Genomic DNA, 57,671 nt, shown 5'->3' with positions numbered 1-57,671 from the left:
CCCTCGGTTCCTGGCGCCCCGGACGGGCCCTCGGTTCCCGGCGTCCCGGACGGCTCCCCGGTTGGGCCGCCCGGCGTCCTGGACGGCTTGCAGACAGTGCCCCCAGCCGTCCAGGGCGACTCCGATGCCTGCCGCCCGCCGTGCCGGACACGTCCTAAGCCCTGAGGCCCGGCCGTTCCGGCAGCCCGGCTGTCCCGGCGTCCCGGCCGTCACGGTGTCCCGGCGTCCCGCGCCCTGTGCCGCTCGCCCTTCGCCTAGCCCTCCGAGCCCTCCGAGCCCTCCGAGCCCTCCGAGCCCTCCCCCTCCGGTGCCGCCCGAAGCAGCACCGTGAGCAGTCGTACCGCGCCCCTCTTGTGCAGTGGGTCGTTGCCGTTGCCGCACTTGGGGGACTGGATGCAGGACGGGCAGCCGGCCTCGCACTCGCAGGAGGCGATGGCCTCGCGGGTGGCGGTGAGCCAGGCGCGGGCGGTGTGGAAGGCGCGTTCGGCGAATCCGGCGCCGCCGGGGTGGCCGTCGTAGACGAAGACCGTGGGGAGGAGGGTGTCGGGGTGCAGGGGCACGGACACTCCGCCGATGTCCCAGCGGTCGCAGGTCGCGAAGAGGGGCAGCATGCCGATGGAGGCGTGTTCGGCGGCGTGCAGGGAGCCGCCGAGGATCTCCGGGGTGATCCGGGCCTCGTCCAGCTGGTCCTCGGTGACCGTCCACCACACCGCGCGTGTGCGCAGCGTACGAGGAGGGAGGTCGAGTTTCGTCTCACCCAGCACTTCGCCGGTGATGAGGCGCCGGCGGAGGTAGGAGACCACCTGGTTGGTGACCTCCACCGAGCCGTAGCACAGGCGGCCGGCCCCCCACGGGATCTCGGTGTCCGTCTCCAGGATGGAGATGGACGTGGTGTCACGGGCGACCGTCGAGTACGGCGGGTCCGCCTGCTCGACCAGGGCGACGGAGTCCTCCAGGTCCAGGGAGCGCACCAGGTAGCTGCGGCCCTGGTGCAGGTGGACGGCGCCTTCGTGGACGGTGGAGTGCGCGGCGCCCGCGTCGACCGTGCCGAGCAGACGGCCCGTGCCGGCCTCGACGACCTGCACCGGACGACCACCGGCGCCGCGGATGTCGGTGAGGTCGGCGGCCCGCTCCCGGCGGGTCCAGTGCCAGGCCTTGGTGCGACGGCGGAGCAGCTTCGCGGCCTCCAGCTGCGGCAGCACGTCCGCGCAGGCGGGGCCGAAGAGGTCCAGGTCCTCCTCGGTCAGCGGCAGCTCCGCGGCGGCGGCGCACAGGTGCGGGGCGAGGACGTAGGGGTTGTCGGGGTCGAGGACCGTGGATTCCACCGGCTGGTCGAACAGGGCTTCGGGGTGATGGACGAGGAAGGTGTCCAGCGGGTCGTCGCGGGCGACGAGGACCGCGAGGGCGCCCTGGCCCGCGCGGCCCGCGCGGCCGGCCTGCTGCCACAGGGAGGCGCGGGTGCCCGGGTAGCCGGAGATCACCACCGCGTCCAGACCGGAGACGTCCACGCCCAGCTCCAGGGCGGTCGTGGCGGCGAGGCCGAGGAGTTCGCCGGAATGCAGGGCCCGTTCCAGGGCGCGGCGCTCCTCGGGGAGGTAGCCGCCGCGGTAGGCCGCGACACGCCGGGCCAGGGAGCGGTCGACCTCGGCGAGTCTCTCCTGGGCGATGACCGCGATCAGCTCGGCGCCGCGCCGGGAGCGTACGAAGGCGACCGAGCGCACACCCTGCACGGTGAGGTCGGTCAGCAGGTCGGCGGTCTCGGCGGTGGCGGTACGCCGTACGGGTGCGCCCTTCTCGCCCTGCAGTTCGGTGAGCGGGGGCTCCCAGAGGGCGAACACCAGCTCTCCGCGCGGGGAGGCGTCGTCGGCGACCTCGACGACCGGCAGGCCGGTCAGCCGGCGGGCGGCGACCGCGGGCTCGGCGGCGGTCGCCGAGGCCAGCAGGAACACCGGGAAGGAGCCGTAGCGGGCACACAGGCGGCGCAGCCGGCGCAGCACCTGGGCGACGTGCGAGCCGAAGACGCCCCGGTAGGTGTGGCACTCGTCGATGACGACGTACTTGAGTGATCTCAGGAAGGAGGACCAGCGCGGGTGGGAGGGGAGTATCCCGCGGTGCAGCATGTCCGGGTTGGTGAGGACGTAGTTGGCGTACTGGCGGATCCACTCCCGTTCCTCGAACGGGGTGTCGCCGTCGTACACGGCCGGCCGTACCGATGTGCCGAGCGGTTGTGAAAGTTCCTTCACCGACCGGCACTGGTCCGCCGCGAGCGCCTTGGTGGGGGACAGGTACAGAGCAGTGGCACCACGGCCGTTCGGGGCCTCCGCGCCGTCCAGGAGGGTGGACAGGACGGGCACGAGGTAGGCGAGGGACTTGCCGGAGGCGGTGCCGGTGGCGACCACCACCGAGTCGCCGTCGAGGGCGTGCTCGGCGGCCAGCGCCTGGTGCGCCCAGGGGTGCTCGATGCCGCACGCCTGGACGGCCGCGATCACTTCGGGCCGAATCCGGTCAGGCCAGACGGCATGGCGGCCCGCGCGCGGGGGCAAGTGCTCCGTATGAGTGATGCGCGCAGCCCGGCTCGGCCCGGAGGCGAGCCGGTCCAGGACCGTGCCCGGAGACGTGCGGGAGGCCGGGCGGGCCTGGGTTCGATCGGATCGGTGATTCTTGGCCATCGGCACCGAGTGTGTCACTGGCGTGACGGACAATGGAGCCAAGGCGTCGTGCACGCCTGCCGGTAAGTGATTGAATGCCATCGCGGCTGGCGAAACGTCCCGGGGGCCGCAAGCGAGGTGCCCGAGGGACGACCGCTCGATAGCAAGGTGCTGGAGGATCCGTGGACCTGTCCCTGTCGACCCGTACCGTCGGCGATCGTACGGTCGTCGAGGTCGGTGGCGAAATCGACGTATATACCGCGCCCAAGCTGCGCGAGCAGCTGGTCGAGCTGGTGAACGACGGGAATTTCCACCTCGTCGTCGACATGGAAGGTGTGGACTTCCTCGACTCCACCGGGCTCGGCGTGCTGGTCGGCGGCCTGAAGAGGGTTCGTGCCCACGAGGGCTCGCTGCGTCTGGTCTGCAACCAGGAGCGCATTCTCAAGATCTTCCGCATCACCGGCCTCACCAAGGTGTTCCCGATCCACACCACGGTCGAGGAAGCGGTGGCGGCCACCGACTGATCGGCCACTGACCGATCCCGGACCGGTCGCCGGCGCCGGGCTCCTGCGGGGCCCGGTCGCCGGCCGGTCCTGTCCTGGGCCGATGCCGATGTGGCGGCCCGGAACAGAGATGTACACCGGGGGTGTGGGCGCTCGACGGCCCCGCCCCCGACCGCACGCCCGTAGTCGCGAGGGGGATGCATGGCCACCGTCGAACTCCGCTTCAGCGCGCTGCCCGAGCACGTCAGGACCGCCCGGCTGGTGGCGGCAGCGGTGGCGCGCAGGGCCGGAGTGGACGAGGCCGTCCTGGACGAGGTACGGCTCGCCGTGGGCGAGGCCTGCTCCCGCGCTGTCGGACTCCACCAGAACAGTGGCGTCACGGCACCGGTGAAGGTGGCGCTGATCGAAGAGGAGAAACAGTTCTCCATCGAGGTCGGCGACGAGGCTCCGCATGCCGCCCCGGGTGGCGACACGCCGGGCACCGGGCAGGAAGCCGAGGCGGAGGTCGAGGAGGACGAGATGGGCCTCGCGGTCATCAGCGGTCTCGTCGACGACGTGGAGGTCACCACCGGGCAGAACGGTGGCCTGATCCGCATGACCTGGCCGACCGCGCCGCCGGCCGCCGCGCTCGCCTGATCTCGCCCGCTTGATCCCGCCCGCCCGCTCGGGCGGACCGGTCTCACCCGACTGGCCGTAGCGGCCACAACCACCCGACAAGCGCACAGGGGCCCTGCCGAGCAGGGCCCCTGCGGTGTTTTGGCGACCATCACGGGAATTCGTGAACGAATTCACGATCAAAACCGTGATAATTTGATCAAGCACCAAGTGGCCGACAATGGCTTTGGGGCATTACGTCGTTCGGGTTTGCTGTATGTACATGCAGGCCAATTCCGTTTACCGTCCCCTGTTTAGACTCACTCGGCGGTACCTACAATCCGTCCACATCTTGAGCTCAGCCCAAGCGTCAAGGAGGACGAATGGCGGGGCTTTCTACTCCTCAGTTGGGTCATCCCACGTCCCTCGCAGCCGCGGTCCTGACCGACGACAACCGGATCATCGTGGCCGTCATCGCGGCGGTCGCCCTGGCCGCGCTGGTGGTCGCGGGGATCCTGGTCCGCCAGGTGCTGGCGGCAGGCGAGGGCACCGACAGCATGAAGAAGATCGCCGAGGCGGTGCAGGAAGGTGCCAAGGCGTATCTCGCCCGGCAGTTGCGCACGCTCGGCGTATTCGCCGTCGTCGTCTTCTTCCTGCTCATGCTGCTGCCCGCGGACGACTGGAATCAGCGGGCCGGCCGCTCGCTGTTCTTCTTGATCGGCGCGGCGTTCTCGGCGGCCACCGGCTATATCGGCATGTGGCTCGCCGTACGCAGCAATGTGCGGGTCGCCGCGGCGGCCCGGGAGGCAACGCCGGCGGAAGGCGAGCCGGAAAAGGATCTCACCACCGTCTCGCACACGGCTATGAAGATCGCATTTCGCACGGGCGGTGTCGTCGGCATGTTCACGGTGGGGCTCGGCCTGCTGGGCGCCTCCTGTGTGGTGCTGGTGTACGCGGCCGACGCGCCGAAGGTGCTGGAGGGCTTCGGCCTCGGCGCCGCCCTGATCGCGATGTTCATGCGGGTGGGCGGCGGCATCTTCACCAAGGCCGCCGACGTCGGCGCCGACCTGGTCGGCAAGGTCGAACAGGGCATTCCGGAGGACGACCCGCGCAATGCCGCGACCATCGCCGACAACGTGGGCGACAACGTCGGCGACTGTGCGGGCATGGCGGCCGACCTGTTCGAGTCGTACGCCGTGACCCTGGTGGCCGCGCTGATCCTCGGCAAGGCCGCCTTCGGCGACTCCGGGCTGGCGTTCCCGCTGCTGGTGCCCGCCATCGGTGTGATCACGGCGATGATCGGCATCTTCGCGGTCGCCCCGCGCCGGGCCGACCGCAGTGGCATGTCGGCGATCAACCGCGGTTTCTTCATCTCCGCGGTGATCTCGCTGGCGCTGGTCGCGATCGCGGTCTTCGTCTATCTGCCGTCGAAGTACTCCGCGCTCGACGGCGTCACCGACGCGGCGATCAGGGGCAAGGACGGCGATCCGCGCATCCTCGCGCTGGTCGCGGTGGCCATCGGCATCCTGCTCGCCGCCGTCATCCAGCAGCTGACCGGCTACTTCACCGAGACCAACCGCCGTCCGGTGCGGGACATCGGCAAGACCTCCCTCACCGGCCCGGCCACCGTCGTCCTCTCCGGCATCTCGGTGGGCCTGGAGTCCGCCGTCTACACCGCGCTGCTCATCGGGCTCGGGGTGTACGGCGCGTTCCTGCTCGGCGGTACGTCGATCATGCTGGCGCTCTTCGCGGTCGCGCTGGCCGGCACCGGGCTGCTCACCACGGTCGGCGTGATCGTCGCCATGGACACCTTCGGGCCGGTCTCCGACAACGCGCAGGGCATCGCCGAGATGTCCGGCGACGTCGAGGGCGCGGGCGCGCAGGTGCTCACCAACCTGGACGCGGTCGGCAACACCACCAAGGCCATCACCAAGGGCATCGCCATCGCCACCGCCGTCCTCGCCGCGTCGGCGCTGTTCGGGTCGTACCGCGACGCGATCACCACCAACGTGCAGGACGTCGGCGCGAAGCTCACCGGGCCGGGGTCGCCGCTCAGCCTGTCCCTGGACATCTCGCAACCCAACAACCTCGTCGGCCTCATCTCGGGCGCCGCGGTCGTCTTCCTCTTCTCCGGACTGGCCATCAACGCGGTGTCGCGGTCGGCGGGTTCGGTGGTGTTCGAGGTGCGGCGGCAGTTCCGCGAGAAGCCCGGGATCATGGACTTCACCGAGAAGCCCGAGTACGGCAAGGTCGTCGACATCTGCACCAAGGACGCCCTGCGGGAGCTGGCCACGCCCGGTCTGCTCGCCGTCATGGCGCCGATCTTCATCGGGTTCACGCTCGGAGTCGGCGCGCTCGGCTCCTACCTCGCCGGCGCGATCGGCGCGGGCACGCTGATGGCGGTGTTCCTCGCCAACTCCGGCGGCGCCTGGGACAACGCCAAGAAGCTGGTGGAGGACGGCAACCACGGCGGCAAGGGCAGCGAGGCCCACGCGGCCACGGTGATCGGGGACACCGTCGGCGACCCGTTCAAGGACACCGCCGGACCCGCGATCAACCCGCTGCTGAAGGTCATGAACCTGGTCTCGCTGCTCATCGCACCGGCAGTGATCAAGTTTTCCTACGGCGACGACAAGAACCTCGGGGTGCGGATCGGGATCGCCATCCTCGCGCTGCTGGTGATCGTCGTGGCCGTGTACATCTCCAAGCGGCGCGGGATCGCCGTCGGCGACGACGACAGCGCCGGGCGGGTCGCCAATCCGCCGGACGCCGCGGTGGTTTCGTAGATCGCGGCAAGAAATCCCTGCTCGACGGGTGGGCGGGCGGCGTGTGCTGACGCCGCCCGCCCGCTTGTCGTCTGTGGGCTCGCCCACGTCGTGAGCCTTCTCTCCCATGGCACGAAAGGTCACAAAATCTGACTTATGCCTCCCCCGGCAAGGGGAGGGAGTGCGTCCGCCGTGTAGATTCCGGGGGCCGAGAGCCATGGAAGGGACCAATCCGGTGAACAAGAAGCTCGCGGCCGCACTGTCCGGCGGTGCGGTACTGGTGGTGACGGTGTCCGGGTGCAGCGACGGCGGTGACAAGGGGCCCGACCCCAAGCTGGTGTCCTGGGCCAAGACGGTGTGCGACGCCGTGCCCGCGCAGGACGCGAAGATCAGGTCGGCCAACGCTTCGATCGCGGCCATCGCCACGGACACCAACCTCCCGCCCAAGGACGCCCAGAAGACGTACGCGGCCGCCTTCCAGGACATGGCCGAGGGTTACAAGGCGCTCGCCGACGCCCTCGACAGCGCCGGAGCGCCCCCCGGGATCGACGGTGGTGCCAAGCTCCAGCAGGACGCGGCCAAGAACCTCGCCGGCCTCTCCACGTCGTACGCCGACCTGAAGAAGAAGGTCGACGGGCTCAACACCAAGGACCAGGGCAAGTTCGCCAAGGGCCTGAAGGAGGTCGCTCTGCAGACCAAGGAGGTCGGCAAGCAGAGCGACAGTGGCACGGAGGCGCTGAAGCGGCTGGAGAAGGGCGACGTCAAGGAGGCGATGGCCGAGCAGCCCAGCTGCAAGGTCACCCCGTCCGGTTCCGCCCAGCCGACGGCGTCGACGACGGCCGGCTGACCTCCGGAGGCGAACGGCCCCCGCGCAGTCGGGCTGGGGCAGCCGGCGCGGGTCGGTCCCGGGCGGTCGCCGCGAGCCGGCCTCTGGCAGTGGCCAGGACTCAGCTCCGGGCAGTCGCCCCGAGTCGGCCCACGCAGCCCTCGCCGGTCGGCCCGCCCGCTGTCGCCCGTCGGCCCGCGCAGCCCTCGCCGGTCGGCCCGCCCGCTGTCGCCCGTCGGTCCGCGCAGCCCTCGCCAGTCCGTGCGCGCAGCCGTCGTGAGGCGGTCGTGGGTGGCTGTCGCGGGCCACAATGGGGACGTGACTGACTCCGGACCCGCTCCCCTGCCCGCTTCCGACCGGCCCGACATCGCCGCGCGCCTGAGGGACGCGCTGCTGGCCGCCTCCTTCACCGCCGACGGGCTGCTCGACCTGCTCGGCGCGCCCGCGTACGCGGCGCTGGCCCGCAGCGAGACCGTGCCCGCTCTCCGGGCGACCCGTGGCGACACGCCGCTGGAGACGCTCGTACGGCTGTTCCTGCTCCAGCAACCGGTGCCCCACGCGCGCGTGGCGGCCGTTCTGCCGGTCGGGGAGGCGGTGGAGGCCGGCTGGCTCAGGCGCGTGAGCGGTGACGAGGTGGCCGCGACCGTGGACGTACGGCCGTACGGCGGCCCCGGCGGCGAGGACTGGTTCATCGTCTCCGACCTCGGCTGCGCGGTCGGCGGAGCCGGCGGCATCGGACAGCGTGACGAGGGTGTCGTCCTGGGTGTCGGCGGCGCCTCGACGACCCTCGCCGGCATCACCGTCCGCACCCCCGTCGCCGCCGCCCTGGACCTGGGCACCGGGTCCGGCATCCAGGCGCTGCACGCCGCGCAGCACGCCACGCGCGTGACGGCGACCGACCTCAACCCCCGCGCGCTGCACATCACGGCGCTCACCCTGGCGCTCTCCGGAGCGCCCGCCGCAGACCTGCGCGAGGGCTCGCTGTTCGAACCGGTGCGGGACGACGAGACGTTCGACCTGATCGTCTCCAATCCCCCGTTCGTGATCTCCCCGCGCGCCCGGCTGACGTACCGGGACGGTGGCATGGGCGGGGACGATCTGTGCCGCTCGCTCGTTCAGGAGGCGGGGGAACGGCTGAACGAGGGCGGGTTCGCGCAGTTCCTCGCGAACTGGCAGCACGTGGCGGGGGAGGACTGGCAGGACAGACTCAGGTCGTGGGTGCCGCGCGGGTGCGATGCCTGGATCGTGCAGCGCGAGGTGCAGGACGTCACGCAGTACGCCGAGTTGTGGCTGAGGGACGCCGGTGACCACCGTGGGGATCCGGCGGAGTACCAGGCGCGGTACGACGCCTGGCTCGACGAGTTCGAGGCGCGCAAGGTCAGGGCGGTCGGCTTCGGCTGGATCACCCTGCGCAGGACCGGGTCCGCCGAGCCCGTGGTCACCGTGGAGGAGTGGCCGCATCCGGTCGAACAGCCGCTCGGCGAGACGATCCGGGCGCACTTCGAGCGGCTCGACTATCTCCGGGAGCACGACGACGCGGCGCTGCTGGACAGTCGCTTCAAGCTCGTCCCCGAGGTGGTCCAGGAGCAGGTCGGGCTGCCCGGCGCCGAGGACCCGGAGCATGTGGTGCTGCGCCAGCACCGCGGGATGCGCCGGGCGACGAAGGTGGACACGGTGGGGGCCGGGTTCGCGGGGGTGTGCGACGGCACGCTGAGCGCGGGCCGCATCCTGGACGCCATCGCGCAGCTCGTCGGCGAGGACCCGGTGGTGCTCCGCGACCGCACGCCCGCGCAGATCCGGCTGCTGGTGGAGCAGGGCTTCCTGGAACCGGCGGGCTGAGCGGGAGTGCCGCCATGAGCGGTGCCGCGGTGCCGGGTGAGAGGCCCGGTGGGAAGCGGTGCCGGGCAGGCGCCGTACGCCGGGAGCCCGTGCCGTCGTAGGCGCGGTCGGATCATCTCCTGATCGCGGCGCGCGCATCGTCGTATGCCGGGGGCACGGGCCCGGTGAGGTTGCCGGGCGAGGGCGACGCCGGACCGTTTCCCGAAAACGGCTGGAAAAATATCGGCACCGGGTTCGGACCCCTGTGATTCGAGTGTGCGTTCGACCAGTCGGGGGTCTTCCGTTCACCCCGATGTCGCCCGCCCGCCTCCCGCGCGTGCCACCCTCCCGGCGCTGGGCAGAGCCGACGGCAGGGAAGGGGTGCGCGAGCGATGGAGAGCGGACCGGCGATCTTCGCGGGAGTGGTGTTCGCCCTGTTCGGGGCCGGTCTGCTGGCGTGGACCGGCACCCGTCTCCGGCGCCGGGAACCGGTGGCCGTCGGTGTGAGTCGGGTCGCATCCGCCGCCGTCGCGAGCCTGGCCGGAACGATCGCGCTGAGCCTCGGGGTGTACTGCCTGACCCGGTTCTGAGACGGGTGCCCGCCATGTCCAGCGGGTAAGGGGAGCGTCACGCTCCGGACAGGATCACGGGGGTGAGCGGGCAGTCCGGGCGGCAGGAATGGCGGTAGTCGGGTTACCGTTCGAGTGGCCGTTGTGGGCTTTTCCCGTTTGACACGGGGGCGGGATGTAGCGTCACACTCCGCAGCGTCACACGAGCCAGCAGTACGCCGCGACCCCGGGACCAAGGCCTGGGGAGGCCCCAGCGTCGACCGGAGAGAAGAGCGAAGTTGTCCCCGACCAGCGAGACCGCACAGGGCGGCCGCCGACTCGTCATCGTCGAGTCGCCCGCCAAGGCGAAGACGATCAAGGGCTATCTCGGCCCCGGATACGTCGTCGAAGCGAGCGTCGGGCACATCCGTGACCTTCCCAACGGCGCCGCGGAGGTGCCCGAGAAGTACACCGGCGAGGTCCGTCGCCTCGGTGTGGACGTCGACCATGACTTCCAGCCGATCTATGTGATCAACGCGGACAAGAAGGCCCAGGTCAAGAAGCTCAAGGACCTGCTGAAGGACTCCGACGAGCTGTTCCTCGCCACTGACGAGGACCGGGAGGGCGAGGCGATCGCCTGGCACCTCCAGGAAGTCCTGAAGCCGAAGATCCCGGTCAAGCGCATGGTGTTCCACGAGATCACCAAGGACGCGATCCGCGAGGCCGTCGCCAACCCGCGCCAGCTCAACCAGAAGCTGGTCGACGCCCAGGAGACCCGCCGCATCCTCGACCGCCTCTACGGCTACGAGGTCTCCCCGGTGCTGTGGAAGAAGGTCATGCCCCGGCTGTCGGCCGGCCGCGTGCAGTCCGTCGCCACACGGCTCGTCGTGGAGCGGGAACGCGAGCGCATCGCGTTCCGTTCTGCCGAGTACTGGGACCTGACGGGCACCTTCGCGACCGGCCGCGCGGGGGACCCGTCGGACCCGTCGTCGCTGGTCGCCCGCCTGCAGACCGTCGACGGCCGACGGGTCGCACAGGGCCGCGACTTCGACTCCCTGGGACAGCTCAAGGGCGAGAACACCCTCCACCTCGACGAGGCGACCGCCCGCGCCCTCGCCGCCGCCCTGGAGAACACCCGCTTCTCCGTGCGGTCCGTCGAGTCCAAGCCGTACCGCCGCTCGCCGTACGCCCCGTTCCGTACGACGACGCTGCAGCAGGAGGCGAGCCGCAAGCTCGGCTTCGGCGCGAAGGCGACCATGCAAATCGCCCAGAAGCTGTACGAGAACGGCTACATCACGTACATGCGTACGGACTCCACGACGCTGAGCGACACGGCGATCTCCGCTGCCCGCGCCCAGGTCACGCAGCTGTACGGCGCCGACTACCTGCCGCCGCAGCCGCGCACCTACGCCGCCAAGGTCAAGAACGCCCAGGAGGCGCACGAGGCGATCCGCCCGTCGGGTGATCGTTTCCGCACGCCCGCGGAGACCGGCCTGACCGGCGACCAGTTCAAGCTGTACGAGCTCATCTGGAAGCGGACCGTCGCCTCCCAGATGAAGGACGCGACCGGCAACAGCGTCACCGTGAAGATCGGCGGCACCGCCGCCGACGGCCGGGACGTCGAGTTCAGCGCCTCCGGCAAGACGATCACCTTCCACGGCTTCCTGAAGGCCTACGTCGAGGGTGCCGACGACCCGAACGCCGAGCTGGACGACCGCGAGCGCCGGCTGCCGCAGGTCGCCGAGGGCGACGCGCTGTCCGCCGAGGAGATCACGGTCGACGGCCACGCCACCAAGCCCCCGGCCCGCTACACCGAGGCCAGCCTGGTCAAGGAGCTGGAAGAGCGCGAGATCGGCCGCCCGTCGACGTACGCGTCGATCATCGGCACGATCCTGGACCGCGGCTACGTCTTCAAGAAGGGCACGGCCCTGGTGCCGTCGTTCCTGTCGTTCGCCGTGGTGAACCTCCTGGAGAAGCACTTCGGGCGGCTCGTCGACTACGACTTCACGGCCAAGATGGAGGACGACCTCGACCGCATCGCGGCGGGTGAGGCCAAGGCCGTGCCGTGGCTGAAGCGCTTCTACTTCGGCGAGGGGACGGCCACGGGCGGCGCGGCCGACGCCGGCAACGGCGACGGCGACCACCTCGGCGGTCTCAAGGAGCTGGTGACCGACCTGGGCGCGATCGACGCGCGCGAGGTGTCGTCGTTCCCGGTGGGCAACGACATCGTGCTCCGCGTCGGCCGCTACGGCCCGTACATCGAGCGCGGCGAGAAGGACACCGAGCAGCACCAGCGTGCCGACATCCCGGACGACCTGGCCCCGGACGAGCTGACCGTCGAGCTGGCCGAGGAACTGCTGGCCAAGCCCAGCGGGGACTTCGAGCTGGGCACCGACCCGGCCACCGGCCACTCGATCGTCGCCAAGGCCGGCCGCTACGGCCCGTACGTCACGGAGGTCCTTCCCGAGGGCACCCCGAAGACCGGCAAGAACGCGGTCAAGCCGCGGACGGCCTCGCTGTTCAAGTCCATGTCGCTGGACACGGTGACGCTGGAGGACGCGCTCAGGCTGATGTCGCTGCCGCGCGTCGTCGGCACCGACGCGGACGGCCAGGAGATCACCGCGCAGAACGGCCGCTACGGCCCGTACCTGAAGAAGGGCACGGACTCGCGCTCGCTGCAGTCCGAGGACCAGATCTTCACGATCACGCTGGAGGAGGCGCAGGCGATCTACGCCCAGCCGAAGCAGCGTGGCCGGGCTGCCGCCAAGCCGCCGCTGAAGGAGCTGGGCGAGGACCCGGTCTCCGGCAAGCCGGTCGTGGTCAAGGACGGCCGCTTCGGTCCGTACGTCACCGACGGCGAGACCAACGCGACCCTGCGCTCCGGCGACAGCGTCGAAACCATCACTCCTGAGCGTGGTTTCGAACTGCTCGCCGAGAAGCGCGCGAAGGCGCCCGCCAAGAAGACCGCGAAGAAGGCGGCGGCCAAGAAGACCGCCCCGGCGAAGAAGACCGCCGCCAAGAAGACGGCCGCGAAGAAGACGACGGCCGCGGCGAAGAAGACGACTGCCAAGCAGACCACCGCCAAGAAGGCGACGGCTTCCAAGGCGGCGGCTTCCGGCGCGGAGGACTGACACGCCGTCGGGTCACCGACCTGAACGCCCCGGCACCCCCTCGGTGCCGGGGCTCGCGCATGCCCGGACACGCGAGGTGTGGTGTCAGCGGCTGCGGATAGGCTGAACGCATGACGCGAGCCGAGCAGCCGACGGCCCACACTCCAGCACCGGACGACGCCCTGGTCGCGGACTCCCGCGAGCGCGCCGTCCGTTCCCTGCTGCGCCGACCGCAGCTGAGGCGCCTGTGGAGCGCGCAGCTGGTGAGCGGTGTCGGCGACATCCTGTCCCTCCTCGTCCTCGTCCTCCTGGTCCTCCAGTCGGCGATCGCCGAGGGCGCCTTCGGGGGCGGCTACCGAGGCGTGGCGTTCGCGGTGGCGACGGTCTTCGCCGCGCGCGTCCTCGCCGCGCTGCTCTTCGGTGCCGTCCTCCTCGGTCCGCTGACCTCGCTCACCGCCCAGGACGGCCCGCTCGACCGCCGCTGGACCATGGTCGGCGCCGACGGCCTGCGTGCGGCGCTGCTGATCGTCGCGCCTCTGTGGATCGACTGGACACCGGACAACGCGCTGGCCGTCCTGCTCGTCACCGCCTTCGTCACCGGCGTCGCCGAGCGGCTGTGGACCGTGTGCCGGGAGAGTGCCGCTCCGGCCCTGCTGCCGGCCCCGCCGCCGGAGGGGGCGACGGTACGACCGCTGCCGGACCACTTGGACGCCCTGCGCCGCCTGTCGCTGCGGACGACCTTCCTGGCGGTGCCGCTGGCCGCCGCCGCTCTGGTCGTCGCCGCCCTGCTGAACAATTTGCTGGGCACCGGCGTGGCCTGGTTCGACCAGCACCAGGCGGCCCTGGGGTCGTACGTGGCGGCGGGCCTGTTCGCCGCCTCGCTGTCCGTGCTGACCTATCTGGAGCTGCCCGGCACGCGCACCCCCCGCGCGCGGTCCCCGCTGGAGGGCCTGCGCCGCCCGCGCACCGGCACCGGCGTCGACAAGGGCCGCACGGGCGCCATCCCGCTGCTCGTCCCGGCCTGCGCCGGAGTCGCCGGCGCCATCGCGGCGGCCGTCTCGGTGTGCGTGCTGCACGCCAAGGACCTGGGCGGCGGCCCCGTGCTGTACGGCCTGCTGGTGCTGGCCCTGACCGGCGGTGTCGCCGTCGGCATCCGCACCGCCCCCCGGCTGCTGCCCTCGCTCTCCCGCCGCCGCCTGCTGGCCCTGGCCATCGCGGTCACCGGAATCGCGCTGCTGGCCGCCGGGCTGGTCCCGGACGTCACCACGGTCCTGCTGATCGTGACGCTGGCCGGTGTCGGCGCGGGCGTGGCCGCCAACACCGGGCACACCCTGCTCGACCAGGAGACCGAGGATTCCCGCCGGGCGCGCACCACGGAACACCTGCACGCCATGGTCCGCGTCTTCATAGCACTCGGCGCCGTGATCGCACCCCTGGTCGCGGCCCTGATCGGCCCGCACCGGCTGGAGAACGGCAAGTTCGTCTTCGCGCACGGCGGCGCCGCCTTCACCCTCATGCTGGTCGGCGCGCTGCTGCTGCCGGTGGCCGCGCTGGTCCTCGCCAAGGTCGACGACCGCTCCGGCGTTCCGCTGCGGCAGGACCTCAAGGACGCCCTGCTCGGCGGCGACGACCCGGTCACCGCCCCGGCTGCCAACGGCTTCTTCATCGCCCTGGAGGGCGGCGACGGCGCCGGCAAGTCCACCCAGGCCGAGGCGCTCGCCGAGTGGATCCGGGCCAAGGGCCACGAGGTCGTGCTCACCCGCGAGCCCGGCGCCACCCCGGTGGGCAAGCGGCTGCGTTCGATCCTGCTGGACGTCTCGTCGGCGGGCCTGTCCCACCGCGCGGAGGCGCTGCTGTACGCCGCCGACCGCGCCGAGCACGTCGACACCGTCGTACGACCCGCCCTGGAACGCGGCGCGGTGGTGATCACCGACCGCTACATCGACTCCTCCGTCGCCTACCAGGGCGCCGGCCGCGACCTGTCCCCGACCGAGATCGCCCGCATCAACCGCTGGGCCACCAACGGTCTCGTCCCGCACCTGACCGTCCTGCTGGACGTCTCCCCGGAGACCGCCCGCGAGCGGTTCACCGAGGCACCGGACCGGCTGGAGTCGGAGCCCGCGGAGTTCCACGCGCGCGTGCGGGCCGGTTTCCTCACGCTGGCCGCCTCCGACCCCGGGCGCTACCTGGTCGTGGACGCCGGGCAGGAGCCCGAGGCCGTCACCACCGTGATCCGGCACCGGCTCGATGTCGTGCTGCCGCTGTCCGAGGCCGAGGTCAAGGCCCAGGAGGAGGCCCGCAGGAAGGCCGAGGAGGAGGCCCGCCGCAAGGCCGAGGAAGAGGCCGCCCGCAAGGCCGAGGAGGAGCGCCTGGAGCGCGAGCGCCAGGAGCAGCTGGCCAGGTTGCGCGCCGAGGAGGAGGAGCGCAAGCGGCGCGAGCTGGAGGAGGCGCAGCGGCGCGAGGCCGAACGGCAGGCGGAGGAGGCCCGGCAACGGGCCGAGGAGGCCCGCCGGCGTGCCGAGGAGGAGCGGCAGCGGCTGCTCGCCGAGGAGAAGGCCCGCGCGGAGGAGGAGGCCCGCCGCCGGGCCGAGGAGGAGCGGCGCCGCAAGGAGGCCGAGGAGGAGGCCCGTCGGCGCGCCGAGGAAGAGGCGCGGCAGGCCCGGCTGCGCGCCGAGGAGGAGGCCCGACGCCTGGAGGCCCAGCGCAAGGCCGAGGAGGCGCTGCTGCGGGCGGAGGAGGCCCGTCGGCAGGCCGCCGAGGCCGCGGCGGCGGCCGACGCGGCGGCCCGCAGGCCCAGCACGCCGCTGCCGACGGCACCGCGGGTGGTCCCTGACGCGGCCACGGTTCCGACGCCGGTGGTGTCGCGGGAAGCGGCCTCGCGCGGGACGGACACGCGGGGCACGGACGACGAGACGACGGTGCTGCGTCCGGTGCGCGAGGAGCGCGCCGCCGGCGACGCCCGGGGCGTCCACCCCGACTCGGAGGTGACCGCCGAGCTGCCGCAGCTGCCCGCGGTCACCGGGCCGGCCGACGAGACCGCGGTGCTGCCCCAGGTGCCGCCGGGCGCGGCGGACGAGACGGCCGTACTGCCCCCGGTGTCCGCCGACGAGACGGCCGAGCTGCCGTCGGTGGCTCCGGGCGCGGCGGAGGAGACCGCCGTGCTGCCGCCCGTACGGGGTGGCGACCCGGCCGACCGGGTGCCGCCCGGCTTCTTCCGGGAGGAGCGGCCCGCCGCGGGCCCCGACGGCTCCGAGCCGCGCACGCGTGAGATGCCCCAGCTCGACGCCGACGGCACGCCCCGCCGCCGCCCGCGTCCCGACTGGGCCGAGGAGACGCCGCTGGACGACCTGCCCACGCTGGCCGACGAGCTGCTGGGTTCGTACGACGAGGGCCAGTACGGCGACCAGGGCGACGGCGGGGAACAGGGCCGCAAGGGACGCGGCCGGGGCCGCCGCGGCTGAGCTGCACGCCGGTGAGAGCCGGGTCGCCGGGCGCCGGTGAGAGTCGGCGCCCGGGACACCGGCGGGGTGGTGCGTCTGGGCGCCGGGCAGCCGTAGCTCCCGCGACGGGGCAGACGCAGGGCCCGCGCCGGACAGGCACAGCGCACCGGATCCGCCGCCGCGACCTCCGTCCGCCCCCGTTGTCAGTGCCCACCCGCACAATGGATGCCGGAACGCGGAGTGTGACGGAAGGGCGGCGTGACCCATGACCGTGTGGGACGACCTCGTCGGGCAGGAGAAGGTGAGCGCGGTGCTGGACGCGGCCGCGCGGGACGCCGACGCCCTCGTCACGGCCGCCGCGGCGGACCAGCCGCTGCCCGAGACGTCGAAGATGACCCACGCCTGGCTCTTCACCGGCCCGCCCGGCGCGGGCCGGAACCAGGCGGCCAGGGCCTTCGCCGCCGCCCTGCAGTGCGTGAGCTCCGACCGCGCGCTCGGCGGCGCCCCCGGCTGCGGCTTCTGCGACGGCTGCCACACCGCGCTGCTCGGCACCCACGCGGACGTCACGACGGTTGCCGCGGTCGGCTCCGAGATCCTGGTCAAGGACATGCGGGACACGGTCCGCAAGTCGTTCACCTCCCCGGCGAACGGCCGCTGGCAGATCATCCTGGTCGAGGACGCCGAGCGGCTGAACGAGAAGTCGGCCAACGCGGTCCTCAAGGCGGTGGAGGAACCCGCCCCGCGCACGGTCTGGCTGCTGTGCGCACCCTCCATCGAGGACGTCCTGCCGACCATCCGCTCCCGCTGCCGCCACCTGAACCTGCGCACGCCCTCCGTCGAGGCGGTCGCCGACATGCTCATGCGGCGCGACGGCATCGAGCCGGAGGTCGCCGCGTCCGCCGCCCGCGCCACCCAGGGGCACGTCGACCGGGCCCGCCGCCTGGCCACCGATCCGGCGGCCCGTGAGCGCCGGGCCGCCGTGCTGAAGCTCCCGCTGCGGCTGGACGAGGTCGGCGCCTGCCTGAGGGCCGCCCAGGAACTGGTCGACGCGGCCGCCGAGGACGCCAAGCAGCTCGCCGAGGAGATGGACGGCAAGGAGACCGAGGAACTGAAGGCGGCGCTCGGCGCGGCCCAGGGCGGCCGTATGCCGCGCGGCACGGCGGGGGTGATGAAGGACCTGGAGGACATGCAGAAGCGCCGCAGAACCCGTACCCAGCGCGACAGCCTGGACATCGCCCTCGGCGACCTCACCGCCTTCTACCGCGACGTCCTCGCCCTGCAACTCGGCACGCGCGTGGCGCTCGCCAACGCCGACGCGGAGGACGCCCTGGAGCGGCTGGCCCGGGCCGGCACCCCGGAGTCCACCCTGCGCCGTATCGAGGCGATCGCCGCGTGCCGCGAGGCCCTGGACCGCAATGTGGCTCCGCTGCTGGCGGTGGAGGCGATGACGATGGCGCTGCGCGCGGGGTGAGGCGCCCAGCCCGAGAGAACGACCGGCCGCGCGGGGCCCGGCCCGTCAGGGCGACGGGCTGAGGAGGGAAGGAGGCCACTGTGTCCCTCGTGCGAGGTCCCTCGTACGAGCCACAATTCACACGCTCCGCACACAACCCGTCGCCCACCGTTAGGCTCGCCGGATGCACACCAGGCCATCCCCCCGCACCCGCCGGATCCGGGGCACCCGCGCCCGGACGACGGCCCGCCTCACGGCCACCCTCCTCACGGCCGCCGCACTGCTCGTGTCCGCCTGCTCCTCCGGGAGCTCGACCACATCGTCCGCGGGCGGGACGGTGGAAGCGGCGCTGGCCGCGCTGCCGCATGCGACGCCGTCGGCGCTGACGCCGTACTACGGCCAACGGCTGAGCTGGCGCGACTGCGGTGTGCCCGGGTTCCAGTGCGCGACGATGAAGGCCCCGCTGGACTACGCCCGGCCCGACGCGGGCACCGTCCGGCTCGCCGTGGCCCGCAAGAAGGCCACCGGCAAGGGCGAGCCGCTCGGCTCCCTGCTGGTCAACCCCGGGGGACCGGGCGGTTCGGCCGTCGGGTACCTCCAGCAGTACGCGGGCATCGGCTACCCGGCTCAGGTCCGGGCCCGCTACGACATGGTCGCGATGGACCCACGGGGTGTCGCCCGCAGTGAGCCCGTCCAATGCCTCGACGGGCGGCAGATGGACGCGTACACGCAGACGGACATGACCCCCGACGACCAGCGGGAACGGGACGCGCTGGTCGCGGCGGACCGGAAGTTCGCGGAGAGCTGCGGGGCCCGCTCGGCACGGCTGCTGCGGCACGTCTCCACCGTCGAGGCGGCACGGGACATGGACATCCTGCGGGCGGTGCTCGGGGACCGGAAGCTCAACTACGTCGGGGCGTCGTACGGCACGTTCCTCGGGGCGACGTACGCCGGGCTCTTCCCCCGGCGGGTCGGCCGGATGGTCCTGGACGGCGCGATGGACCCGACTGTGGACGCCCGCAGGCTGAACCTGGACCAGACGGCGGGCTTCGAGACGGCGTTCCAGGCGTTCGCGAAGGACTGCGTACGGCACTCCGACTGCCCACTCGGCGGGAAGGGCACGACGCCCACGCGGGTCGGCGCGAACTTGCAGGCGTTCTTCCGCAAGCTCGACGCCCACCCGATCCCGGCGGGCGACGCGGACGGCCGCAAGCTGGGGGAGTCGCTGGCCACGACCGGGGTGATCGCGTCGATGTACGACGAGTCGTCCTGGGAACGACTGCGCGAGGCGCTGACCTCGGCGATGAGGGAGAACGACGGCGGTGGCCTGCTGTCCCTCGCCGACAGCTACTACGAGCGGGACGCGAACGGCCACTACAGCAATCTGATGATGGCCAACGCCGCGGTGAACTGCCTCGACCTGCCGCCGGCCTTCTCCGGTCCCGAGGACGTCGAGAAGGCGCTGCCCGAGTTCGAGAAGGCGTCCCCGGTCTTCGGCCCGAGCCTGGCCTGGGCCTCGCTGAACTGCGCGTACTGGCCGGTGCGGGCGACGGGTGAGCCGCACCGCATCGAGGCGAAGGGGGCGGCGCCGATCGTGGTGGTCGGCACGGTCCGTGACCCGGCCACTCCGTACCGCTGGGCCCGGTCCCTGGCCCGCCAGCTCTCCTCGTCCCGCCTGCTGACCTACGACGGCGACGGGCACACGGCGTACGGCCGGGGCAGCGCATGCATCGACACGGCGATCGACACCTACCTCCTCCGTGGCACCCCGCCGGCCCCCGGAAAGCGCTGCTCATAGCCCTTGCCGCCCACCCCGGAACCACCCCCTCCGGGGTGGGTGCGAAGCACTCCCGGAAACTGTGTAGACTTACCGACGTTGCCGATCGCACCATGGTGCGGGCAGCACGCCGCTTTAGCTCAGATGGCCAGAGCAACGCACTCGTAATGCGTAGGTCTCGGGTTCGAATCCCGAAAGCGGCTCGGTGAGAGGCCAGGTCATGTCGTCCATGACCTGGCCTTTCAGTTGTCAGTGGGGGCTCGTGGGACGGCGTCGGGGCGGAGGCGGGCGGCCAGGAGGGCGATGTCGTCCTCGCACATGCCGTTGGTCAGCTGGGTCAAGAGCGTGTCGAGCAGGTGGTCCAGTGAGTCGTCGGGCGACAGGGCCATGGTGGTGAGGCGGCGTACGGAGTCGTCGATGTCCGCGCCGCGCTGTTCCACGAGGCCGTCGGTGTAGAGCAGGAGCACCGAGCCCGGTTCGAATGCGAACGTTGTCATCTCGTAGTCGCCGAGTTCCGTGCCGATGGGCGGGCCGGCCGGGAGGTGCATCAGGCCGGTGCCGCCGCCCGGGCGGATGACGAGGGGCGGCAGGTGTCCGGCCGTGGCCGCGGTACAGGTGCCGGCCACGGTGTCCACGAGGACCAGCAGGCAGGTGGCCGCGCGGTCGAGGCCGATGCGCGCCGCCCTGCGGTCCGCCTCGGTGAGCATGGCGTCCACGGGCAGTCCGGCGGCGGCTACGGTGCGCAGGACGGAGCGGTACTGGCTCATGGCGACCGCGGCCTGGAAGCCGTGTCCCATCACGTCGCCCATGACCAGCAGGGTGCGGCAGTCCGGGAGGGCGATGGAGTCGTACCAGTCGCCGCCGACGAGCGCGCTGCGGCCGGAGGGCAGGTAGCGGGTGGCCACCTCGACCGTGGGGTGGGGGCGGTCGGGCTCGGACAGCAGGGCGCGCTGGAGTTCCAGCGTCATCGTGTGCTCGTGGCTGTACCGGTGGGCGCTGTCGATGGAGACCGCCGCCCGCGCGGCCACACCCTGTGCGGTCAGGATGTCGTCGTTGCTGAAGGACGGGGACGCTCCCACCCGCATCAGGATGACGATGCCGACGCTGCGGCCGGCCGTGGGCAGGGGGACGACGAGCGCCGAGTGGACCCCGGCGGCCCGGAGGATCCGTACGCGCTCGGGGCCCACGACGACCCGCTGGAACAACTCGTCGGAGGCCAGGTTGCCCAGCCACGGCCGTCCGCTGTCCATGCACCGCCGTGGTGCCGAGCCGCGCGGGAGGTCCACATACGGTTCGCTCCCGCCCAGTTCGCTCAGGTGCCGGTGCAGCTCGGGCGGTGCCGTCAGCTTCATCTTGCGCAGGCGGAGCATGCCGGCGAGCGGCGGGGGCGCGCCGAAGAACTCCTCCTCGACGATCCCGACCGCGGCGATGTCGGCGAGAGAGGGCGCGAGGAAGTCCGCCAGTTCGGCGCAGGTGGCCTCGACATCGAGGGTCGTGCCGACCCGGGTGGCCGCGGCGTCCAGGAGGGCGAGCCGCTGGTGGGCGTTCTCCAGGTCGTCCAGGTACTGGCGCAGATTGCTGACCTCGACGGCGATCCCGCACACGCCGACGACTCGCCCGTGCATCTCCAGCCGGTGGAAGACGGCACGCCAGAGCCGTCGGCCGACGGGTGACGGCACACGGGTCGTCCCGGCCAGGGTCACTTCCCGGGGCCGGCCGTCGGCGAGCACCTCGATCAGCACGTCGTCGGGTGACTGCATGTCCGGCAGCACCTCGCCGAGGGTCTTGCCGAGGAACGCGGCGGCGGGCACCCCGGTGACCCGGGACCAGGCCGGGTTGACGTAGAGGTGGCGCAGATGGCGGTCCAGGATGACCACGGGGGCGGAGGTGCCCTCGATGATCCCGCGCAGGGAGCCGCACTCGCAGGACATCCGGGTGCCGTCGACCGACGGTGGGAACGGATCGGTCGCCAGGCTTCTCGGCGCATGGGCCTGGACCTCGGGAAAGAGCCATGACGGCGGGAGTCGTTCAGCGTTCACCGTCTTCTCCAGCTGTCCGGGCAGGTCGGGCCCTTTCCATCGTGTGGGGGCAGTGGAGCGGACGCATCTCGGCCGTCGCCCGGCGCCCGTGCCGGCACAGCGTGGCCGTCGCGCTGTTGCCTGCTCAACGAGTCGGCCGCAAGCGCTCGGCCCTTCAACCGCTCGGCCCCAACCGCTCGGCTACGACGAGCGGGCTTCAACGAGCGGGCTTCAACGAGCCGGCCTCAAGGCGTCGCTGGAAGGAGTGCGGAGGGGAACGTAGCGACAAAACCGGATCAAAGACGCGGCAAAGTGAAGGGGCGTCCGGTGAACCCGCGGACCTGAGGCAACATCTTGGTGAAGGGCGGGCAGCGCGCGGTCGGGACGCGGTGCCGCTGTCGGCCGGACGGGGTGAAAGACGTGGCGGAGCCGAGGATCGCCGTCGCCGTGGTGACCATGGGCAACCGGCCCGCCGAGGTCGACGCCCTGCTGGAGTCCGTGGCCAAGCAGGACCTCGCCCCCGGCCGCATCGTGATCGTCGGCAACGGCTGCCGGCTGCCCGAGTTCGCCCAGCGGCTCTCCCTGCCGGGCGAGGTCACCACCATCGACGTCGAGGAGAACCTCGGCTGCCCGGGCGGCCGGAACGTCGCCCTCGCGCGGCTGCGGGAGTTCGGGGACGTCGACGTGGTCGTGGAGCTGGACGACGACGGGCTCCTCGTCGACCCCGACGTGCTGCGCCGGGTGCGCGACCTGTACGCCGCCGATCCGCGCCTCGGCATCGTCGGCTTCCGCATCGCCGACGAGCTGGGCGAGACCCAGCAGCGGCACGTGCCGAGGATCGGCAGGTCGGACCCGCTGCGCGGTGGCTACGTCACCGGCTTCCTCGGCGGCGGACACGCCCTGCGCATGGCCATGCTGGCCGAGACCGGGGACTGGCCGGCCGAGTTCTTCTTCGCGCACGAGGAGACCGACCTGGCCTGGCGGGCCGCCGACGCCGGCTGGAAGATCCTGTACGCCCCCGAACTGCTCCTCCAGCACCCCAGGACCTCACCGGCCCGGCACGCCATCTACTACCGGGTCAACGCCCGCAACCGCGTCTGGCTCGTCCGGCGCCGGCTGCCGCTGCCGCTCGTCCCGGTGCACCTCGGGGTGTGGACGCTCCTCACCCTCGCCCGCACCCGCTCCCCGGCGGGGCTCAAGGCCTGGTTCGGCGGGTTCGCGGAGGGACTGCGGGAACGGCCCGGCGAGCGGCGGCCGATGCGCTGGCGGACGGTGTGGAGGCTCACCCGGCTGGGACGCCCGCCGGTGATCTGAGCCCGGGAAGCCCAAGAGCCAAGAAGTCAGGCAGCCGGAGAAGCCAAGAAGCCTGAGAAATCAGGGGGACTGGGAAGTCCAGGAAGCCTGGGAGTCAGGTCAACTGGGAAGTCCAGGAAGGGACGAGAAACGGGACGGGGCCCCGGTCGTTCACCTCCGCCGGCCGGGGCCCTTGTCGTCCCCGGATCCAGCCTGCGGCGACACTCCCCCGAGTTACGCGTGCTACGCGCGCGCCGTCGGGCCGAATCCGATGGAATGATCACATCAGGATGCGCCAACGGATCGCTAACATGTGGCCAACGGTTCGTCAGCGGACCGCGGAGCGGTTGGCCGGAAGTCCTCCGGCGGCAGCGGGAACCGTCCCTTCGGGTGGGCGGACTTCGACTGCCGGACCGGCGGCTGGCCGTAGGGCGGCCGACGGTCGGCCGACGAGAGGACGGTGGCGGGAAACCGCTGTGGACAGGGCGGAATTCCGCCAGGCAACGGCGGGTACACATCCGCCGCGGAGCGCGGTCGGGCCGACCGCGCGGGAAGGCAGTGGAGCGGCGTGATGCGGCGGTGCGAACTGCACTTCGGACTGCTGGGACCGCCGGTCCTCTACGACCGACCGCCGTACGGGATCTCGTACGACAGCTCTTGCACCACCTCTCCAGAAGCCTCCGGCACCTCGCCCGGAGCCGCAGGCACCTCTCCCGGAGCCGCCGGTGCCGCACCCGAATCCTCCGATGGCGCGCCCGGACCCTGCGGTCCCCCCACCCCCCACCGTCCCGCCGAGAAGGCCGGCCACGACGCACCCGACAACGGCGTCCGAGCCATCGGCAGCCCCAAGGTCCGCGCCCTGCTCGCCGCGCTGCTCCTGGAACCCGGCCGGGTCGTGTCGGTCGAGGCGCTGAAGGACGCGTTGTGGGGCGGCGCGCCGCCCGTCTCCGCGCAGGCTTCCCTGCACAACCACGTCACCCGGCTGCGCCGGCTCCTGGACGACCCCGAACGGCTCAGGGCCGTACCGCCGGGCTATGTGCTGCGGGTCGACCACGGCGAACTGGACGTGCACGTCTTCGACGCCCGGGTCGCCGAGGCGCGCGCCGCGCACGCCCGGCGCGACTGGCCGGGCGTCGTACGCGCCTGCGCCGCCGCGCTCGCGCTGTGGCGCGGCACGCCGCTCAGCGGACTGCCCGCCGACATCGGCGGTTACGCCCTCGTGCAGCGCCTCAGTGAGGCGCGGCTGCTCCTGCTGGAGCTGCGCTACGACGCCGAACTCGCCCTCGGCGGTGCCCGCTTGGCCGCGCTCGTCCCCGAGCTGGCCGCCCTGGTCGCCGAACATCCGCTGCGTGAGGCGTACCACCGTCAGCTGATGCTCGCCCTGCACCGCACCGGCCGCCAGGCCGAGGCCCTCGCCGTCCACCGTGATCTGCGTGCGCGCCTGGTCGAGGAACTCGGCATCGAACCCGGCCCGGCGGTCCGCGAGGCGCATGTCGAGGTGCTGCGGGGAAGCGGTGGGGAGCGGCGGCGGGACGCGGAGTACGGCGGCTCCTCGCAGCCGGCCGGGCAGGGCGGACAGCCGCGCCGGGAGGGCGACTCGGCCGCCGGTGAGGGCGACGGCAACGGCGACCGCACGGGTACCGGCACCCCCAGCGGCACGGGTACCGGTCCCGGTTTCGGTACAGGTACCGGCACGGGTACCGGCCCTGGCCCCGGCACGCGTACCGCCTCCGGCACCCCTGTCGGCGCCATCGATGGTTCCGCGGCCGCGCCGCCCGAGGCGCCCGCCGCGCCTCTCACGGGCTCCGCGTCCTCAAGGGAGGGCGACGGACCCGCCGTACGGCAGACCCCCCGCCCGGCCCAGCTCCCCGCCCCGCCGGCCCACTTCACCGGCCGTGCCGACGTGCGCCGTGAGCTGCGCCGCACGCTGACCGAGCCGTCGGCTCCGGCCCCCGCCGTTGCGGTGGTCAGCGGTATGGCCGGCGTCGGCAAGAGCGCGCTGGCTCTGCACGTGGCCCATGAGTTGAGGGAACGTTTCACCGACGGTCAGCTCTACGTCAACCTGCACGGCGCCACCCCCGGCATGACCCCGCTCACCGCCACGCAGGCGCTCGCCGCGCTGCTGCGCGACCTCGGTGCCGCGCCCCGGAACATCCCGGAACACCCGGACGCGGCCGCCGCGTTGCTCCGCTCGCTGCTCGCGCCGGCGCGCATCCTGCTGGTGCTGGACGACGCGGCGACCGCGGCCCAGGTACGGCCCCTTCTGCCGGCCGGGCCCGGCTGCGCGGTGATCGTCACGAGCCGCTCACCGCTCACCGCGCTCGACGGCGCCCGTCGCTTCCCGCTCTCCCCGCTGACCGGCGAGGACAGCGCGGCCCTGCTGCGCGCGGTGAGCGGGCGCGGGGGACTCGACGCCGGCCACGCGCTGGTCGAGCTGACCGGCCGGCTCCCCTTGGCGCTGCGCGTGGTCGCCGCCCGGCTCGCGGCCCGCCGCGCCCTGACCCCGGACGTGCTGGCCAGCCAACTCGCCGAGACCGGCGGACGATTGCGTCACCTGGAGTACGACGACCTGAGCGTCCGCCGCTCCCTGGCCGTCGCCCACGACGCGCTCGCCGCCGCCGAGCGCGAGGCCGACCGGGACGCGGCCCTCGCCCTGCGTCACATCGGCGCGCTCGACCTGCCCACCTACGGTGCCCCGCTGATCGCGCGCCTCACCGGCACGGACGAGCGCCGCGCCGAGGCCGCCCTGGACCGCCTGGTCGACGTCGCCCTCCTGGAGGAGACGGCGTACGGCCGCTACGCGCCCCACGACCTGGTCCGCGACTTCGCCCGCGAACTCGCCGACACCGCCCCGGGGCCTGCCGCGAACCCGGTCGCCGGCGCGGCAGGGACGGATGCGGCGCACGGCCCGGCTCCCGCATCAGCCGGGGACGGGTCCTCCACGAAGACCCCCGGCGCCTCCGGTAACGGCGCGTCCGGCAACGGCCGCCTCGATGGCCCCGGCAGTACCGCAGACCCCGCTGGCACCGCTGGCACCGCAGACCCCGAAGGCACCCCCCGCCCGGAAGACACCCCCGCCGTCCCCGACCTTGCTGCCCTCCGCTGGTACGCCGCCATGGCCGAGCGGGTGCTGACGGCGGTCGTGGAGCCCGGGCTCGATCAGGACGACCGGCGGCGGCCGACCTCCGCGCAGCCGGTGGGGCACGCGGTGGACGTGGCGGCCCTGGCGCCCTTCGAGTCGGCCGAGGAGGCCTTCGCGTGGGGTGAGCTGGAGCTGGAGAACGTGGTCACGCTCGTGGAACGCAACGCCGACACCGACGCTCCGTGCACGGCCGCCCCTCTCTCGACGCTCGTACGGCTGCTGTTCCCCTATGCGCAGCGCAGCGGCCGGGTCGCCGAGATGGAGGTGCTGGGGCGGGCCGCGCTCGGTGCCGCGCGACGGCTCGGGGACCCGGAGGCCGAGGCGTACGCGCTGGGCGACCTCGCGGGCCTGCACTTCCTGACCGGCCGGCAGAACGACGCCCTCGCCCTCACCGACCAGGCCCTGGAGATCTGGGAGCGGCTGGGCAGGGCCTCCCGGATCCGGCGCTGCCTGAACAACCGCGGCCTGCTGCTGGAGGGGCTGGGGCGGTTCGAGGAGTCGGGAGAGGCGCTGCGGCAGAGCCTCGCCTACTCGCGGCTGCTGAACGACCCCTACGGCGAGGCCGTCACCCGCAGCCACCTGGGCAACCTCTACGAGCACGCCGACCCGCGCGCCGCCATCGAGCAGCACCGGCGCTCGCTGGCCATCGGGGACGAGATCGGCGCCGTCATCGTGCAGCACTCGGCGCACTGCAACATCGGCTACGCCCACCTCACGCTCGGTGAACCGGCCGCCGCGGCCCGGCACTTCGAGGAGAGCCTGCGCATCCTCGGCGGACACGGCGACTGGCACGGCGAGTCCCAGACCCGGCTCGGTCTGGTCCGCGCGCTGCGGCGGCTGGGGCAGACCGAGCGGGCGGCGGACGAGTGCGCCGAGCTGCTGCGCCGGGCCGACGCCCGCGCCGACCGGTACATGGGCGGGCTGGCCCTGCACCAGCACGGGTTCCTGCTGCGCGAGCGGGGGCGACGGGCAGAGGCGTACGACGCCTGGCGCGCGGCCCACGAGGCGCTGGACGGCACCGACGAGCAGGCGATCCTCGTGGAGCTGCGGGAGCTCTTGAGCGGCGGCTCGGCCGGGTTGTGAGCCGCTGGACACCGTGAGGTGACAGCCGCTATTTGGCGTCGGCGTAGCACCGCACCACCGCCGTCGTGAACGGGAACCGCACCGGTGTGTCGCCGAAGGTCAGCCGGCCGGCGAGGGCGGCGGACTCGCGGATGGCCTGGACGACGGCGTCGGCCTCCTCGGCGGGGCAGTGCACGATCACCTCGTCGTGCTGGAAGAAGACCAGCTCGGCCTTCAGCTCCGCGCAGGCCCGGCGCAGCGCGGCGAGCAGCAGCAGGGCCCAGTCGGCGGCGCTGCCCTGGACGACGAAGTTCCGTGCGAAGCGGCCCCGCGCGCGGGAGTCGGTCGACGTGTGACCGGGGCCCCAGCCGGTCTGGCCTTCCGGTTCGTCCTCGCCGACGGGGATGCCCGCCTCCTCCGCCGCGTCCTCACCCGCACGGGCGGCCGGGGGGCAGGTGCGGCCCAGCCAGGTGCGCACCAGCCGGCCCTCCTCTCCCGCGCGGGCCGCCTCGTCGACGTAGGCGACGGCCTGGGGGAAGCGGCGGCGGAGCGCGGCGAGGTTCTTCAGGCCGTCCCCGGAGGTCTGGCCGTAGATCGCGCCGAGCACGGCGAGTTTGGCCTGGTTCCGGTCGCCGGAGAAGGCGCGGTCGGAGACGGACTGGTAGAGGTCGCTCTCCCGGCCGGCCACCTCCATCAGGCCGGGGTCGCGGGAGATCGCGGCCAGGACGCGCGGCTCCATCTGGTCGGCGTCGGCCACCACCAGCCGCCAGCCGGGGTCGGCGACGACGGCCCGGCGGATCACCTTGGGGATCTGCAGCGCGCCCCCGCCGTTGGTCACCCAGCGCCCGGTGACCGTGCCGCCGGCCAGGAACTCGGGGCGGAAGCGGCCGTCGCGCACCCAGTCCTGGAGCCAGGACCAGCCGTGGGCCACCCAGATGCGGTACAGCTTCTTGTACTCCAGCAGGGGCTCGACGGCCGGGTGGTCGACGGACTGGATCTCCCAGCGGCGGGTGGACCTCACCTTGATCCCGGCCTGCGCGAAGGCCTTGATCACATCGGCGGGCAGATCGGGCCGCACCCTGCGGCCGAAGGCGGCGGACACCTGGTCGGCCAGCTCGGCGAGGCGGCGCGGTTCGCCGCCGCCCGCGTACCGCTCGCCGAGCAGGTCGTGCAGCAGCTCGCGGTGGACCTCGGCGCTCCAGGGAAGGCCCGCGTGGTTCATTTCGGAGGCGACCAGCATCCCGGCCGACTCGGCGGCGGTCAGCAACCGCATGCGGTCGGGGTGGGCGGTCTTCTCGTGCCGCCGTACCTGGTCGGCGTAGACCGCGAGCAGGTCCGGCAGGGGCAGGCGGCTGCCGACGGGCTCGAAGAGCGGGGACTGGGCGCTGGGATCGGCCGCCCGCTGCGGCGGGTCGGGTGGGACGGGGCCGCCGCGGAGGCGGGCCAGGGCGGCGGCGGCCGAGCGCGGCTCGCCGTACCGCCCCTCGTGGCCCAGCAGGAGGGTCTCGGCGTCCTCGATGTCGTAGCACCGCTCCACTCGCACCCCCGTGGCGAGCAGTCGCGGGTAGACCTCGGGGGTCGACCGCCACACCCAGCGCGTCACCTCCGGGCGGCTCCGCACCGCCGCGGCGAGATCGCTCTCCCGCCGCACCGGTCCGGCGGGCAGCCCGTCCGGGCCGAGGGGGGCGACGTCCACGCCTTCGTCCTCGGCCGGTGCGAGCGCCCACCGGTCGGTCATGACTGCGAGTGTGGCAGGGGGGTCTGACAATGGCCCCGGCCTGCGGATACGGCCCTCGTCAGTCCTGGCCGGTCTCCGCGGCCCCGGTCGCCGACTCGGCTGCCGCGGCCGCCTCCTTCTTCTGCTCCAGCAGCATCGACAGCACCTTGCCGACGTACTCCTCGGTGGCCGCCTTGGTGATGCCGAGGCCGCTGAGGACGCCCTGGCCGTTCTCGTGCTCCAGCAGGGCGAGCAGGAGGTGCTCGGTGCCGATGTAGTCGTGGCCGAGCCGGAGGGCCTCACGGAAGGTGAGTTCCAGGACCTTCTTGGCCTCGGGGCCGTAGGGGACGAGGTCGGGGGCGTCGTCCGAGGCGGGTGCGAGCGCGGCGGTGGCGGCCTGGCGTACGGCGTCCAGCGGGACGCCCTGCGCGGTGATCGCCTTCGCGGCCAGGCCCTCGGGCTCGGCCAGCAGCCCGAGGAGCAGGTGCTCGGGGCGGCCCTCGGCGTTGCGGGCGGCCACCGCCTCGTTGTGCGCGGCCATCACCACCTGCCGCGCGCGGGGGGTGTACCGGCTGAAGCCCTGGCTGAGGTCGAGGTCGGTGGACTCCTTGGGCACGAACCGCTTCTGCGCCGCCTGCCGGGTCACGCCCATGCTGCGCCCGATGTCGGTCCAGGAGGCGCCCGAGCGGCGGGCCTGGTCGACGAAGTGCCCGATCAGGTGGTCGGCCACGTCACCGAGGTGATCGGCGGCGATCACCGCGTCCTGGAGCTGGTCGAGGGGTTCGCTGTGAACCTTCTTGATCGCCTCGATGAGGTCGTCGAGGCGCACGGATGCCGTGATGTTCGGGTTGGTCGCCATAGTGTCAACCGTAGGTTGCACAGCTGAGCCTGTCAACCGACGGTTGACACTGCATCACCACCCCTCCGGGCCCTCTCCGTCGACTCGTCCGGCCGTTGTCCACAGCCTGTGGACAACGGCCGTGCACGGTCGGCGGGCATGGCACGATCGACAGCGTGACCAGCACTGCCAGCACCGTCGAACGGGCCTTCCGGGCCGCCCTCTACGACGACACCGACACCGGCCTCGACACGGGCGCCTCCCTGCTCGCCGCCGACCCGGGCGCCGACGCCGAACTCACGCGGCGAGGCGAGGATTTCGTGGCCGGGGCCTGGCAGCGGGGCTGGCAGCCCGCCGACGTCGTACGGCTGGTGCGGCGCGAGCTGGACGACGCGCACGTCCGCCTTGCCGCCGCGCTGATCCGGGCGCAGGCCGGGCGGGACCGCCCGCGCGGGCGCCGCTGGACCGACCAGCTCGCAACGCTGCCCGCCGGCCCGGAACGCACCGCTGACCGCTTCTCGCACGCCACGGCGGTCCTGGAGCTGTACCGCCTGCTGCTGCGCCTGCCCGCACTGGAGCCCCTGGAGGAGGAGCCGCGGCGCGCCCCCGGTGCGGCCGCCTCCCGCATGCTCACCCGTATCCGCGCGCTGCTCGCCAAGGCCGAGGCCACCGGCTATCCGGAGGAGGCCGAGGCGCTCAGCGCCAAGGCGCAGGAGCTGATGGCCCGGCACAGCGTCGACGAGGCGCTGCTCGCCGCCGAGGCGCCCGCGCCGGACGCGCCCGGCGCCTGCCGCATCGGGGTCGAGCCGCCGTACGAACAGGCGAAGGCGGTCCTGCTGGACGCGGTGGCCACGGCGAACCACTGCCGCGCGGTGTGGAACGAACCGCTCGGCTTCTCCACGGTCGTCGGCTTCGAGGCGGACCTGGAGGCGGTCGAGCTGCTCTACACCTCGCTGCTGGTACAGGCCACGCACGCGATGACGAAGGCGGAGGCCGCCCAGAGAGCCGGCGGGCGCAAACGGACCAAGACCTTCCGGCAGTCGTTCCTCGCGGCCTATGCGCACCGCGTGGGCGACCGGCTCGCGGCCGCCGCCGAGACCCAGGTGACGCAGGACCTGCTGCCGGTGCTGGTCACACGCGAGACGGCCGTCACCGGACGGCTGGAGCGCATGTTCCCGGAGACCACGACGACCCGGCTGCGCGGGGTCAGCGACGCGGCGGGCTGGACGGAGGGCGCACGGGCGGCGGACCGTGCCCAGGTCAGAAACCGCCCGCGCCTGGGATGACGGCCGGCCACCGACCGGCCCGGCCGCCAACGCCGCACCCACGCCGACCGGCCAAGTCGCTGCCCGCCGCGCACAGTCGCCGCCCGGCTCCTGTGCCGACGGCTCGCCGCGCTCGGTCGTCGGCCCCGCTCCTGCGCCACCCGCCCGGCGCACCCGCCGACCCGCCCGGCGCACCCGCCGACCCGCCCGGCGCACCCGCCGACCCGCCCGGCGCGCTCGCGACCTGCTCGCTGGTCGCCCTGCTCGCTCACCGACCCGCTCGCTGGTCACCCCGCTCGCTGGTCGCCCCGCTCCCCGTCCCGCCCCCTCAGTCGCCGACCTGCTGGAAAGCGCTCACGGACGCGTCCGGGCCGTTTCCGGTGGCCTTGCCCGCGACCGGGCCGTACTTCCACGGGAAGGTTCGGCTGGTGTCCGAGCCGGGCAGGGTGATCTTCACGGTCTGCGCGGTCAGGGCGTTCTTGGCGCCTTCCTCGCCGCGTACGTAACTGATCGAGAAGGACGCGGAGTCGCCCTTGGCGAGCTTCAGCTTCTGGGCCTTCGCACCCTTGAGCACGGGCACCCGGGCCTTGGAGCCGCCCCCGTTCAGCACGACGTCCGGGAAGTCGTCCAGGGTGCAGGGAGCGCTCTGGTTGGTGATGCTGACCGGGATCTCGCCGGTGTCCCCGGCGGCCGGGGCCACGCTCGCCGCCCCGATCTCCAGCGAGACTCCGCCGATCTCGCAGGCGGAGCCGCTCTTGCCGTTCTTGTCCCCACCGCTGTCGTTGCAGGCGGTCAGCAGCAGGGCGGCGGCGAGAGCGGTGACGGTGAGCGGAATGGCGCGCATGAGCAGGTTCCCATCGAGGTGGTGACGGTCTCCCCCGCATCATGGCCCCTGCGGCCGGGGCGCCATCACGCACCCCGGCCCGATTCACCACTTCAGATGGTGCTCAACGCTTCGAAGCCCGCGAGGGCGTCCTCACCGCGGCACCGGCGCCGTCGGCAGTCCCGACGGCAGCTTCCCGCCCTCGGCCTTGGTGTACGTCTCCTGGCCGGCCTTGCCCGACCAGGTCACCTTCAGCGTCGTACCGTTCACCGAGTCGACCATGCCGGTGGTGCGGCCCTTGTCCGCGCCGGCACAGGTCAGATGGATCATCTGCATGCCGTCCTCGGCGCCCGCCGTCCCGCTGCACACGGTCCCGCCGGTCGCGAAGATCCCGGCCTTCTTCCCGGTGACCACCAGGGCCACGACCTTGCCGTCGGCGGTGGTGATCCAGCTGCCCTGGAGCTTGGCGGAGGCACCGGTGGGGGAGCCCGTGCCCGGCGACGGGGCCGCGGTCGTGTTCGTCGAGGGCGACGCCGAGGCGCGGTCCTCGCCCCCGGAACCACCGCCGCCGCTGCACGCCGTGAGCGCCAGCGCGCCCGCCAGCCCCGCGGCCAGGGCCGCGCCCCGCACCCGCGCGGTCGCCCGCACTCTCGCAGTCGCAGTAGTCACCGGAAGCTCCCTCAGCGCCAGCGGCCGGCCGCCCTCGCCGGACGGCCCGCAGCGCAAGCTACCACCAGTGACCAGGAGGACTTCCGTACGCCGAGCGGGAATCCCGGACTCTCGCGGGCCGGCCCGGGACAGGCCGAAGGCGCGCAGGCAGCCGCGCGGGCGGCCGTCGGCCTGGTCGCGGTGGCGGACGCGGGGCGCCCCGACGTCCCCCGGCCGCCCGGCCGGTTCCCACCGCGCCGCCAGCCGTCCGGCCTGGGGTGGAGGGCCCGTGGATCGCATCTCGGCGCCCGAGAAGGAGGGGCGCTTCGGCTGTGTGCCGAGCACCGAGCCGATGCGTAGGCAGTACCCTACGCTTGACCGGTAGGGAACTTCCTACCTATCGTCGGCGGCATGAACATCACGCACGCCTCCTTCGTCACCCTCCCCGTCGCCGACCAGGACCGCGCCCTGCGCTTCTACCGTGACGTCCTCGGCTTCGAGGTCACCGCCGACCGGGACATGCCGCAGGGGCGCTGGCTCCAGGTCGCCCCCAAGGGTGCGCAGACCGTCTTCACGCTCTCCGGTCCGGGGATGGGCGGCTTTGAACCCGGATCCGCGCGGGGGATCATGTTGGTCACGACCGATGTCGACGCCGACTGCGCGCGGCTGGCCGCGGCCGGCGCCCAGGTGCAGGGGCCGGACGACGTCCCCTGGGGGCGGATGGCCTCCTTCACCGACCCCGACGGCAACGGTCTGATGCTGCTGACGGAGAAGGAAGGCTTCTGACCGCTCGATGAACGGGACGGGTACCGCCGCCGAGGACCGCGTCTTCGCCGCGCTCGCCAACGCCACCCGCCGCGAGGTGCTGCGGCTGCTGCGCGAGCGCGGGCCGCAGCCCGTACAGGCCCTGGCCGACCACTTCGACATGCGCCGCCCGAGCCTCTCGGAACACCTCAAGGTGCTCCGGGAGGCCGGTCTCGTCTCCGAGCAGCGCTCCGGACGGCAGCGCATCTACCGCCTGGAGGCGGCTCCGCTCGCCGATGTGCAGGACTGGCTCCATCCGTACGAGCGGTTCTGGCGCGAGCGGCTGAAGGGCCTCGGCGATCTCCTGGACCGCATGCCCGACGATGAGCAGTCATGAGTTCAGCACCCGGACCTGACGCGGACGACCTCACCACGATCCGCGTCGACCAGTTCTTCCCGCACCCTCCCGCCAAGGTCTGGCGGGCCCTGACCGACCCCGACCTGCTGGCCCGCTGGCAGATGCCCGGCGCCGAGGACTTCCGGCTCCGGGTCGGCCACCGGTACCGGATGACCTCCGTCCCCCGTCCCAACGCCCGCTTCTCGGGTGTCGTAGAGGTGGAGGTGCTGGCCTACGACACCGAGCGGATGCTGTCCCTCCGCTGGGCGGATGCCGATCCGGCCAACCCGGCCGACTGGACGATCACCTGGACGCTGGAACATGAGGGGCGCGGTACGCGTCTCTTCCTAGTGCACGAGGGGTTCGATCCGGACGACCCCGCCCAGCTGATGGCGCGGAAGATCATGGGCGGGGGCTGGAGCGGGCATGTCCTGCCTGCTCTGGGGCAGACGCTGGAACGGCTTCGGTAAAGCGGACGTCAAGACTGTAACCGTGGCACCACTCCTCGTGCACGTGCATTTGCTCATGCATCTGCACGTGAACAGAGCTATGATCCGGGTCAGTTGACTACAGCATCTATGGCCTCACCAGCCAGTGCACCACTCGGGGAGCGACCTGTGGACCGCGACGTTGACGGCGTGTACGGGGGGTACGACGTGTACAACGGCATGGCTGCCACGCAGCTGGACGGAGTGGCCTGGCAGAAGAGCAGGCACAGCAACTCGCAGGGCTCCTGCGTGGAGTTCGCGCGGCTGCCGGGCGGTGAGGTCGCCGTACGCAACTCGCGCTTCCCGGACGGGCCGGCGCTCGTCTACACGCGCGCGGAGATCGAGGCGATGCTCCTGGGCGTCAAGGACGGCGAGTTCGACCATCTGATAGCGAGCTGACACCGGCCTCCGCTCGCGCCGCGCCGCTGGCAACGATGTCGGCGGGGCGGGCCGACGAGGACCGGTGGACGCGCGTAGAACCCGCGCGCCCGCCGGTGCCGTACCGGATCAGCCGGCCGTGTGCAGCCGGAACAGCGCCCAGACCACCTTGCCGTCGAGCGTGCCCGCGAGCGGGTGCCAGCCCCAGCTGTCGGCGAAGGAGTCGACCAGGAACAGCCCGCGGCCCGACTCGGCCGAGAAGTCGTCCGAGTCCCGCGGGGCCGGGGTCTCGTGGCTCGGGTCGCGCACCGCGCACACCAGCCGCTCGGTCCAGCGCATCAGGTGCAGCCGCACGGACGGGTGGTCCTCGCCGCCGCGCGGCGCGGCCGGCACCGCGTGGCGCAGTGCGTTGGTGACGAGTTCGGAGACGACGAGACAGATGTCGTCGAAGCGGTCGCCGACGTCCCACTGCTCCAGGGTGCACCGGGTGAAGCGCCGGGCCTCGCGCACCGCCTCGAACCGGGACGGCAGGGCGCAGGAGGCGGCATCGGACACGGCCGCGGGATCCAGCGGCGGAAGGCCCTGCCGTAACGGCTTGAGCATGGTCGATCCATTCGTCCCCATGCGAGGCACTCCCGGGAATTCGCGGTCGTTGCGATGCAGCGGTGGCGCGGCACCATGGTTTCGGATGCGCACAGCAGATGCAAGGGCAGATGCACGTGCACGGGACCGAAATGGCCCCGCCCGTACCGCTTCTTGGCCATTTTTTCTGCCATCTTCCCGACGTTCCCGCCAGAGGTCCGGACCTCTTCCCGGTCCGCACCCGGTGGAAACGGGTGGGCTCTTTCCGTTTCCGTAACCGCACGAGTACTGCTCGAAGTGTTTTAGTGGCAGACTTCGGCCCCTGAAGACGGTTGGGGAGGCTGGCGAAAGTGAGCGCGGGAGAGCCCGGATCGGTGGTGCGGCGGATGCTGCTCGGCTCGCAACTCAGGCGACTGCGGGAAGCGCGGGGGATCACGCGTGAGGCGGCGGGGTACTCGATCCGCGCCTCGGAGTCGAAGATCAGCCGGATGGAGCTGGGCCGGGTGAGCTTCAAGACGAGGGACGTCGAGGACCTGCTCACGCTGTACGGCATCACGGACGAGGCGGAGCGCGAGTCGCTGCTCTCCCTCGCCCGGGAGGCCAACGTGGCGGGCTGGTGGCACAGTTACACCGACGTCCTGCCGAGCTGGTTCCCCACCTATGTGGGCCTGGAGGGTGCCGCCTCGCTGATCCGCGCCTACGAGGTGCAGTTCGTGCACGGCCTGCTGCAGACCGAGGAGTACGCCCGCGCGGTGGTCCGGCGCGGCATGAAGGGCGCGAGCGTCGCCGACGTCGAGCGCCGGGTCGCGCTGCGCCTGGAGCGGCAGAAGTACCTGCTCGCCGACAACGCCCCCGAGTTCCACATCGTCCTGGACGAGGCCGCCCTGCGCCGCCCCTACGGGGACCGCGAGGTGATGCGCGGCCAGCTCCAGCACCTGATCGACATCTCCGAGCGGCCCAACGTACGGCTCCAGGTCATGCCGTTCAGCCTCGGCGGGCACTCCGGCGAGAGCGGCGCCTTCACCATCCTCAGCTTCCCCGAGTCCGACCTGTCCGACGTGGTCTACCTGGAGCAGCTGACCAGCGCCCTCTACCTGGACAAGCGCGAGGACGTCGCCCAGTACGAGCAGGCCCTGAAGGAACTCCAGCAGGACAGCCCCGGCCCGGACGAGAGCCGTGACCTGCTGCGCGGTCTGCTGCAACTGTCCTGACGAGCCCCAACCTCCTTGACTCGCAAGTAGGATGACATGCAATCAGACCTGGCGTGGATCTGTGGCCGCTAGCGATTGAGGGATCACATGTCGTCCTACTTCACCGACCTGGCCCAGCAGTACATCGACGGCGAGTGGCGGCCGGGCACCGGCTCCTGGGACGTCATCGACTTCAACCCGTACGACGACGAGAAGCTGGCCTCGATCACGGTGGCCACGGTCGACGAGGTGGACGAGGCCTACCGGGCCGCCGCCCGCGCCCAGAAGAAGTGGGCCGAGACCAACCCCTACACCCGGCGCGCGGTCTTCGAGCGGGCCCTCAGGCTGATAGAGGACCGCGAGCAGGAGATAGCCGACCTGATCATCGCGGAGCTGGGCGGCACGCGCGTCAAGGCCGGCTTCGAGCTGCACCTGGCCAAGGAGTTCCTGCGCGAGTCGGTCCACCTCGCACTGCGCCCCGAGGGCCGGATCCTGCCCTCCCCGGGTGAGGGCAAGGAGAACCGCGTCTACCGCGTGCCGGTCGGCGTCGTGGGCGTCATCAGCCCCTTCAACTTCCCGTTCCTGCTGTCGCTGAAGTCGGTCGCGCCGGCCCTCGCGCTGGGCAACGCCGTGGTGCTCAAACCGCACCAGAACACCCCCATCGCCGGCGGCACCCTGCTCGCGAAGATCTTCGAGGACGCCGGGCTGCCCGGCGGCCTGCTCAACGTCGTGGTCACCGACATCGCCGAGATCGGTGACGCGTTCCTTGAGCACCCCGTCCCGAAGGTCATCTCCTTCACCGGTTCGGACAAGGTCGGCCGCCACGTCGCCACCGTCTGCGCCAAGCACTTCAAGCGCGCGGTCCTCGAACTGGGCGGCAACAGCGCGCTGGTGGTGCTGGACGACGCCGACCTCGACTACGCGGTGGACGCGGCGGTCTTCAGCCGGTTCGTGCACCAGGGTCAGGTCTGCATGGCCGCCAACCGGGTCCTCGTGGACGCGTCCGTGGCCGACGAGTTCACCGAGAAGTTCGTCGCCAAGGTCCGCACCCTCAAGGTCGGCGACCCCCGCGACCCGGAGACCGTGATCGGCCCGGTGATCAACTCCGCGCAGGCGAACGCCGTCTCCGGCACCGTGGAGCAGGCGCTCGCCGAGGGCGCCACCGCTCTCGTACGCGGCAGCACGACCAACAACCTGGTCGGGCCGACCGTGCTGACCGGCGTCCCGGCCGGCTCCCCGCTGCTCCAGCAGGAGGTCTTCGGCCCGGTCGTCTTCCTCCTCACGTTCGACGGCGAGGAAGAGGCGGTCCGGATCGTCAACGACACCCCGTACGGCCTCAGCGGCGCCGTCCACACGGCCGACATCGAGCGGGGCGTGGCCTTCGCCAAGCGGATCGACACCGGCATGTTCCACGTGAACGACGGCACGGTCCACGACGAGCCGATCGTGCCCTTCGGCGGCGAGAAGCACTCCGGCCTCGGCCGTCTCAACGGCGAGACCACGCTGGAGGCGTTCACCACGGTCAAGTGGATCTCGGTGCAGCACGGGCGCAGCGCGTTCCCGTTCTAGTCGCGCCCCCGTCGTCCCGGGCCGCCTGCCGTCGTCCCGCAGCCGACTTCTCCGGCGTCCTTTCGGTGCGCGGGCCGTTGCGGACAGTACCTGACCGCAATGGTCCGTAGCGTCTTCGGTGTCGGGAGGGAACGGCCCCCGGCGAACCGGTCCGACGAAAGGCGGCACGCCATGGTCACGCACGTTGCGGCGGAGGCGAACGGCGACGAGCGCGGGGCACTGCTCGCGTTCATCGAGGAACAGCGCGGAGGCATCCGCCGGGCACTGCTCGGGCTGACCGAGGAGCAGGCCCGCACCCGCCCCAGCGTCAGCGAGCTGTCCCTGGGCGGTCTGCTCAAGCACGTCACCGAGACGGAGCAGAGCTGGATCGCACGGGCGAAGCAGGAGCCGCCGGCGGTACGGCGCGACGAGTCGAACTGGCACGAGACCTTCCAGCTGGCCGCCGACGAGACGGTCGCCTCGCAGCTGGCGTACTGGGAGCAGGTGGCCGCCGAGACGGAGAAGTTCATCCGCTCCGCGCCCAGCCTGGACGACACCTTCCCGCTGCCGCCCGACCCCTGGTTCCCGCCGGAGGGCCGGGTGTCGCTGCGCTGGCTGTGTCTGCACCTGATCCGCGAGACGGCCCGGCACGCCGGCCACGCCGACATCATCCGTGAGTGCCTGGACGGGAAGACCGCGTTCGAGCTGGTGGCGCTGGAGCGGGGCGACTCCTGGGGGTGATCGAGGGGTCCTAACCTGGACCCCATGTCAGCGATCCGTCTCCTCGTGCTGGGCGCGGTCCGCCAGCACGGGCGGGCCCATGGCTACCAGGTCCGCAACGACCTGGAGTACTGGGGCGCGCACGAGTGGTCCCACGCCAAGCCGGGGTCGATCTACCACGCCCTGAAGCAGATGGCCAAGCAAGGGCTGCTGCACGCGCACGAGATCGCGCCGTCCACGGCCGGCGGGCCGCCGCGGGTGGAGTACGAGATCACGGACCGGGGCGAGGACGAGTTCTTCCGGCTGCTGCGCGAGTCCCTGGTCGCCTACGACCAGAAGATGGACGTCCAGTCGGCGGCGATCGGCTTCCTGGTCGAACTGCCCCGCGCCGAGGCCCTGGAGCTGCTGCGGGAGCGGATCCGCCGGATCGTCCGGTGGCGGACCGCCGTCACCGAGCACTACGTCCCCGAGGACGGCCCGGAGCAGCTCGGCCACATCGGGGAGATCATGAACCTCTGGGTCCACACGGCCGACTCCGACGCGGCCTGGACCCAGGGGCTCATCGACCGTCTGGAGGCGGGCGCGTACACCTTCGCGGGGGAGGGCGAGCCGTTCGTGGGCGTGCTGACCGAGGGGCAGGAGAACCCGTACGCGACGGGGGAGCGGCATCCGGAGGACGACCGCTGAGGCCCCGGCGGCGCACCGGTGCGGCTCTGGCCGGCCGTCCTCCGGCCGCTCGCCCGGCCGGCGGTGTTCCCCCCGCCGGCCGGGCGGACGCTCGCGCGCCTGGGCCGCTGGACCCTGTCGTCTGATCGTCCCGCCGTCGCTGGCCCCAGCACGGCCGGCTGCCGCGTTGCCGTCGGTTGCCGGCCCCCGTGCTCGGCTGATGCGCACGGCGGCCCATCGCGTCGGCGCTCCCTCCGCCTGGCGGCCGCACCCACCGGGCCCCGCTCGGACCGGACCGACGGCACCGCCCCCCACGGCCGCTCCGACCCGGACGGCAGGGCCTGTTCCCGCCGCTCGGCAGTCCCTAGTGGTGGAAGCCCGTGGCCGCCTCCTTGTCGCGGGTCAGGGGGTGCGGCTGCCGGCGCAGCTCGGGCAGCAGGCGGGCCAGGTCGTCCAGGAACAGGTCGGCCAGGTCGTGCGAGAAGCCGTTGCGGCACACGATCCGCAGCACGGACAGGTCCTCGCGGTTCGCCGGGAAGGTGTAGGCGGGCACCAGCCAGCCGCCCTCGCGCAGCCGCCGGGAGACGTCGAAGACGTCGTACGAGGTGACGTGGTCGGCGGTGGTCAGCGCGAACACGGGGAGCTGGTCCCCGCGTGTGAGCAGCCGGAAGTCGCCGAGCGCCTCGATCCGGGAGGCGAGCGAGGTCGCCACGTCCCGTGTCGACTGCTGCACCGCCCGGTAGCCCTCCCGGCCCAGCCGCAGGAACGTGTAGTACTGCGCCACCACCTGGGCGCCGGGCCGGGAGAAGTTCAGCGCGAAGGTCGGCATGTCCCCGCCCAGATAGTTCACCCGGAAGACCAGCTCCTCGGGCAGCGCCTCCTTGTCCCGCCACAGCGCCCAGCCGACGCCGGGGTAGACCAGCCCGTACTTGTGGCCGGAGGTGTTGATCGACGCCACGCGCGGCAGGCGGAAGTCCCACACCAGGTCCTCGTCCAGGAAGGGCGCCACCATCCCGCCGGACGCGCCGTCCACGTGCACCGGGATGTCGAGTCCGGTGCGCTCCTGGAGGGCGTCGAGGGCCGCGCACAGGTCGGCGACCGGTTCGTAGGAGCCGTCGAAGGTCGAACCGAGGATGCCGACGACCCCGATGGTGTTCTCGTCGCACAGCTCGACGGCGGCCTGCGGGTCCAGATGGAAGCGGTCGCCCTCCATCGGGACCAGCCGGGCCTCCACCTCCCAGAAGGTGCAGAACTTCTCCCAGCACACCTGGACGTTGACGCCCATGACCAGATTGGGCCGCGCGCCCGGATAGCGGTCGGCGTTCCGCTTCGCCCAGCGCCGCTTCAGCGCCATCCCGGCGAGCATGCACGCCTCGCTCGACCCGGTCGTCGAACAGCCGACGGCCGCCGACGGGTCCGGCGCGTTCCACAGGTCCGCGAGCATCGCCACGCAGCGCCGCTCCAGTTCGGCCGTGCGCGGGTACTCGTCCTTGTCGATCATGTTCTTGTCCCGGCACTCGCCCATCAGCACCCCGGCCTGCGGCTCCATCCAGGTGGTGACGAAGGTGGCCAGGTTCAGCCGGGAGTTGCCGTCCAGCATCAGCTCGTCGTGCACCAGCTGGTACGCCGTGGACGGCGGCAGCGGAGTGTCCGGGAGCCGGTGCGTGGGCGGGGCCTCGGTCATGCCGCCGACAGGGTTGGCCTCCCCGAAGAACGGGTTGACCGAGATCGTCCGCTGCTCGTGCTTCTCGGGACCTCTGTGCAGGGCCATCGGGATGTGCCTCCAAAGAAACCGGTTTGAGGAGTGGGTGAGTGGGGGTCAGGTGAGGACAGTCATCGGACCGGGGTCCCGTTCTGGCGCAACTGCATCTGCGGACGGCCCGTCACCAGCAGCCAGGCCGGCAGCGAGGCGACGCACAGCAGCGCGAGGATGCTGGGCGAGGCGACCAGGACGGCGGCGGTGAACAGGCTCATCCAGCCCTGCCGGGTGATCGCCAGGAGCATGCCCAGGACGCCCGTGGCCACGCCCAGCGAGAGATGCACGGCCGGCACCAGCGCGTGGGCGCACAGGCCCAGGGCGGCGCCGGCGAAGACGGCGGGGAAGATCCGGCCGCCCCGGAAGCCGCAGCTCGCCGCGACGAGCAGCGCGGCCAGCTTCACCACCGCCATCGTGGCGAACTGTCCCGCCGACCAGCCCTCCGGGTCGCGGGCCAGCCGCCCGATCTCCGACACGCCCTTGAACAGCGTCAGCTGGCCGCCCAGGGCCGCCAGCGCCCCCAGCACGACCCCGCCGGCCGGAAGCATGAGCATCGGGTGCCGCAGCCGCCCGAAGGCCGCGTGGACGTACGGGAAGGCGCGGACGGCGCACATGCCGAGCAGCGCGGCGACCGAGGCGATCACCAGGGCCGCCAGCAGGTCCCTCGCGCGCGGGTGGCCCATGGGCGGCAGGCCCAGGTCGAAGGTCGGACGGGCCACCAGGGCCGTCGTGATCGCCCCGCACGTGCCCGCGGTCAGCGGCGCGAACACGTTGTCCCACAGCCGGCCCGGCACCGGCCGTCCCGCCAGAGCCTCGGAGATCACCAGCGCCGCCGCCACCGGTGTGCCGAACAACGCGCCGATCGTCGCCGCCTCCGCCAGCACCGGCCACAGCGTGCCCGGTGTCCGGGGCAGGAAGCGCGCGCCGAGCCAGGCCGCGAGGCCCACGTTCACCGCGATGACCGGGTTCTCCGGGCCGAGGCTCGGACCGCCCGCCAGCATGAGCGCGGTGGCCAGCAGCAGGCCCGGCAGGACGGCCGGCGGCAGCACCGGCGCGTCCAGCCCGACCGTGGCCGGGTCGGGACCGGCGTGGCCGGGGACCTTCCAGACCACCAGCCCGACGGCGATCCCGGTCGCCACGAGCATGACGAACATCCACAGCACACTGGAGCGGCCCACGCCGAGGGCGTCCGGCAGCGGCCCCCACAGCAGGCGCTGGAGCTGCTCCCCCGCCGTGCTCACCCCGACGAAGACGAGACTCGCGGCCACGCCCACGAGGACGGCGGGCAGGATGAACGGCAGCAGAGCCCGTGCCGGGGCGGTCGGGGGCGCCTGCTGCGTCGTCTCCTGGGCCACGGGCTCACGATAAGCGGACGAAACGTGCACAACATCCGGAACCGCAGCGTCCGTAACCACGGCGTCCGTAACCACGGCGTCCGTAACCACGGCATCCGGAACGTGCCATCGGCTTGCACCTCACGTGACGTGAGGCCGCAGCGTGGAGGCGTACCGACGACAAGGAGCGGAAAGTGAGCTACTCCGTGGGACAGGTCGCGGGGTTCGCCGGCGTGACGGTGCGCACCCTGCACCACTACGACGAGATCGGCCTGCTCGTGCCCAGCGAGCGGACGTACGCCGGCCACCGGCGCTACAGCGACGCCGACCTCGACCGGCTCCAGCAGATCCTGTTCTACCGGGAGCTCGGCTTCCCGCTCGACGAGGTCGCGGCCCTGCTCGACGACCCGGACGCGGACCCGCGCACGCACCTGCGCCGCCAGCACGACCTGCTGACCGCCCGGATCGAGAAGCTGCAGAAGATGGCCGCGGCCGTGGAGCACGCCTTGGAGGCACGCACGATGGGCATCGACCTGACGCCGGAGGAGCGGTTCGAGGTCTTCGGGGACAAGGACCCCGAGCAGTACGCCGAGGAGGCCGAGCAGCGCTGGGGCGGCACCGAGGCGTGGGCCGAGTCCCAGCGCCGCGCCGCCCGCTACACCAAGGAGGACTGGAAGCGGATCAAGGCCGAGGTCGACGACTGGGGCGAGCGGTACGCCGCCTTGGTCGCCGCGGGCGAGCAGCCGGCCGGCGAGGCGGCCATGGAGCTGGCCGAGGAGCACCGGCGGCACATCAGCCGGTACTACTTCGAGGTCCCGTACGAGATGCACCGGTGCTTCGCGGAGATGTACGTCTCCGACGAGCGCTTCAAGGCGTTCTACGACTCCATGCGCCCCGGCCTCGCCGAACACCTGCGCGAGGCGATCCTCGCCAACGCGGACCGGCACACCACCTCCTGACGCCCGGGCCCGGGGCCGGTCCCCGGGCCCGGGCACCACTCGGCGAGGCGGTGGAACCCGGGGTGGTCCCCTTACGTTGATAGTTTTGTACGGCGCCCCATCGACGTTTCGCCGCCGTAGCCGCCTTCACCCCCCAGGGAGCCCGGACCCGTGATGACACTCGCCCTCGGCCCGAGCTGGCTGGATCCCAACTATCTGCTCGACACGTACAGCATCTGGGGTCTGCTGCTCATCGTCTTCGCCGAGTCCGGCCTGCTCATCGGCTTCTTCCTGCCGGGTGACTCGCTGCTGTTCACCTGCGGCCTGCTGATCACGTCCGGGGACCTCGACTTCCCGCTGTGGGCCGCCATCGCGCTGATCTGCCTCGCCGCGATCCTCGGCGACCAGGCGGGCTACATGTTCGGCAAGAAGGTCGGCCCGTCCCTGTTCAACCGGCCGGACTCCCGGCTGTTCAAGCAGGAGAACGTCACCAAGGCGCACGAGTTCTTCGAGAAGTACGGCCCGAAGTCCCTGGTCCTGGCCCGCTTCGTGCCGATCGTGCGCACGTTCACGCCGATCATCGCGGGCGTCAGCGGCATGAAGTACCGCTCGTTCCTGACCTTCAACGTCATCGGCGGCGTCCTGTGGGGCGCGGGCGTCACCCTGCTCGGCTCCTGGCTCGGCAACATCGACTTCGTCAAGAAGAACATCGAGGCGATCCTGATCCTGATCGTCCTCGTCTCGGTGATCCCGATCGCGATCGAGTTCCTGCGGGCGCGCGGCAAGGACAAGAAGGCCGGGCAGACCGCCCCGGAGCCCCCGCAGCAGCCCGCCCACCAGCAGCCCCGGCCCGCCCACCAGCAGCCCCAGTACCAGCACCCGCCGGTCATGGACGACGCCACGACCCGCCTGCGGCGCGTCGAGCCCGAGCAGCCGTACGCCCCGCAGTACGAGCAGCCGTACCAGCAGCCCCAGCAGCAGGACTGGAACCAGGGCTACGACAACCAGGGCTACGGCCAGCAGGGCTACGACAACCAGGGCTACGGCCAGCAGGGGTACGACCACCAGGGGTACGACGCCGGCCAGTCCTACGACCGGCAGCAGTACCCGCAGCAGCAGCCCCAGCAGCAGTACGACCCGAACCAGTACCCGTACGACAACCGCGGCCGCTGACCGGGGCGCGGGGGACGGGGAGACTCAGAACCCGCGCGTCCGCTTGGCGGCCCGGCGCTTCCCGGCGGAGCCGATCCGCAGGAACAGCCGGGAGATCTCCGACCCCAGGTTGACCCCGATGGCGATGGCCATCGCCAGCGACGCGGCCTTGGCCAGCGACACCAGCCCCTTGTCCACGTCGTTCTGCGCCATGGACAGCAGCCCGAAGTAGGTCGCCGAACCGGGCAGCAGCGGCCCGATCGCCGCCGTCGTGTACGGCAGCGCCGAGGCGAACCGGTACCGGGACAGCAACTGCCCGAACAGCCCCACGAGCCCCGCCGCCACGGCCGTGGAGGCCACCGGCGAGATTCCGCCCGCGTAGTGCATCGCGCCGTACACCGACCAGGCCACACCGCCGTTGAGGGTCACCCAGAGCACGGTGGACCGTTCCTGCTGGAGCAGCACCGCGAAGGTCAGCGACAGCAGCATCGAGGCCGCGATCTGGATCAGCGGCCGTTCGGAGATGCCCAGCTGCGCGTCCGGATTGAGCCTGCCGCCGATCTTCACGCCGAAGTACAGGACGGTCAGCACCCCGGTGACGATGCCGACGAAGAAGTACATGACCTCCAGCAGCCGGGCCGAGGCGGTGATGTAGAAGCCCGTCAGCCCGTCCTGCACCCCCGCGACCAGCGCCCGCCCGGGCAGCAGCGCGAACAGTCCACCGGTGATCACCGCGGACGCCTTCACGTCCACGTGCGCCAGCGTCAGCGCCACCCCGATCGCCGCGGGCGGCATCGCGGCCACGGTGAACTGGTAGAACTCCGGCAGTCCGCGCCCCGCGCACAGCCACGCCAGCCGGTCGCCGAGCATCGCGCCGACGGCCGCCGCCAGGAACACGATCGGGTCACCGCCGACCAGCACGGAGGCCGCACCGGCCAGCAGCCCGCTCGCCAGGGTCAGCGCCCAGCCGGGGTACGGGTGCCGGTTGCGGCGGATCTCCGCCAGGCGCCGGTAGGCCTCCTCCAGGGAGACATGGGTCTCCGGGTCGGTCAGGTCGTCCACCAGCCGGAAGACGGCCGACAGACGCGTGTAGTCGGTGCCCCGCCGCCGCACCGTCCGGGACGCCGTCACCGGGTCCTCCACCAGGGACGGCTGGTGCGAGATCGACAGCAGTGTGAAGGTGACGTTCGGCTCGCACCGGTCCAGGCCGTAGGACCGGCACACCGCGAACATCGCGGCCTCCACGTCCTCCGCGCCCTCACCGCCGGCCAGCAGCAGCTCCCCGATACGCAGGGTCAGGTCCAGTACGCGCGGGACGGCCGGACCGCCCTCGTCCACGCGCTGGACCGGCTCCGGCGCCGGCCGCTCCGCCACCGGCATGCGCAGCATCGTGCGCATCCGGTCCTGCCAGGGCGCGTCCTTGACCAGGCTGACCAGCGGCACACCGGTGGCCGGGGTGAACGCGGCCGGCGCGGTGTTCGCGCTGTAGGTGCTCGGCGCGCCGAACGCCGAACCCTCCGGCTCGGCACTCGGCGGCTGCGGCGTCTGAAGCCCCTCCGGCACCGCGAACTCGGAGGTCGTCTCCGACTCGCCCCGGGGGACGTCGAGCCCCTCCGGAATGGCGAACTCGGACGTGATCTCCGGGTCGTACCGCGCCTCGTCCGACCGGGGCTTGCGCTCCTCCGCCTCCGTCACCTCGCACCGCTCCCTGAACCACACTTGCCGTAAGCATCAGTATGCGCACTCGTACCCGGACGGGCCGTATGTGTGCGGACATGCGAAACGGGCCGCACGCGTGCGCGTGCGGCCCGTTCGCGCGAGCGAGTGCTCAGTGGCCGCCCTGCTCCTTGAAGCGCTTGTACGACCGCTCGATCTCCGCCTCGGCGTCCGACCGGCCCACCCAGTTGGCGCCCTCGACCGACTTGCCGGGCTCCAGGTCCTTGTAGACCTCGAAGAAGTGCTGGATCTCCAGGCGGTCGAACTCGGACACGTGGTGGATGTCGCGCAGGTGCTCCACGCGCGGGTCGGTGGCCGGGACGCACAGCAGCTTGTCGTCGCCGCCCGCCTCGTCCGTCATGCGGAACATGCCGATCGCGCGGCAGCGGATGAGGCAGCCCGGGAAGGTCGGCTCGTCCAGGATGACCAGCGCGTCCAGCGGGTCGCCGTCCTCGCCGAGGGTGTTCTCGACGAAGCCGTAGTCGGTCGGGTAGGCGGTCGAGGTGAAGAGACGACGGTCCAGGCGGATCCGACCGGTCTCGTGGTCCACCTCGTACTTGTTCCGCGAACCCTTCGGGATCTCGATCGTGACGTCGAACTCCACCGGTGGCTCCTCCATGATCAGCACATAGTTCTGGTGGTTAAGTGTCCCTCACGCAGGTGTGTGATCGCGAAAGGGGCTGGTGGTCGTGCCAGAGCTGAGGCCTTGGCGAGCCGCGAGACCGCGCGTGGCGCGGATCGTGACCGCCGTACGACCGGGTCTGGCGCGCGCCGTGACCGCCGCCCGGCCGCGGATCGCGCGGCTGACGGAAGCCGTGCGCGTCAGGCCTGTGCACCTCCCCCGTCCGCGGACCGTCAGGACCTGGCAGTACACCGCGGGCGCCGCCACCGCCGGCCTGGCGCTGGCCGCCGGCGTGGTGACCGTGGCCGGTCCCTGGGACGCCAACGGTCAGCGTACGGCCGAGCGGGACCGCGCCGCCGCACTGGAGCGGTCAGGTGGCGCAGATCACGGCCGCTCCGGTACGGCCGCCAGGGCGCCCCGGCCCGCGCCGAGCGCCGCGCCCGTGCTGTCGGGCCTGGGCGGCACCACGGGCGCCGTCGGCACCAAGGAGACCCCTCCGGACGCGAAGGCACTCTCGGACGTCCTGGGGCCCCTGCTGGAGGCGCCCGCGCTCGGCAGCAGCCACGCGGCGGCCGTCGTCGACGTCACGACCGGCGAACGCCTCTACGGAGCCGACGCCGGCAAGGCCCTCACGCCCGCCTCCACCACCAAGATCGCCACCGCCGTCGCCGCGCTGTCCGCCCTCGGCCCCGACCACCGCCTCACCACCCGCACCGCCCTGGAACCCGACACCCGCGAACTCGTCCTCGTCGGCGGCGGCGACCCCACCCTCACCGCGCACGCCGAGGCCGGCGGCTGGGCCGGCCTGCGGGCCCTGGCGGCGGACACCGCGAAAGCACTCGACAAGCGCGGCATCCACAAGATCACCCTCTCGTACGACACCACCCTCTTCACCGGTCCCGCCCTGCACCCCATCGGCGTCAACGACAACCTCGCCCCGATCAGCGCCCTGACCGTCGACGAGGGCCGCACCGACGCCTCCACCAGCGGCCCGGCGCCCCGCGTGAGCGACCCCGCGGCGAACGCGGCCACCCGGTTCGCGGCCTTCCTGAAGGACGCCGGCATCACCACCACGGCCCCCGGCCCCTCCAAGGCCAGCACGCGCGCGGAGACCCTCGCCCGCGTCTCCTCGCCGCCGCTGTCGGAGCTGGTCGAGCGGATGCTGACCAACAGCGACAACGACATCGCGGAGGCGCTGGCCCGGCACACCGCCCTGGCGAGCGGGCAGCCCGCCGGCTTCGACGGCGGTGCGAAGGCCATCGCCACCCAGCTGCGCAAGCTCGGCCTGCCGATGGCCGGCGCCGCCTTCCACGACGGCAGCGGCCTGAACCGCGACGACCGCCTCACGGCCGACCTCCTCACCGCCCTCCTGGTCAAGGCGGGCGACCCCGGCCGCCCCGGCCTGCGCCCGGTCCTCACCGGCCTCCCGGTGGCCGGCTTCACCGGCACCCTGAGCACGCGCTACGCCGACGGCGCGGCCGGCCTCGTACGCGCCAAGACGGGCACCCTGACCGGCGTGAACACCCTCGCGGGCACGGTCGTCGACAAGGCCGGCCACCTCCTGGCCTTCGCCTTCCTGGCCTCGGACACCACGGATCCACTGGAGGCCCAGAAGGCCCTGGACAGAGCGGCGACAGCCCTGACGCGCTGAGCACCCCTACGGGCCGTTCCCGCAGTGCCGGGTGAGCCGGATGCGCGGTCTGTGCTGGAGCGGCTCGTGATGCCGGGTGACCGGGGAGCACGGCCGCCCGCGCCGGTGACGGAAAAGCGCGGTCGGCCCTGTCGCCGTCCACACGGCCTGCCCGAAATGGGGCCGCTCACGTACGGTTGACAACATGACTGGCTTCGGTGGCACCGCATCTCCCGGGATGGTCGACTGGAACCTCGCGGTGGCGACCGCGACACGGCTCGTACGCCCCGGCCCCGACGTCAGCCGCGACGAGGCCAGGGCCGTCGTCGCGGAGCTGCGCCGGCACGCGAAGGCCTCGGAGGGACACGTCCGGGGCTTCACCCGTATGGGCACCGAGGAGACCCACGACACCCCGGTCCTCGTCGTCGACCGCCCCGGCTGGGTCCGCGCCAACGTCGCCGGCTTCCGCGAGATCCTGCGTCCGCTCCTGGAGAAGATGCAGGAACGGCGCGGCAACAACCCGGGCAGCGCGGTCCTGGGCGCCGTCGGCGGCAAGGTCACCGGCGTCGAACTCGGCATGCTCCTGTCGTTCCTGTCCTCCCGCGTCCTCGGCCAGTACGAGACCTTCGCCCCCGCCGGCCGCGACCTCCCGGCCGGCGAGAACGGCGGGGGCCGGCTGCTGCTGGTTGCGCCCAACATCGTCCACGTCGAGCGCGAACTCGACGTCGAGCCGCACGACTTCCGCCTGTGGGTGTGCCTGCACGAGGAGACCCACCGCACGCAGTTCACCGCCGTGCCCTGGCTGCGGGACCACCTGGAGGGCGAAATCCAGTCGTTCTTGGCGGAGACCGACGTCGACCCGATGACCTTCCTGGAGCGCATCCGGGACGCCGCACAGTCCCTGGCGGGCGGCCGTCCCGAGGGCGAGGAGGAGGACGGCGGGCGCTCCTTCGTGGAGCTGGTGCAGACCCCCGCCCAGCGGGAGATCCTCGGCCGGCTGACCGCCGTGATGTCCCTGCTGGAGGGCCACGCCGACTACGTCATGGACGGCGTGGGCCCGAGCGTCGTACCGACCGTCGCGGAGATCCGCGAGAAGTTCCAGCAGCGCCGCGCGAAGGGCGCCTCCCGGCTGGACATGGCCCTGCGCAAGCTGCTCGGTCTGGACGCCAAACTGAGGCAGTACCGGGACGGCGAACGGTTCGTGCGGGCCGTGGTCGAACAGGTCGGTGTCGACGGTTTCAACCGCGTCTGGACCTCGCCCAACACCCTTCCCACCAAGGCGGAGATCGCCAAACCGGCGGACTGGGTCGCGCGGGTGCACCGCAAGGCCGAGTCGTGAACGGCACGGGGACATCGTGAAGGAATCCGGCCGACGGCAGGCGAACGCCCCTCCAATCACCCGTCCGAGGGACCGTGAGCCATGCGTAGGCGTGCAATGCTCGGGGAACGGCCCGCTTCTGTCACCATCTACACACTCTGAGTGACCGTCCCGGGTTCACCCCCCGAAAACTTCATGAAGGGAACCGGACATGGGTCCCCATCCTGCGGTCGCGGCGATACGCCTGGCGGTTCGCCGCGTCCTCCACGACATCCTGAACGACCACCTGGCCTCTTCCGCGCACCCGGCCCCGCAGCCGGCCGCCGCGCGCCCGGACCGGACGGCCGAGCGGCCCCCCTCCCCGCTCGTCCTCGTCGCGTGCTCCGGCGGCGCCGACTCCATGGCCCTCGCCTCCGCCCTCGCCTTCGAGGCACCCAAGCTCGGCGTCCGGGCCGGCGGGGTCACCGTCGACCACGGCCTCCAGCCCGGCTCCGACCTCCGCGCCGACGAGGTCGTCCTGCGGCTGCGCGGACTCGGACTCGATCCGGTCGAGTCCGTCGCCGTGACCGTCGGCCGCGCGGGCGGCCCCGAAGCCGCCGCCCGCGACGCCCGCTACGCCGCCCTGGACGCCGCCGCCGAACGCCACGGCGCCGCCGCGGTCCTGCTCGGCCACACCCGGGACGACCAGGCCGAAACCGTCCTGCTGGGCCTCGCCCGCGGCTCCGGCATCCGCTCCCTGTCCGGCATGGCCGCGGTCTCGGGGGCCGGCGGCCGTTACCGGCGGCCCTTCCTGCAACTCGACCGGCAGACCGCCCGCAAGGCCTGCATGGTCCAGTCGCTGCCCGTCTGGGACGACCCGCACAACGCCGACCCCGCCTACACCCGCTCCCGGCTCCGGCACGAGGGCCTGCCCGCGCTGGAGAAGGCCCTCGGCAAGGGCGTCGTGGAGGCGCTCGCCCGCACCGCGCAGCTCTCCCGCGACGACGCCGACGCCCTGGACGCCTGGGCCCGCCAGGCCGAGGCCTCCGTACGGGACGCCGCCGGCCTGCTGGAGTGCGCCAAGCTGTACGCCCTCCCGCCCGCCGTGCGCCGCCGGATCCTGCGCCGCGCCGCCATCGAGGCCGGTGCCCCGGCCGGTGCGCTGTTCGCCCGCCACATCGAGGAAGTCGACCGCCTGATCACCGGCTGGCGCGGCCAGGGAGCCATCAATCTCCCGGGCAAAGTCGTCGCCCAGCGGCAGGGTGGCAGACTGGTGATTCGGCAAGGCTGAATGCCGACCCTCGCCGACCCTCCCGGAGCGACCCTCCGGTGGGCCGGACAGCCGGAGGCCGTGCGTGCGGCCGGTGCCGGTGGCCGCGCACGCGGCCGTAAGTGCGGGACGACCGAAAGTGATGCGGGTGGACGCGAAAGACATGGGTGCCGACCTCCAGCAGGTGCTCATCACCAAGGAAGAGATCGACGCGAAGCTGGCCGAGCTGGCCGCGAAGATCGACGCGGAGTACGCGGGCAAGGACCTGCTCATCGTCGGCGTCCTCAAGGGCGCGGTGATGGTCATGGCGGACCTCGCCCGGGCGCTGTCCACCCCCGTCACCATGGACTGGATGGCCGTGTCCTCCTACGGCGCGGGCACCCAGTCCTCCGGTGTCGTGCGGATCCTCAAGGACCTCGACACCGACATCAAGGGCAGGCACGTCCTGATCGTCGAGGACATCATCGACTCCGGCCTGACCCTGTCCTGGCTGATCAACAACCTCGGCTCCCGCGAGCCCGCCTCCCTGAAGGTGTGCACGCTGCTGCGCAAGCCGGACGCCGCCAAGGTCGCCATCGACGTGGAGTGGGTCGGCTTCGACATCCCGAACGAGTTCGTCGTGGGCTACGGCCTCGACTACGCCGAGAAGTACCGCAACCTGCCGTTCGTCGGTACGCTCGCGCCCCACGTCTACGGCGGCTGAGCCAGTCGGCCCAAGCCCGGTAGGACGATCGGGAACCCCAGCGGGTTCCACGCCGTTGAAGCTTGCAGAGACGGGTTTCCCAGCCGCCGAAACGGCTCCGTGCGGCTTCGGGCAACAATGCTGGGGTACCGTCAGAAGAACTGTCTTATCAAACTCACTATGGCAGGAGGGACGGGGCGGCACCGCTCCGTATGGATGGACGTGAAGCGATACTTCCGTGGGCCGGTCATGTGGATCGTGCTGGCCGTCCTTGCCGTGGTCGTGTTGATGCAGGTCGTCGGCTCGTCCGGCGGCTACAAGACGGTGGACACCGGCCAGGTCGTGGCGGCGATCAACGACAACAAGGTCGAGTCGGCCAAGCTCACCACCGGTGACGAACAGAGCATCAAGGTCACGCTCAAGGACGGCTTCAAGGTCGAGGGCAGCTCGAAGATCCAGGCGAGCTACATCGGTGACCAGGGCGTGACCATCGCCGGCACGCTGCAGACCAAGTACCAGGACAAGCAGATTCCGGACGGCTACACGGTCTCGCCGTCCAAGCAGAACCCGTTCGTCGGCGTCCTGCTCTCGCTGCTGCCCTTCGTCCTGATCGTGGTCGTCTTCCTGTTCCTGATGAATCAGATGCAGGGCGGCGGCTCCCGGGTCATGAACTTCGGCAAGTCCAAGGCGAAGCTCATCACCAAGGACACCCCGAAGACGACCTTCTCCGACGTCGCGGGCTGCGACGAGGCCGTCGAGGAGCTTCAGGAGATCAAGGAGTTCCTCCAGGAGCCGGCCAAGTTCCAGGCGGTCGGCGCCAAGATCCCCAAGGGCGTGCTCCTCTACGGCCGCCCGGGTACGGGCAAGACCCTGCTCGCGCGCGCCGTCGCCGGTGAGGCGGGCGTCCCCTTCTACTCGATCTCCGGTTCCGACTTCGTCGAGATGTTCGTCGGTGTCGGTGCCTCCCGGGTCCGTGACCTGTTCGAGCAGGCCAAGGCGAACGCCCCGGCGATCGTCTTCGTGGACGAGATCGACGCGGTCGGCCGTCACCGTGGCGCCGGTCTCGGCGGCGGTCACGACGAGCGCGAGCAGACCCTGAACCAGCTGCTCGTCGAGATGGACGGCTTCGACGTCAAGGGCGGTGTGATCCTGATCGCCGCCACGAACCGCCCGGACATCCTCGACCCGGCGCTGCTGCGCCCCGGCCGCTTCGACCGGCAGATCGCGGTCGACCCGCCGGACCTGCAGGGCCGTCTGGAGATCCTCAAGGTCCACCAGAAGGGCAAGCCGGTCGCGCCCGACGTCGACCTGTCCGCCGTGGCCCGCCGCACCCCGGGCATGACCGGTGCCGACCTCGCCAACGTGCTGAACGAGGCGGCGCTGCTCACCGCCCGCGGCGACCAGAAGCTGATCGACAACAAGGCGCTGGACGAGGCGATCGACCGCGTGGTCGCGGGCCCGCAGAAGCGGACCCGGATCATGTCGGACAAGGAGAAGAAGATCACCGCGTACCACGAGGGCGGTCACGCCCTGGTCGCGGCGGCCTCGCCGAACTCCGACCCGGTCCACAAGATCACGATCCTGTCCCGTGGTCGTGCCCTCGGTTACACGATGGTCCTGCCGGACGAGGACAAGTACTCGACCACGCGCAACGAGATGCTCGACCAGCTCGCCTACATGCTGGGCGGCCGGGCGGCCGAGGAACTGGTCTTCCACGACCCGACCACGGGCGCCGCGAACGACATCGAGAAGGCCACCAACCTGGCCCGCGCGATGGTCACCCAGTACGGCATGACCGAGCGCCTCGGTGCGATCAAGTTCGGAGGCGACAACTCCGAGCCGTTCCTGGGCCGTGAGATGGCTCACCAGCGCGACTACTCGGAAGAGGTCGCCGCGCTGGTGGACGAAGAGGTCAAGAAGCTCATCGAGACCGCGCACAACGAGGCCTGGGAGATCCTGGTCGAGAACCGCGACGTGCTCGACAACCTCGTCCTCCAGTTGCTGGAGAAGGAGACCCTGGGCAAGGAGGAGATCGCCGAGATCTTCGCCCCGATCGTCAAGCGCCCGCCGCGGCCCGCCTGGACCGGCTCCTCCCGCCGGACCCCGTCCACCCGCCCGCCGGTGCTCTCCCCGAAGGAGCTGGCACTGACCAACGGTGCGAACGGCGCGACGGCGGCGATCAGCACGGCGAAGTCCACCGCCGCGGAGTCCGCCCCGGCGACGGAGCAGACCCCGGAGGACCGCTCCGAGAGCTGACCCTGTTCCGGCCACGAGGGCCGGAATGAATGCCGCGTCCCCCAGGTTTTAGCCTGGGGGCGCGGCATTTCGCATGTCCGCAGACGGAACGCGAGGCACACCCGCGTGCAAGGCACAGGAACGAGGAACCAGATGACCGACCCGGTGACGCTGGACGGCGAGGGCCCCATCGGCGAGTTCGACGAGAAGCGCGCCGAGAACGCCGTACGCGAACTGCTGATCGCGGTCGGTGAGGACCCGGACCGTGAGGGCCTGCGGGAGACGCCGGCCAGGGTCGCGCGTGCCTACAGGGAGATCTTCGCCGGTCTGTGGCAGCAGCCGGAGGACGTCCTGACGACGACGTTCGACCTGGGGCACGACGAGATGGTCCTCGTGAAGGACATCGAGGTGTACTCGACCTGCGAGCATCATCTGGTGCCGTTCCGGGGTGTCGCCCACGTCGGCTACATTCCGTCCGAGACCGGCAAGATCACCGGCCTGTCCAAGCTGGCCCGCCTGGTCGACGTCTACGCCCGCCGGCCGCAGGTGCAGGAACGCCTCACCACGCAGATCGCGGACTCCCTGATGGAGATCCTGGAGCCGCGGGGCGTCATCGTGGTCGTCGAGTGCGAGCACATGTGCATGTCCATGCGCGGTATCCGCAAGCCGGGCGCGAAGACCATAACGTCCGCCGTCCGCGGTCAGCTGCGGGACGCCGCGACGCGGAACGAGGCGATGAGCCTCATCATGGCGCGCTGAGCGAGCCGCCGAGCGCGCCGGGGCGCGGGACCGGAGGTCAGGCCACCGGCTCCGCTCCCGGGTGGTTCTGGTCGTCGTCCTCGGGGAGCTTGCAGACCCGCTCCAGGAAGATGGCGGCGGCTATCACGCCGACGCCGGTCAGGACGGAGAAACCGGCGTAGATCGCCTGGTCGCGGCGGGCCGGGATGTCCAGCAGCTCCAGCAGGAAGACGCCCGTTCCGCCGTACATACCGGCGACGAGCGCGGCCACCAGGGCGCTGGCCTGGCCGAAGACGACCGCCCGGGCGGCCATCAGCGGGTCGACTCCCTTGGCGCCGGGCCGGCGCTCGCGCTGGGCCCTGAGACGGGCGCGCAGCGACAGCGCCGTCGAGAGCAGGACCACGGCGATCAGCGCGAGGACGACGGGGGCGGCCAGGGGGACGCTGGGGAGGGTCCCGATCGAGTTCCAGAGGCGGGCGCCCGCCCAGGACAGGACGCCTGCCACGACGAACACGCCCGCCAGCACCCTGATGCGCAGCTCTCTCACGGTGTCCCTTCAGTTCCCCCGGACCGTCCCGGACGGTGGTCGTCTTGGTCTTGACCCGTCTCGACCTTAACGACTACTCGGGCAGCCGGAGTTCCAGGTCCGCGCGGGGCGCGACACCCTCACGGGTGACGGTGGACAGCAGGTCGGCCACCGTGCCGCGGCCGGGGAGCTGCGCCTGCGGGTCGACGTCGTGCCAGGGCGCGAGAACGAAGGCGCGCTCGTGGGCGCGCGGGTGGGGCAGGGTGAGCCGCGGGTCGTCCGAGGTGACGCCGGCGTAGGCGACGATGTCGACGTCCAGCGTGCGCGGACCCCAGCGCTCGTCCCGGACGCGGTGGAAGGCCTCCTCGACGGCGTGCGCCCGCTCCAGCAGGGACGACGGGGGCAGAGTCGTCTTGAGGACCACGACCGCGTTGAAGTACGACGGCTGGCTGCCCGGCTCCACGCCCCACGGCTCGGTCTCGTACACCGGGGAGACGGCCTTCACGCGGACGCCCGGGGTGTCCTCCAGGGCGTCGACGGCACCCTGGAGGGTCTCCAGGCGGTTGCCGAGGTTGGAGCCGATGGAGATCACGGCCCACTTCGGGTTGCTCAGGGTCGTGTCGGCCGCGTCGACCTGCTCGACGACCGAGGCGGGCACCGGCTGGACGGTCGGGTCGCTGTGACCCTGGTGGAAAGGTCGGGTCATACTCGGCTCCGGGTGATGGTGACGGTCACGTCGTCGAAGGGGACGGTGATCGGGGCGTCCGGCTTGTGGACGCAGACCTCGACCTCCTCGACCCCTTCGTGCTTCAGACAGGTCCGGGCGATCCGCTCGGCGAGGGTCTCGATGAGGTTCACCGGCTCGCCCTCGACCACGGCCACGACCTCCTCGGCCACGATGCCGTAGTGCACGGTCTTCGTCAGGTCGTCATCGGCCGCGGCCGGCCGGGTGTCCAGGCCGAGCACGAGGTCCACGATGAAGGTCTGGCCCTCCTCGCGCTCCTTGGGGAACACACCGTGGTGCCCGCGGGCCTTGAGGCCGCGCAGCGCGACACGATCCACGCGAATCACTCCTGCAATCGTCGGGAAGGGCCGGCCCGTGCCGCGTGCGGGCGGCACACCGGCCTCAGACGAATCTACCTGCGGGCACTGACAAAGCCGGGCCGCGGGGGCGTGGGCACGGGCCGGTGTCCGGAGGGTTCACCGGCCGTTTCCCCCGGGGAACCCGGCCCTGTCATGGGCTGGTAGCCGCTCCTACCCCGGGGTAGGTGATTCCAACCACTTCTTCGGGTCAGGCCAGGGGTTCGTCGTCCGGGTTCACGCCGTTCACGTGGTTGTCGTCCTCGTCCTCGTCGGTCTCGGCCAGCACGGGGGAGGCGTGGTGCGACCAGAGCTTCCAGCCGGAGGGCGTGCGCCGGAACACGTTCGTGGCGACGACGAGCTGGCCGACCAGCGGGCCGAGCTCCGCGCCCTCCTCGGGGGCGGGGCCGCCGCTGAGAATGTTCTCCGTGCAGGTCACGAGCGCGGTGTCACCGGTCACGGAGACATGCACATCGGTGAGGAAGAACTGGATGTAGTCGGTGTTGGCCATGATCAGGGCGTACGACCTGAGGACCTCGCCGCGGCCGGTGAGCACCGGCCAGCCGGGGTGGACGCAGGAGATGACCCCGCTGTCCGCGGGGTCGTGGTACGTCTCGTCCACGCCCAGGTCGGCGGGGGTCAGCCAGAGGGAGGAGACCTCCTCGAAGTCGCCGCGTTCGAGTGCCTCGTAGAAGGCGGTGTTGGCGGCCTCCACCTGCTCGACGTCGGTGTGGGGGGCGCTCACCGCTCTCCTTCCGCCCCGCGCTCGCCGCCGGTGCCGGGCGCGCCCGTGGCACCGCGCGCCTCCTCCACGGCCCGGGCCACCCGGACCGCGTCCGCCGTGGCGCGCACCTCGTGCACCCGCACCGCCCATGCGCCGGCGTGCGCGGCGAGCGCGGAGACGGCCGCCGTGGCCGCGTCGCGTTCGCGGGCCGGCGGGGGTGCCCCCTGCGGTCCGGCCAGGACCCGGCCGAGGAACCGCTTGCGGGAGGCGGCGACCAGCAGCGGGTGGCCGAGCGAGGCCAGCCGGTCGAGGTGGGCGAGGAGGGCGAGGTCGTGCCCGGCCTCCTTGGAGAAGCCGAGGCCCGGGTCGACGACGATGCGGTCCGGGGCGATACCGCCCGCCAGAACGGCCTCCACGCGCGCGTGCAGTTCGTCCACGACTTCCCCGACGACGTCCTCGTAGACGCCCTTGACGTTGCCGCCCTGGAGGAAGCCGCGCCAGTGCATGACGACGAAGGGGGCGCCCGCGTCGGCGACCACCGGGATCATCGCGGGATCGGCGAGGCCGCCGCTGACGTCGTTGACTAGGGCGGCACCGGCCGCGAGTGCCTGTTCGGCGACGGAGGCGCGCATGGTGTCGACGGAGACGACGACTCCCTCGGAGGCGAGGCCGCGCACCACGGGAATGACCCGCCGCAGCTCCTCGGCCTCGTCCACGCGCGTGGCACCGGGCCGGGTGGACTCGCCGCCGACGTCGACCAGATCCGCGCCCTCGGCGACCAGATCCAGGCCGTGTTTGACGGCGACGGTCGTGTCGAACCAGCGGCCGCCGTCGGAGAAGGAGTCGGGGGTCACGTTCACGACCCCCATGACCGCGCACCGGTCCCATGCCGGAAGGCCGGCGACTCGGCCGCGCCCGCTGAGGTTGTTCATACGTTCAGCGTAGGCCCAGCAGGGTGCCGCCCACGCGCTGC

General features: G+C 72.1%; 46 protein-coding genes and 1 tRNA gene (1 of these 47 running past the window's edge). 31 read left to right on the top strand and 16 right to left on the bottom strand.

Annotation, left to right across the window (positions count from 1 at the left end; translation table 11 throughout):
- Positions 1-165, top strand: the end of a protein-coding gene (locus C3492_RS46965) for an Rv3654c family TadE-like protein (RefSeq protein ID WP_374938375.1). It extends 471 nt beyond the left edge of the window; the window shows 165 of its 636 coding nt (coding positions 472-636); its start codon lies beyond the left edge, outside the window; the stop codon is at positions 163-165.
- Between the two features lie 89 nt (positions 166-254).
- Here the strand turns inward: C3492_RS46965 and C3492_RS26165 are convergent, their stop codons facing one another.
- Positions 255-2,750, bottom strand: a complete 2,496-nt coding sequence (locus tag C3492_RS26165) for a DEAD/DEAH box helicase (protein WP_181140556.1) — start codon at positions 2,748-2,750, stop codon at positions 255-257.
- Between the two features lie 80 nt (positions 2,751-2,830).
- Between C3492_RS26165 and bldG the strand changes: the two genes are divergently transcribed.
- From bldG to C3492_RS26105, 11 genes are all read left to right on the top strand, one after another.
- On the top strand, positions 2,831-3,172 hold the full coding sequence (bldG, locus tag C3492_RS26160; RefSeq protein WP_014674042.1) for an anti-sigma factor antagonist BldG: 342 nt from the start codon (positions 2,831-2,833) through the stop codon (positions 3,170-3,172).
- 180 nt (positions 3,173-3,352) lie between these two features.
- On the top strand, positions 3,353-3,787 hold the full coding sequence (locus C3492_RS26155; protein WP_103814624.1) for an ATP-binding protein: 435 nt from the start codon (positions 3,353-3,355) through the stop codon (positions 3,785-3,787).
- Between the two features lie 341 nt (positions 3,788-4,128).
- On the top strand, positions 4,129-6,531 hold the full coding sequence (locus tag C3492_RS26145) for a sodium-translocating pyrophosphatase (protein WP_103814622.1): 2,403 nt from the start codon (positions 4,129-4,131) through the stop codon (positions 6,529-6,531).
- 214 nt (positions 6,532-6,745) lie between these two features.
- Entirely contained in the window at positions 6,746-7,357 is a 612-nt protein-coding gene (locus tag C3492_RS26140) for a small secreted protein (RefSeq protein WP_103814620.1), read from the top strand.
- Positions 7,358-7,654: 297 nt separating this feature from the next.
- On the top strand, positions 7,655-9,175 hold the full coding sequence (locus C3492_RS26135) for a class I SAM-dependent methyltransferase (RefSeq protein WP_103814618.1): 1,521 nt from the start codon (positions 7,655-7,657) through the stop codon (positions 9,173-9,175).
- Between the two features lie 371 nt (positions 9,176-9,546).
- Positions 9,547-9,744 (top strand): hypothetical protein, encoded by a 198-nt coding sequence (locus C3492_RS44755; RefSeq protein ID WP_181140555.1) that lies wholly within the window; start codon positions 9,547-9,549, stop codon positions 9,742-9,744.
- Between the two features lie 257 nt (positions 9,745-10,001).
- The gene (topA, locus tag C3492_RS26125; protein WP_103814614.1) at positions 10,002-12,833 is read left to right on the top strand and encodes a type I DNA topoisomerase; all 2,832 of its coding nucleotides are present in this window, start codon (positions 10,002-10,004) and stop codon (positions 12,831-12,833) included.
- A 110-nt stretch (positions 12,834-12,943) separates the two neighbouring features.
- Positions 12,944-16,273 carry a dTMP kinase gene (gene tmk, locus C3492_RS26120; RefSeq protein WP_103814612.1) on the top strand — a complete coding sequence of 1,110 codons (3,330 nt, stop codon included), beginning with the start codon at positions 12,944-12,946 and terminating at the stop codon, positions 16,271-16,273.
- 244 nt (positions 16,274-16,517) lie between these two features.
- Complete coding sequence (locus tag C3492_RS26115) at positions 16,518-17,723, top strand: DNA polymerase III subunit delta' (protein WP_103814610.1); 1,206 nt, start codon at positions 16,518-16,520, stop codon at positions 17,721-17,723.
- Positions 17,724-17,886: 163 nt separating this feature from the next.
- The gene (locus C3492_RS26110) at positions 17,887-19,500 is read left to right on the top strand and encodes an alpha/beta hydrolase (protein WP_103814608.1); all 1,614 of its coding nucleotides are present in this window, start codon (positions 17,887-17,889) and stop codon (positions 19,498-19,500) included.
- Positions 19,501-19,608: 108 nt separating this feature from the next.
- Positions 19,609-19,682 (top strand) — tRNA-Thr (locus C3492_RS26105).
- A gap of 39 nt (positions 19,683-19,721) precedes the next feature.
- Here the strand turns inward: C3492_RS26105 and C3492_RS26100 are convergent.
- Positions 19,722-21,518 carry a SpoIIE family protein phosphatase gene (locus tag C3492_RS26100; RefSeq protein ID WP_146075715.1) on the bottom strand — a complete coding sequence of 599 codons (1,797 nt, stop codon included), beginning with the start codon at positions 21,516-21,518 and terminating at the stop codon, positions 19,722-19,724.
- A gap of 399 nt (positions 21,519-21,917) precedes the next feature.
- On the opposite strand from C3492_RS26100, the gene C3492_RS26095 reads away from it, so the two are divergent.
- Together C3492_RS26095 and C3492_RS26090 are read left to right on the top strand one after the other, a co-directional pair.
- Positions 21,918-22,811, top strand: coding sequence for a glycosyltransferase family 2 protein (locus tag C3492_RS26095; RefSeq protein WP_103814604.1), 894 nt, complete (start codon positions 21,918-21,920; stop codon positions 22,809-22,811).
- 550 nt (positions 22,812-23,361) lie between these two features.
- The gene (locus C3492_RS26090; RefSeq protein WP_103814602.1) at positions 23,362-27,015 is read left to right on the top strand and encodes a BTAD domain-containing putative transcriptional regulator; all 3,654 of its coding nucleotides are present in this window, start codon (positions 23,362-23,364) and stop codon (positions 27,013-27,015) included.
- A gap of 28 nt (positions 27,016-27,043) precedes the next feature.
- Here the strand turns inward: C3492_RS26090 and C3492_RS26085 are convergent, their stop codons facing one another.
- A complete protein-coding gene (locus tag C3492_RS26085) occupies positions 27,044-28,732 on the bottom strand; it encodes a bifunctional 3'-5' exonuclease/DNA polymerase (protein WP_103814600.1) in 1,689 nt (562 codons plus the stop codon).
- A gap of 58 nt (positions 28,733-28,790) precedes the next feature.
- Complete coding sequence (locus C3492_RS26080) at positions 28,791-29,570, bottom strand: Clp protease N-terminal domain-containing protein (RefSeq protein ID WP_103814599.1); 780 nt, start codon at positions 29,568-29,570, stop codon at positions 28,791-28,793.
- Positions 29,571-29,725: 155 nt separating this feature from the next.
- Here C3492_RS26080 and C3492_RS26075 point away from each other — a divergent pair, with 155 nt between their 5' ends.
- The gene (locus tag C3492_RS26075; protein WP_103814597.1) at positions 29,726-30,835 is read left to right on the top strand and encodes a DUF2786 domain-containing protein; all 1,110 of its coding nucleotides are present in this window, start codon (positions 29,726-29,728) and stop codon (positions 30,833-30,835) included.
- A 307-nt stretch (positions 30,836-31,142) separates the two neighbouring features.
- Here the strand turns inward: C3492_RS26075 and C3492_RS26070 are convergent, their stop codons facing one another.
- Complete coding sequence (locus tag C3492_RS26070) at positions 31,143-31,658, bottom strand: DUF4232 domain-containing protein (protein WP_103814595.1); 516 nt, start codon at positions 31,656-31,658, stop codon at positions 31,143-31,145.
- Positions 31,659-31,790: 132 nt separating this feature from the next.
- Entirely contained in the window at positions 31,791-32,306 is a 516-nt protein-coding gene (locus C3492_RS46020; protein ID WP_374938374.1) for a hypothetical protein, read from the bottom strand.
- Between the two features lie 390 nt (positions 32,307-32,696).
- Between C3492_RS46020 and C3492_RS26060 the strand changes: the two genes are divergently transcribed.
- The 4 genes from C3492_RS26060 to C3492_RS26045 all read left to right on the top strand — a co-directional run bounded on the left by C3492_RS26060 (position 32,697) and on the right by C3492_RS26045 (position 34,313).
- A complete protein-coding gene (locus C3492_RS26060) occupies positions 32,697-33,071 on the top strand; it encodes a VOC family protein (RefSeq protein WP_103814591.1) in 375 nt (124 codons plus the stop codon).
- A gap of 7 nt (positions 33,072-33,078) precedes the next feature.
- On the top strand, positions 33,079-33,426 hold the full coding sequence (locus tag C3492_RS26055) for a helix-turn-helix transcriptional regulator (RefSeq protein ID WP_030981882.1): 348 nt from the start codon (positions 33,079-33,081) through the stop codon (positions 33,424-33,426).
- Positions 33,423-33,896: an SRPBCC domain-containing protein gene (locus C3492_RS26050; RefSeq protein ID WP_103814589.1), complete on the top strand. Its 474-nt coding sequence runs from the start codon at positions 33,423-33,425 to the stop codon at positions 33,894-33,896. The genes C3492_RS26055 and C3492_RS26050 overlap by 4 nt, the downstream gene beginning before the upstream one ends.
- Before the next feature lie 147 nt (positions 33,897-34,043).
- Entirely contained in the window at positions 34,044-34,313 is a 270-nt protein-coding gene (locus C3492_RS26045; RefSeq protein ID WP_030651389.1) for a DUF397 domain-containing protein, read from the top strand.
- Positions 34,314-34,421: 108 nt separating this feature from the next.
- Here C3492_RS26045 and C3492_RS26040 read toward each other — a convergent pair whose 3' ends face one another.
- Complete coding sequence (locus tag C3492_RS26040; RefSeq protein WP_103814587.1) at positions 34,422-34,895, bottom strand: ATP-binding protein; 474 nt, start codon at positions 34,893-34,895, stop codon at positions 34,422-34,424.
- 365 nt (positions 34,896-35,260) lie between these two features.
- Here C3492_RS26040 and C3492_RS26030 point away from each other — a divergent pair, with 365 nt between their 5' ends.
- The 4 genes from C3492_RS26030 (at position 35,261) to C3492_RS26015 (ending at position 39,019) form a co-directional block, all read left to right on the top strand.
- A complete protein-coding gene (locus tag C3492_RS26030) occupies positions 35,261-36,085 on the top strand; it encodes a helix-turn-helix transcriptional regulator (RefSeq protein WP_103814811.1) in 825 nt (274 codons plus the stop codon).
- An 87-nt stretch (positions 36,086-36,172) separates the two neighbouring features.
- Positions 36,173-37,633: an aldehyde dehydrogenase family protein gene (locus C3492_RS26025; protein ID WP_103814583.1), complete on the top strand. Its 1,461-nt coding sequence runs from the start codon at positions 36,173-36,175 to the stop codon at positions 37,631-37,633.
- A 171-nt stretch (positions 37,634-37,804) separates the two neighbouring features.
- Positions 37,805-38,353 carry a DinB family protein gene (locus C3492_RS26020; RefSeq protein WP_103814581.1) on the top strand — a complete coding sequence of 183 codons (549 nt, stop codon included), beginning with the start codon at positions 37,805-37,807 and terminating at the stop codon, positions 38,351-38,353.
- A 24-nt stretch (positions 38,354-38,377) separates the two neighbouring features.
- A complete protein-coding gene (locus tag C3492_RS26015) occupies positions 38,378-39,019 on the top strand; it encodes a PadR family transcriptional regulator (RefSeq protein ID WP_103814579.1) in 642 nt (213 codons plus the stop codon).
- Between the two features lie 343 nt (positions 39,020-39,362).
- On the opposite strand, the gene C3492_RS26010 is transcribed toward C3492_RS26015, so the two are convergent.
- Both C3492_RS26010 and C3492_RS26005 read right to left on the bottom strand, forming a co-directional pair.
- On the bottom strand, positions 39,363-40,769 hold the full coding sequence (locus C3492_RS26010) for a glutamate decarboxylase (RefSeq protein WP_103814577.1): 1,407 nt from the start codon (positions 40,767-40,769) through the stop codon (positions 39,363-39,365).
- A gap of 62 nt (positions 40,770-40,831) precedes the next feature.
- Positions 40,832-42,109, bottom strand: a complete 1,278-nt coding sequence (locus C3492_RS26005; RefSeq protein ID WP_103814575.1) for an ion channel protein — start codon at positions 42,107-42,109, stop codon at positions 40,832-40,834.
- Between the two features lie 173 nt (positions 42,110-42,282).
- Here C3492_RS26005 and C3492_RS26000 point away from each other — a divergent pair, with 173 nt between their 5' ends.
- Positions 42,283-43,047, top strand: a complete 765-nt coding sequence (locus C3492_RS26000; RefSeq protein WP_103814573.1) for a MerR family transcriptional regulator — start codon at positions 42,283-42,285, stop codon at positions 43,045-43,047.
- Positions 43,048-43,197: 150 nt separating this feature from the next.
- Entirely contained in the window at positions 43,198-44,199 is a 1,002-nt protein-coding gene (locus tag C3492_RS25995; RefSeq protein ID WP_103814571.1) for a DedA family protein, read from the top strand.
- A gap of 24 nt (positions 44,200-44,223) precedes the next feature.
- Here C3492_RS25995 and C3492_RS25990 read toward each other — a convergent pair whose 3' ends face one another.
- A complete protein-coding gene (locus C3492_RS25990) occupies positions 44,224-45,873 on the bottom strand; it encodes a threonine/serine exporter ThrE family protein (protein WP_103814569.1) in 1,650 nt (549 codons plus the stop codon).
- Positions 45,874-46,006: 133 nt separating this feature from the next.
- Positions 46,007-46,498 carry an inorganic diphosphatase gene (locus C3492_RS25985; protein ID WP_014674108.1) on the bottom strand — a complete coding sequence of 164 codons (492 nt, stop codon included), beginning with the start codon at positions 46,496-46,498 and terminating at the stop codon, positions 46,007-46,009.
- Positions 46,499-46,622: 124 nt separating this feature from the next.
- Between C3492_RS25985 and dacB the strand changes: the two genes are divergently transcribed.
- The 6 genes from dacB to folE all read left to right on the top strand — a co-directional run bounded on the left by dacB (position 46,623) and on the right by folE (position 54,389).
- Positions 46,623-48,167, top strand: a complete 1,545-nt coding sequence (gene dacB, locus C3492_RS25980; protein ID WP_103814567.1) for a D-alanyl-D-alanine carboxypeptidase/D-alanyl-D-alanine-endopeptidase — start codon at positions 46,623-46,625, stop codon at positions 48,165-48,167.
- 217 nt (positions 48,168-48,384) lie between these two features.
- Positions 48,385-49,485 (top strand): zinc-dependent metalloprotease, encoded by a 1,101-nt coding sequence (locus C3492_RS25975; RefSeq protein ID WP_103814565.1) that lies wholly within the window; start codon positions 48,385-48,387, stop codon positions 49,483-49,485.
- A gap of 190 nt (positions 49,486-49,675) precedes the next feature.
- Positions 49,676-50,734 (top strand): tRNA lysidine(34) synthetase TilS, encoded by a 1,059-nt coding sequence (gene tilS, locus C3492_RS25970; RefSeq protein WP_103814563.1) that lies wholly within the window; start codon positions 49,676-49,678, stop codon positions 50,732-50,734.
- A 121-nt stretch (positions 50,735-50,855) separates the two neighbouring features.
- Complete coding sequence (gene hpt / locus C3492_RS25965; protein ID WP_030342680.1) at positions 50,856-51,416, top strand: hypoxanthine phosphoribosyltransferase; 561 nt, start codon at positions 50,856-50,858, stop codon at positions 51,414-51,416.
- Between the two features lie 195 nt (positions 51,417-51,611).
- Entirely contained in the window at positions 51,612-53,651 is a 2,040-nt protein-coding gene (ftsH, locus tag C3492_RS25960; RefSeq protein ID WP_181140553.1) for an ATP-dependent zinc metalloprotease FtsH, read from the top strand.
- 132 nt (positions 53,652-53,783) lie between these two features.
- On the top strand, positions 53,784-54,389 hold the full coding sequence (folE, locus tag C3492_RS25955) for a GTP cyclohydrolase I FolE (RefSeq protein WP_103814561.1): 606 nt from the start codon (positions 53,784-53,786) through the stop codon (positions 54,387-54,389).
- 37 nt (positions 54,390-54,426) lie between these two features.
- Here folE and C3492_RS25950 read toward each other — a convergent pair whose 3' ends face one another.
- From C3492_RS25950 to folP, 5 genes are all read right to left on the bottom strand, one after another.
- Positions 54,427-54,915 carry a DUF3180 domain-containing protein gene (locus C3492_RS25950; protein ID WP_103814559.1) on the bottom strand — a complete coding sequence of 163 codons (489 nt, stop codon included), beginning with the start codon at positions 54,913-54,915 and terminating at the stop codon, positions 54,427-54,429.
- Between the two features lie 73 nt (positions 54,916-54,988).
- Positions 54,989-55,600, bottom strand: coding sequence for a 2-amino-4-hydroxy-6-hydroxymethyldihydropteridine diphosphokinase (gene folK, locus C3492_RS25945; RefSeq protein WP_103814557.1), 612 nt, complete (start codon positions 55,598-55,600; stop codon positions 54,989-54,991).
- Positions 55,597-55,956 carry a dihydroneopterin aldolase gene (folB, locus tag C3492_RS25940; RefSeq protein ID WP_030651455.1) on the bottom strand — a complete coding sequence of 120 codons (360 nt, stop codon included), beginning with the start codon at positions 55,954-55,956 and terminating at the stop codon, positions 55,597-55,599. The genes folK and folB overlap by 4 nt, the downstream gene beginning before the upstream one ends.
- 229 nt (positions 55,957-56,185) lie before the next feature.
- Positions 56,186-56,719 carry a nuclear transport factor 2 family protein gene (locus C3492_RS25935; protein ID WP_103814555.1) on the bottom strand — a complete coding sequence of 178 codons (534 nt, stop codon included), beginning with the start codon at positions 56,717-56,719 and terminating at the stop codon, positions 56,186-56,188.
- The gene (folP, locus tag C3492_RS25930; RefSeq protein WP_181140552.1) at positions 56,716-57,630 is read right to left on the bottom strand and encodes a dihydropteroate synthase; all 915 of its coding nucleotides are present in this window, start codon (positions 57,628-57,630) and stop codon (positions 56,716-56,718) included. Before folP ends, C3492_RS25935 begins: the two co-directional genes overlap by 4 nt.
- Positions 57,631-57,671: the final 41 nt, after the last annotated feature.

The organism is Streptomyces sp. Ru62 (assembly GCF_002920615.1).
GTDB lineage: Bacteria > Actinomycetota > Actinomycetes > Streptomycetales > Streptomycetaceae > Streptomyces.
This window is presented reverse-complemented; position numbering and strand designations above follow the sequence as displayed.

Excerpts from the sequence above, each read along its gene's own strand:
- C3492_RS26070 (WP_103814595.1), bottom strand. The coding sequence starts at position 31,658 with ATGCGCGCCATTCCGCTCACCGTCACCGCTCTCGCCGCCGCCCTGCTG.
- folP (WP_181140552.1), bottom strand. The coding sequence starts at position 57,630 with ATGAACAACCTCAGCGGGCGCGGCCGAGTCGCCGGCCTTCCGGCATGG.
- C3492_RS26050 (WP_103814589.1), top strand. The coding sequence starts at position 33,423 with ATGAGTTCAGCACCCGGACCTGACGCGGACGACCTCACCACGATCCGC.
- C3492_RS26085 (WP_103814600.1), bottom strand. The coding sequence starts at position 28,732 with ATGACCGACCGGTGGGCGCTCGCACCGGCCGAGGACGAAGGCGTGGAC.
- C3492_RS26090 (WP_103814602.1), top strand. The coding sequence starts at position 23,362 with ATGCGGCGGTGCGAACTGCACTTCGGACTGCTGGGACCGCCGGTCCTC.
- C3492_RS26025 (WP_103814583.1), top strand. The coding sequence starts at position 36,173 with ATGTCGTCCTACTTCACCGACCTGGCCCAGCAGTACATCGACGGCGAG.
- C3492_RS26030 (WP_103814811.1), top strand. The coding sequence starts at position 35,261 with ATGCTGCTCGGCTCGCAACTCAGGCGACTGCGGGAAGCGCGGGGGATC.
- C3492_RS26145 (WP_103814622.1), top strand. The coding sequence starts at position 4,129 with ATGGCGGGGCTTTCTACTCCTCAGTTGGGTCATCCCACGTCCCTCGCA.
- C3492_RS26040 (WP_103814587.1), bottom strand. The coding sequence starts at position 34,895 with ATGCTCAAGCCGTTACGGCAGGGCCTTCCGCCGCTGGATCCCGCGGCC.
- tmk (WP_103814612.1), top strand. The coding sequence starts at position 12,944 with ATGACGCGAGCCGAGCAGCCGACGGCCCACACTCCAGCACCGGACGAC.
- C3492_RS26110 (WP_103814608.1), top strand. The coding sequence starts at position 17,887 with ATGCACACCAGGCCATCCCCCCGCACCCGCCGGATCCGGGGCACCCGC.
- C3492_RS26155 (WP_103814624.1), top strand. The coding sequence starts at position 3,353 with ATGGCCACCGTCGAACTCCGCTTCAGCGCGCTGCCCGAGCACGTCAGG.
- C3492_RS26060 (WP_103814591.1), top strand. The coding sequence starts at position 32,697 with ATGAACATCACGCACGCCTCCTTCGTCACCCTCCCCGTCGCCGACCAG.
- C3492_RS26010 (WP_103814577.1), bottom strand. The coding sequence starts at position 40,769 with ATGGCCCTGCACAGAGGTCCCGAGAAGCACGAGCAGCGGACGATCTCG.
- ftsH (WP_181140553.1), top strand. The coding sequence starts at position 51,612 with ATGGACGTGAAGCGATACTTCCGTGGGCCGGTCATGTGGATCGTGCTG.
- hpt (WP_030342680.1), top strand. The coding sequence starts at position 50,856 with ATGCGGGTGGACGCGAAAGACATGGGTGCCGACCTCCAGCAGGTGCTC.
- tilS (WP_103814563.1), top strand. The coding sequence starts at position 49,676 with ATGGGTCCCCATCCTGCGGTCGCGGCGATACGCCTGGCGGTTCGCCGC.
- C3492_RS26020 (WP_103814581.1), top strand. The coding sequence starts at position 37,805 with ATGGTCACGCACGTTGCGGCGGAGGCGAACGGCGACGAGCGCGGGGCA.
- folE (WP_103814561.1), top strand. The coding sequence starts at position 53,784 with ATGACCGACCCGGTGACGCTGGACGGCGAGGGCCCCATCGGCGAGTTC.
- C3492_RS26115 (WP_103814610.1), top strand. The coding sequence starts at position 16,518 with ATGACCGTGTGGGACGACCTCGTCGGGCAGGAGAAGGTGAGCGCGGTG.
- C3492_RS26165 (WP_181140556.1), bottom strand. The coding sequence starts at position 2,750 with ATGGCATTCAATCACTTACCGGCAGGCGTGCACGACGCCTTGGCTCCA.
- C3492_RS26080 (WP_103814599.1), bottom strand. The coding sequence starts at position 29,570 with ATGGCGACCAACCCGAACATCACGGCATCCGTGCGCCTCGACGACCTC.
- C3492_RS44755 (WP_181140555.1), top strand. The coding sequence starts at position 9,547 with ATGGAGAGCGGACCGGCGATCTTCGCGGGAGTGGTGTTCGCCCTGTTC.
- folK (WP_103814557.1), bottom strand. The coding sequence starts at position 55,600 with ATGACCCGACCTTTCCACCAGGGTCACAGCGACCCGACCGTCCAGCCG.
- C3492_RS26055 (WP_030981882.1), top strand. The coding sequence starts at position 33,079 with ATGAACGGGACGGGTACCGCCGCCGAGGACCGCGTCTTCGCCGCGCTC.
- C3492_RS26015 (WP_103814579.1), top strand. The coding sequence starts at position 38,378 with ATGTCAGCGATCCGTCTCCTCGTGCTGGGCGCGGTCCGCCAGCACGGG.
- C3492_RS25975 (WP_103814565.1), top strand. The coding sequence starts at position 48,385 with ATGGTCGACTGGAACCTCGCGGTGGCGACCGCGACACGGCTCGTACGC.